Origin of the sequence: Mycobacterium sp. 23 (genome assembly GCF_048287075.1) — a bacterium.
In the GTDB taxonomy this organism is placed as follows: Bacteria; Actinomycetota; Actinomycetes; order Mycobacteriales; family Mycobacteriaceae; genus Mycobacterium; species Mycobacterium gordonae_B.
This window is the reverse complement of sequence record NZ_JBLVUX010000005.1, coordinates 6,283,242-6,340,912: the sequence shown is the minus strand read 5'-3', so window position 1 is coordinate 6,340,912 and position 57,671 is coordinate 6,283,242. Positions and strand designations below refer to the sequence as shown.

General features: G+C 66.7%; 49 protein-coding genes and 1 pseudogene (2 of these 50 cut by a window edge). 29 read left to right on the top strand and 21 right to left on the bottom strand.

Features of this window, described 5'->3' with window-relative positions:
* Positions 1–2,000: pseudogene (locus tag ACNQS7_RS30155) on the bottom strand (amino acid adenylation domain-containing protein) (it extends 3,042 nt beyond the left edge of the window).
* Between the two features lie 165 nt (positions 2,001–2,165).
* Here ACNQS7_RS30155 and ACNQS7_RS30150 point away from each other — a divergent pair.
* The 4 genes from ACNQS7_RS30150 (at position 2,166) to nbtC (ending at position 7,927) form a co-directional block, all read left to right on the top strand.
* Entirely contained in the window at positions 2,166–2,750 is a 585-nt protein-coding gene (locus ACNQS7_RS30150; protein ID WP_418015430.1) for a GNAT family N-acetyltransferase, read from the top strand.
* Positions 2,751–2,823: 73 nt separating this feature from the next.
* Positions 2,824–3,582, top strand: a complete 759-nt coding sequence (locus ACNQS7_RS30145; protein WP_418015429.1) for a thioesterase II family protein — start codon at positions 2,824–2,826, stop codon at positions 3,580–3,582.
* A complete protein-coding gene (locus ACNQS7_RS30140; protein WP_418015428.1) occupies positions 3,579–4,871 on the top strand; it encodes a polyketide synthase in 1,293 nt (430 codons plus the stop codon). The genes ACNQS7_RS30145 and ACNQS7_RS30140 overlap by 4 nt, the downstream gene beginning before the upstream one ends.
* Positions 4,868–7,927 carry a nocobactin polyketide synthase NbtC gene (gene nbtC, locus ACNQS7_RS30135; RefSeq protein ID WP_418015427.1) on the top strand — a complete coding sequence of 1,020 codons (3,060 nt, stop codon included), beginning with the start codon at positions 4,868–4,870 and terminating at the stop codon, positions 7,925–7,927. Before ACNQS7_RS30140 ends, nbtC begins: the two co-directional genes overlap by 4 nt.
* On the opposite strand, the gene ACNQS7_RS30130 is transcribed toward nbtC, so the two are convergent.
* Positions 7,924–8,133, bottom strand: a complete 210-nt coding sequence (locus ACNQS7_RS30130) for an MbtH family protein (RefSeq protein WP_418015426.1) — start codon at positions 8,131–8,133, stop codon at positions 7,924–7,926. The genes nbtC and ACNQS7_RS30130 overlap by 4 nt on opposite strands.
* On the bottom strand, positions 8,114–9,406 hold the full coding sequence (gene mbtG, locus ACNQS7_RS30125) for an NADPH-dependent L-lysine N(6)-monooxygenase MbtG (protein ID WP_418015425.1): 1,293 nt from the start codon (positions 9,404–9,406) through the stop codon (positions 8,114–8,116). The genes ACNQS7_RS30130 and mbtG overlap by 20 nt, the downstream gene beginning before the upstream one ends.
* 175 nt (positions 9,407–9,581) lie before the next feature.
* On the opposite strand from mbtG, the gene ACNQS7_RS30120 reads away from it, so the two are divergent.
* From ACNQS7_RS30120 to ACNQS7_RS30080, 9 genes are all read left to right on the top strand, one after another.
* Positions 9,582–11,207 (top strand): (2,3-dihydroxybenzoyl)adenylate synthase, encoded by a 1,626-nt coding sequence (locus tag ACNQS7_RS30120; RefSeq protein ID WP_418015424.1) that lies wholly within the window; start codon positions 9,582–9,584, stop codon positions 11,205–11,207.
* 133 nt (positions 11,208–11,340) lie between these two features.
* Positions 11,341–11,772 (top strand): hypothetical protein, encoded by a 432-nt coding sequence (locus tag ACNQS7_RS30115; RefSeq protein WP_418015423.1) that lies wholly within the window; start codon positions 11,341–11,343, stop codon positions 11,770–11,772.
* 35 nt (positions 11,773–11,807) lie between these two features.
* Complete coding sequence (locus ACNQS7_RS30110; protein WP_418016207.1) at positions 11,808–12,206, top strand: MmpS family transport accessory protein; 399 nt, start codon at positions 11,808–11,810, stop codon at positions 12,204–12,206.
* A complete protein-coding gene (locus ACNQS7_RS30105; RefSeq protein ID WP_418015422.1) occupies positions 12,203–15,016 on the top strand; it encodes an RND family transporter in 2,814 nt (937 codons plus the stop codon). The genes ACNQS7_RS30110 and ACNQS7_RS30105 overlap by 4 nt, the downstream gene beginning before the upstream one ends.
* A 285-nt stretch (positions 15,017–15,301) precedes the next feature.
* Positions 15,302–16,294 carry an alpha/beta hydrolase gene (locus ACNQS7_RS30100; protein ID WP_418015421.1) on the top strand — a complete coding sequence of 331 codons (993 nt, stop codon included), beginning with the start codon at positions 15,302–15,304 and terminating at the stop codon, positions 16,292–16,294.
* Entirely contained in the window at positions 16,294–17,160 is an 867-nt protein-coding gene (locus ACNQS7_RS30095) for an SDR family NAD(P)-dependent oxidoreductase (RefSeq protein WP_418015420.1), read from the top strand. Before ACNQS7_RS30100 ends, ACNQS7_RS30095 begins: the two co-directional genes overlap by 1 nt.
* Positions 17,161–17,218: 58 nt before the next feature.
* On the top strand, positions 17,219–18,139 hold the full coding sequence (locus ACNQS7_RS30090) for a ferritin-like domain-containing protein (RefSeq protein ID WP_418015419.1): 921 nt from the start codon (positions 17,219–17,221) through the stop codon (positions 18,137–18,139).
* Positions 18,140–18,141: 2 nt separating this feature from the next.
* Complete coding sequence (locus ACNQS7_RS30085) at positions 18,142–19,611, top strand: flavin-containing monooxygenase (protein WP_418016206.1); 1,470 nt, start codon at positions 18,142–18,144, stop codon at positions 19,609–19,611.
* A complete protein-coding gene (locus ACNQS7_RS30080; protein ID WP_418015418.1) occupies positions 19,608–20,519 on the top strand; it encodes a MerR family transcriptional regulator in 912 nt (303 codons plus the stop codon). Before ACNQS7_RS30085 ends, ACNQS7_RS30080 begins: the two co-directional genes overlap by 4 nt.
* Here ACNQS7_RS30080 and ACNQS7_RS30075 read toward each other — a convergent pair.
* The 3 genes from ACNQS7_RS30075 to ACNQS7_RS30065 form a co-directional block, all read right to left on the bottom strand.
* Positions 20,506–21,522 carry an acyl-ACP desaturase gene (locus tag ACNQS7_RS30075; RefSeq protein ID WP_418015417.1) on the bottom strand — a complete coding sequence of 339 codons (1,017 nt, stop codon included), beginning with the start codon at positions 21,520–21,522 and terminating at the stop codon, positions 20,506–20,508. The two genes, ACNQS7_RS30080 and ACNQS7_RS30075, sit on opposite strands and share 14 nt — an antisense overlap.
* Positions 21,523–21,536: 14 nt before the next feature.
* On the bottom strand, positions 21,537–22,307 hold the full coding sequence (locus tag ACNQS7_RS30070; RefSeq protein ID WP_418015416.1) for a sigma 54 modulation/S30EA ribosomal C-terminal domain-containing protein: 771 nt from the start codon (positions 22,305–22,307) through the stop codon (positions 21,537–21,539).
* A gap of 188 nt (positions 22,308–22,495) precedes the next feature.
* Positions 22,496–23,851, bottom strand: a complete 1,356-nt coding sequence (locus ACNQS7_RS30065) for a salicylate synthase (protein WP_418015415.1) — start codon at positions 23,849–23,851, stop codon at positions 22,496–22,498.
* A gap of 348 nt (positions 23,852–24,199) precedes the next feature.
* Here ACNQS7_RS30065 and ACNQS7_RS30060 point away from each other — a divergent pair, with 348 nt between their 5' ends.
* Positions 24,200–24,421, top strand: coding sequence for a hypothetical protein (locus tag ACNQS7_RS30060; RefSeq protein ID WP_418015414.1), 222 nt, complete (start codon positions 24,200–24,202; stop codon positions 24,419–24,421).
* A 288-nt stretch (positions 24,422–24,709) separates the two neighbouring features.
* Positions 24,710–25,951 carry a sodium-dependent bicarbonate transport family permease gene (locus tag ACNQS7_RS30055; RefSeq protein ID WP_418015413.1) on the top strand — a complete coding sequence of 414 codons (1,242 nt, stop codon included), beginning with the start codon at positions 24,710–24,712 and terminating at the stop codon, positions 25,949–25,951.
* A gap of 8 nt (positions 25,952–25,959) precedes the next feature.
* Here ACNQS7_RS30055 and hemW read toward each other — a convergent pair whose 3' ends face one another.
* Entirely contained in the window at positions 25,960–27,132 is a 1,173-nt protein-coding gene (hemW, locus tag ACNQS7_RS30050) for a radical SAM family heme chaperone HemW (RefSeq protein ID WP_418015412.1), read from the bottom strand.
* 149 nt (positions 27,133–27,281) lie between these two features.
* Between hemW and ACNQS7_RS30045 the strand changes: the two genes are divergently transcribed.
* The 5 genes from ACNQS7_RS30045 to ACNQS7_RS30025 all read left to right on the top strand — a co-directional run bounded on the left by ACNQS7_RS30045 (position 27,282) and on the right by ACNQS7_RS30025 (position 30,950).
* Positions 27,282–27,383 carry an Ms4527A family Cys-rich leader peptide gene (locus ACNQS7_RS30045; RefSeq protein ID WP_371934948.1) on the top strand — a complete coding sequence of 34 codons (102 nt, stop codon included), beginning with the start codon at positions 27,282–27,284 and terminating at the stop codon, positions 27,381–27,383.
* Positions 27,384–27,495: 112 nt separating this feature from the next.
* Positions 27,496–29,166: a nitrite/sulfite reductase gene (locus tag ACNQS7_RS30040; protein ID WP_418015411.1), complete on the top strand. Its 1,671-nt coding sequence runs from the start codon at positions 27,496–27,498 to the stop codon at positions 29,164–29,166.
* On the top strand, positions 29,163–29,903 hold the full coding sequence (locus tag ACNQS7_RS30035; RefSeq protein WP_418015410.1) for a phosphoadenylyl-sulfate reductase: 741 nt from the start codon (positions 29,163–29,165) through the stop codon (positions 29,901–29,903). Before ACNQS7_RS30040 ends, ACNQS7_RS30035 begins: the two co-directional genes overlap by 4 nt.
* Positions 29,900–30,616, top strand: a complete 717-nt coding sequence (locus ACNQS7_RS30030; protein ID WP_418015409.1) for a sirohydrochlorin chelatase — start codon at positions 29,900–29,902, stop codon at positions 30,614–30,616. Before ACNQS7_RS30035 ends, ACNQS7_RS30030 begins: the two co-directional genes overlap by 4 nt.
* A gap of 133 nt (positions 30,617–30,749) precedes the next feature.
* A complete protein-coding gene (locus tag ACNQS7_RS30025) occupies positions 30,750–30,950 on the top strand; it encodes a DUF6480 family protein (protein ID WP_418015408.1) in 201 nt (66 codons plus the stop codon).
* A gap of 7 nt (positions 30,951–30,957) precedes the next feature.
* Here ACNQS7_RS30025 and ACNQS7_RS30020 read toward each other — a convergent pair whose 3' ends face one another.
* The 5 genes from ACNQS7_RS30020 to ACNQS7_RS30000 form a co-directional block, all read right to left on the bottom strand.
* Positions 30,958–32,010: a sulfate/molybdate ABC transporter ATP-binding protein gene (locus ACNQS7_RS30020; RefSeq protein WP_418015407.1), complete on the bottom strand. Its 1,053-nt coding sequence runs from the start codon at positions 32,008–32,010 to the stop codon at positions 30,958–30,960.
* A gap of 24 nt (positions 32,011–32,034) precedes the next feature.
* A complete protein-coding gene (gene cysW, locus ACNQS7_RS30015; protein WP_418015406.1) occupies positions 32,035–32,847 on the bottom strand; it encodes a sulfate ABC transporter permease subunit CysW in 813 nt (270 codons plus the stop codon).
* Entirely contained in the window at positions 32,844–33,710 is an 867-nt protein-coding gene (gene cysT / locus ACNQS7_RS30010) for a sulfate ABC transporter permease subunit CysT (protein ID WP_418015405.1), read from the bottom strand. Before cysT ends, cysW begins: the two co-directional genes overlap by 4 nt.
* The gene (locus ACNQS7_RS30005) at positions 33,707–34,747 is read right to left on the bottom strand and encodes a sulfate ABC transporter substrate-binding protein (RefSeq protein WP_418015404.1); all 1,041 of its coding nucleotides are present in this window, start codon (positions 34,745–34,747) and stop codon (positions 33,707–33,709) included. Before ACNQS7_RS30005 ends, cysT begins: the two co-directional genes overlap by 4 nt.
* 351 nt (positions 34,748–35,098) lie before the next feature.
* Positions 35,099–35,293: a hypothetical protein gene (locus ACNQS7_RS30000; protein ID WP_055581846.1), complete on the bottom strand. Its 195-nt coding sequence runs from the start codon at positions 35,291–35,293 to the stop codon at positions 35,099–35,101.
* A gap of 98 nt (positions 35,294–35,391) precedes the next feature.
* Between ACNQS7_RS30000 and ACNQS7_RS29995 the strand changes: the two genes are divergently transcribed.
* Positions 35,392–37,455, top strand: a complete 2,064-nt coding sequence (locus tag ACNQS7_RS29995) for a glycoside hydrolase family 15 protein (protein WP_418015403.1) — start codon at positions 35,392–35,394, stop codon at positions 37,453–37,455.
* A 21-nt stretch (positions 37,456–37,476) separates the two neighbouring features.
* On the opposite strand, the gene ACNQS7_RS29990 is transcribed toward ACNQS7_RS29995, so the two are convergent.
* A complete protein-coding gene (locus ACNQS7_RS29990; RefSeq protein ID WP_418015402.1) occupies positions 37,477–38,859 on the bottom strand; it encodes a cytochrome P450 in 1,383 nt (460 codons plus the stop codon).
* 151 nt (positions 38,860–39,010) lie between these two features.
* Between ACNQS7_RS29990 and ACNQS7_RS29985 the strand changes: the two genes are divergently transcribed.
* The gene (locus tag ACNQS7_RS29985) at positions 39,011–42,316 is read left to right on the top strand and encodes a helix-turn-helix transcriptional regulator (RefSeq protein ID WP_418015401.1); all 3,306 of its coding nucleotides are present in this window, start codon (positions 39,011–39,013) and stop codon (positions 42,314–42,316) included.
* Positions 42,317–42,340: 24 nt separating this feature from the next.
* Here ACNQS7_RS29985 and lepA read toward each other — a convergent pair whose 3' ends face one another.
* Complete coding sequence (gene lepA, locus ACNQS7_RS29980; protein WP_156452922.1) at positions 42,341–44,278, bottom strand: translation elongation factor 4; 1,938 nt, start codon at positions 44,276–44,278, stop codon at positions 42,341–42,343.
* On the opposite strand from lepA, the gene ACNQS7_RS29975 reads away from it, so the two are divergent.
* Positions 44,272–44,883, top strand: a complete 612-nt coding sequence (locus ACNQS7_RS29975) for a type II toxin-antitoxin system PemK/MazF family toxin (protein ID WP_418015400.1) — start codon at positions 44,272–44,274, stop codon at positions 44,881–44,883. The two genes, lepA and ACNQS7_RS29975, sit on opposite strands and share 7 nt — an antisense overlap.
* A gap of 100 nt (positions 44,884–44,983) precedes the next feature.
* Here the strand turns inward: ACNQS7_RS29975 and ACNQS7_RS29970 are convergent, their stop codons facing one another.
* The gene (locus tag ACNQS7_RS29970) at positions 44,984–45,412 is read right to left on the bottom strand and encodes a CBS domain-containing protein (RefSeq protein ID WP_055581829.1); all 429 of its coding nucleotides are present in this window, start codon (positions 45,410–45,412) and stop codon (positions 44,984–44,986) included.
* A gap of 140 nt (positions 45,413–45,552) precedes the next feature.
* Here ACNQS7_RS29970 and ACNQS7_RS29965 point away from each other — a divergent pair, with 140 nt between their 5' ends.
* The 3 genes from ACNQS7_RS29965 to ACNQS7_RS29955 all read left to right on the top strand — a co-directional run bounded on the left by ACNQS7_RS29965 (position 45,553) and on the right by ACNQS7_RS29955 (position 48,324).
* On the top strand, positions 45,553–46,395 hold the full coding sequence (locus ACNQS7_RS29965) for a ribonuclease Z (protein ID WP_418015399.1): 843 nt from the start codon (positions 45,553–45,555) through the stop codon (positions 46,393–46,395).
* Between the two features lie 88 nt (positions 46,396–46,483).
* Positions 46,484–47,875 carry a PE family protein gene (locus ACNQS7_RS29960; protein WP_418015398.1) on the top strand — a complete coding sequence of 464 codons (1,392 nt, stop codon included), beginning with the start codon at positions 46,484–46,486 and terminating at the stop codon, positions 47,873–47,875.
* 119 nt (positions 47,876–47,994) lie between these two features.
* On the top strand, positions 47,995–48,324 hold the full coding sequence (locus tag ACNQS7_RS29955; RefSeq protein ID WP_418015397.1) for a PE family protein: 330 nt from the start codon (positions 47,995–47,997) through the stop codon (positions 48,322–48,324).
* A gap of 7 nt (positions 48,325–48,331) precedes the next feature.
* Here ACNQS7_RS29955 and ACNQS7_RS29950 read toward each other — a convergent pair whose 3' ends face one another.
* The 3 genes from ACNQS7_RS29950 to ACNQS7_RS29940 are packed head-to-tail and all read right to left on the bottom strand — an operon-like array spanning position 48,332 to position 51,851.
* Positions 48,332–49,171 (bottom strand): transglutaminase family protein, encoded by an 840-nt coding sequence (locus tag ACNQS7_RS29950; protein ID WP_418015395.1) that lies wholly within the window; start codon positions 49,169–49,171, stop codon positions 48,332–48,334.
* On the bottom strand, positions 49,171–50,157 hold the full coding sequence (locus ACNQS7_RS29945) for an alpha-E domain-containing protein (RefSeq protein WP_055580357.1): 987 nt from the start codon (positions 50,155–50,157) through the stop codon (positions 49,171–49,173). The genes ACNQS7_RS29950 and ACNQS7_RS29945 overlap by 1 nt, the downstream gene beginning before the upstream one ends.
* The gene (locus ACNQS7_RS29940) at positions 50,157–51,851 is read right to left on the bottom strand and encodes a circularly permuted type 2 ATP-grasp protein (RefSeq protein ID WP_418015394.1); all 1,695 of its coding nucleotides are present in this window, start codon (positions 51,849–51,851) and stop codon (positions 50,157–50,159) included. Before ACNQS7_RS29940 ends, ACNQS7_RS29945 begins: the two co-directional genes overlap by 1 nt.
* A gap of 141 nt (positions 51,852–51,992) precedes the next feature.
* Between ACNQS7_RS29940 and rpsT the strand changes: the two genes are divergently transcribed.
* Positions 51,993–52,256: a 30S ribosomal protein S20 gene (gene rpsT, locus ACNQS7_RS29935; protein WP_055580355.1), complete on the top strand. Its 264-nt coding sequence runs from the start codon at positions 51,993–51,995 to the stop codon at positions 52,254–52,256.
* A 28-nt stretch (positions 52,257–52,284) separates the two neighbouring features.
* On the opposite strand, the gene holA is transcribed toward rpsT, so the two are convergent.
* The 3 genes from holA to ACNQS7_RS29920 are packed head-to-tail and all read right to left on the bottom strand — an operon-like array spanning position 52,285 to position 55,658.
* The gene (gene holA, locus ACNQS7_RS29930; protein WP_418016205.1) at positions 52,285–53,244 is read right to left on the bottom strand and encodes a DNA polymerase III subunit delta; all 960 of its coding nucleotides are present in this window, start codon (positions 53,242–53,244) and stop codon (positions 52,285–52,287) included.
* A gap of 30 nt (positions 53,245–53,274) precedes the next feature.
* A complete protein-coding gene (locus ACNQS7_RS29925) occupies positions 53,275–54,780 on the bottom strand; it encodes a ComEC/Rec2 family competence protein (RefSeq protein ID WP_418016204.1) in 1,506 nt (501 codons plus the stop codon).
* 44 nt (positions 54,781–54,824) lie between these two features.
* Entirely contained in the window at positions 54,825–55,658 is an 834-nt protein-coding gene (locus tag ACNQS7_RS29920; RefSeq protein WP_418015393.1) for a ComEA family DNA-binding protein, read from the bottom strand.
* Positions 55,659–55,798: 140 nt separating this feature from the next.
* On the opposite strand from ACNQS7_RS29920, the gene ACNQS7_RS29915 reads away from it, so the two are divergent.
* Entirely contained in the window at positions 55,799–56,578 is a 780-nt protein-coding gene (locus ACNQS7_RS29915; RefSeq protein WP_418015392.1) for an SDR family NAD(P)-dependent oxidoreductase, read from the top strand.
* A 112-nt stretch (positions 56,579–56,690) separates the two neighbouring features.
* Positions 56,691–57,671, top strand: the 5' portion of a protein-coding gene (locus ACNQS7_RS29910; protein WP_418015391.1) for an acyl-CoA dehydrogenase family protein. 177 nt of this gene lie beyond the right edge of the window; only the first 981 of its 1,158 coding nucleotides appear in the window; it begins with the start codon at positions 56,691–56,693; its stop codon lies beyond the right edge, outside the window.

The following is a 57,671-nucleotide window of genomic DNA, read 5'->3' as shown; positions in this document are numbered from 1 at the left end:
CGACGACGTCTGCAAAAGCCGGTCAGTTGCGGTCAGGCTCCATTCTTCGAGGAACCCGGCCATGTGTTCGGCGATCGCATGATGCGGGACCGCCACACCCTTGGGCTGTCCGGTGGAACCGGACGTGTAGATGACGTAGGCGAGGTGCTCCGGCCGTAGCGGGCGGCGCCGGTCGGTGTCGGTGGGCGCGGCGCTCGACAACGCGGCGGCCTCCTGCTCAGCCTTGCGGAACTCGTCGTGGCCGATGACCAGTGCCGGGCGGGCGTCGTCGAGCAGGTAGTCGATGCGCTCGCGGGGAAAGGCCGGGTCGATCGGCAGGTAGGCCCCACCGGCCTTCAGCACGGCGAACATGGCGACCACGAAGTCGACGGACGTCGTCATGCGCAGGCCGACAATGTCGTCGGGCCCGATCCCATTCCCGATCAGCCAGTGCGCCAATCGATTTGCCCGATCATGCAGTTGCGCATAGCTGAGCTCGATGTCCTCGAACACCAATGCAACCGCGTCCGGGGTGGCTGCGGCGGCCGTTTCCAGCGCGGCAACGGCGGTGCTCGCCGGCCTCTGGACCAGGACGCCGTGGGACTGCCTCAGCACTGCCTCCCACTCGCCCGGCTCCAGCAGATCCAACTTGTTGACCCGGCGTCCAGGCTCGGCGAGCGCGCTCGTGAGCAGCTGCCGATAGTGCCGCAGCAACTGCCCGACAAGCTCGTCACACAGCACATCGGTCTGGTATTCGAATTCGGCGGACATGCCCTGTGGGTCGAGCACCACCGCCAGCGCGAGTGGGATCGGGGCGGACACCGCGCCCAGTTCGAGCTGTCGGGTCGTGACGCCCGCGAATTGGAGTCCGGTCACGCTCTTGCGCATGCTGAAGCCCAGCCGGACCAGTCGGTCCATCCCGTCGTGTCCGGCGCTGCGCTCCGGGTTCAGTTCGCGCACAACGCGATCCAGGCCGACCGACTGGTGGGCGAAGGCTTCGAGGCAGGTGTCCCGCACGCTGTCGACCAGTGAGGTGAACGTATCCTCGGGCCGTACGCGGATGCGCAGCAGCAGCGTGTTTCCGAAGTATCCGATCGCCCCCTCGGTCGCGGCCCGGCGCTCGGTCACCGGAACCGAAACCAGGAAGTCGGCGGCGCCGGTGTACCGCCGCACCAGGGCGCCGTATGCCGCCAGCAACACCATGAACGGGGTGGCGGAATGTTCCCGGGCGAAGCCCTCGAGCCGGATCGACAGGTCCGCGGGCAGTGTCGCCGTTCGGTGTGCGGCCCCGGTCGATGGATTCGGCGCGGCGCCGCCGGGCAACTCCAGCGGATCGGGCACCGGTGACAGAGTCGAGCGCCAGTAGTCGACGTCGGCTTCGGCGACGTCCGGGGATCGGCCCACCACCTCGACCGCGATGTACTGCGGCGGTTCGGCACCGGTCAGGGCGGAGTCATAGGCCGCACTCAGCTCACCGAAGAAGACGGCCCAGCAGTCGTCGTCCCAGCAGATGTGATGCGCCACCAACAGCAACACGAATTCGCCCGGAGCGCTACGCACCAGGGTCATCCGCAGCGGCAACTCACTGGTGAGGTCGAACGGCTTACCGAATTCGCTTCGTGCCAGCGCGTCGATCTGCTGCCGCTCACCCGGAACATCCCGCACCTGCCAGGGCAGGTCGACATCGTCGCGGAAAACCTGGTACGGCTCACCGTCGGAATCGACGCCATAGGTGGTGCGCAAGATGGCATGCCGCGCAACGACAGTCGCGAAGGCCGCGCGCAGCCGCGCCTCGTCGAGCGCGCCAGTCACCTGGTAGGCGACGCAGATGTTCAGCGTGGCGTCCGAGGGGTTCATGGCCTGCACGAACCACATCCGGCGTTGTCCGGCGGACAGACCGTAGCGTTCCCCGCCGAGATCACCGTCCGTTGCGCTGATTCGGCCGTCGCTAAACCACTTTGGGCGATCCGCTGACGCAACAGCTCGCGCCGGCGTTCCTGCACGGTCCTGGCATCGGCCATGGCTGGTTCACCTCCTCCTCCCAGGCGGGCGCTCAGCCCCGGCCGACCTTCCTCGCCGGACCCCGGCTGTCGGCCAGGAGATTATGTTAGCCTTCGCTAAGTTGGGGGCTGGATGCGGGCAGCACCGCCGAACCTGCCGCCGTGTTCGCGCGAGAGGACAATTCCGTGCCGGAAGTAACGGGGATTGACCCACTGGACCTGCTGCACCGGCGCGCCACACCCGAGCACGACGGACTACCAGGCACTTTCTCGTTGCGGGGGCTGGAGCTGGACCGCGACCTCGATGCGCTGTACTCATGGATGAACGACCCCGAAGTCGCGCGCTATTGGAACAAAGCCTGGCCACGCGAACAGATCGCGTCCTACCTGCGCGAACAGCAACTCAGTGCGCATTCGACCCCGTACGTGGGCGAACTGGACGGCGTCCCGATGAGCTACTGGGAGCTCTACCGCGCCGATCTCGATCCGCTGGCGCAGTACTACGACGCCCGCGAGCACGATGCCGGCGTTCATCTACTGCTGGGTCCCGCCGACTGCCGCGGACGCCGACTGGCCGCGGATCTGTTACGCGTGGTGTCGGGCTGGCAATTGGATGCCGATCCGCTCGCCACCCGGGTGATCGGTGAACCGGACGCCACCAACGTGCGCCTCATCCGGGTCGCCGCACTGGCGGGCTTTCGGCACGTCACCGACATCGACCTGCCCCACAAGCGGGCGGCCCTGCTGGTGCGGGCACGGGACTCAGGCTGAGCGGATCGGCCCGATCCGGTCCGGGCAGCTTATGTTAGCCTTCGCTTAGTTGGCAGAGGAGAGGTAGGGCGGCATGCCGCGCACGCTTGGCTGGATCAGGCAGTTTCACCAACCTGATTCACCCGAGAGCCCGACACTGCTGGTTTTCCCGCACGCCGGCGCGGGCGCCTCGGCATACCGCTCCTTCTCGAAGGCGCTGAGCAGGCATTTCCGGGTGCTGCTCGTCCAGTACCCGGGTCGCCAGGACCGCGCCGGCGAACCGCCGCTGACCACGCTGCAGGAGATCGCGGCCGGCGCGTTCGAGGAATTCGCGGCCTCCGAGCATTGCGGTGCCGGTCCCGTGGCCGCGTTCGGCCACAGCATGGGCGGCTGGGTTGCGTTCGAATTCGTGCGGATCGCCGAATCCAGGGGCATCGACGTGCGCGAACTCAACGTCTCGGCAGCGGTCGCACCCGGCAACGCCGTCACCAAGCCACCACATCCGACCGATGACGAGTCGATCCTGCAGCACCTGACCGCGCTGGAAGGCACCAACTCCGCCGTGTTCGGCAACCAGGACCTGATCCGGCTGGCGCTGCCGGTCATCAAGGCCGACTATCGCGCCTGCGACGCGTACTCCTGCCCGGACGACGTCAAGATCGCGGCCCGCATCCACGCGCTCGGAGGCGACCAGGACCCGATCGTCACGCTCGGCGATCTGTACGGCTGGGGCAAGCACACCGACAGTGCCGAGGTGACGATGTTCGACGGCGGGCACTTCTTCATCAACGATCACGTGGAAGCCGTGGCCGAACTGCTGGCCGGGAGCACGCAGCCGGAGCAGACGCGGTGACCGATCCGGTCGTCGTTGCCGGACTGGCTGTCGAGACCCCGGGCGGCATCGACACCCCGGCCGGGTTGTGGCAGGCCCTGTGCGACCACCGGGAACTGCTGTCCCCGTTTCCGCGGGATCGCGGCTGGCCTATCGACGATCTGCTGTCGCTGTCCGAGGCGGACGGCTGGGGACGGGTCCCCGATTCGGGTGGATTCCTCTCCGGCGCGGCGAATTTCGATCCCCCATTCTTCGGCATCACGCACCGCGAGGCACTGGTGATGCACCCCCAGCAGCGGGTGGCGATGCGCGTCGCATGGCGGGCACTGGAGAACGCCGGCGTCAATCCCGGTTCGGTCGAGGGCGAATTCGGTGGATGCTATGTCGGAATGTCGATGACCGAGTACGGCACCCGCACCGCCGTCGCCGATGACTACAGCGGCCACCGCACGGTCGGTATGGGACAGCTCGGTGGGGCCGGACGGATCTCGCACGGACTGGGCCTGACCGGACCGTCGATGTGCATCGACTCGGCATGCGGATCGTCGCTGACCGCGCTGCAATTGGCCGTCAATGCGATCACGATGGACGAGTGCGAGTGGGCGCTGGCCGGCGCTGTCTGCGTGTTAGGTTCGCCGGCCGCCTTTTTCGAGTTCGCCAAACTGCACGCCCTGTCCGACGACGGACACTGCCGCGCCTATTCCGAGGACGCGACCGGCACCGTCTGGGGCGAGGGCGCGGGAATGCTGCTGCTGGAACGCGAGTCGCGCGCCCGGCAACTCGGACACCGGGTCTACGGACGGATCCTGGCCGCCCGCACCAACCACAACGGCAAGGGGAAACCTATCCTCGTCCCCCGGGTGCATGCTCAGGAACAGGTGGTGCGCAAGACGCTGGACGCCGCCGGCATCGATCCTGCCGACGTGGGAATGATAGAGGGGCACGGCACCGCGACTCCGGCCGGTGACCCGGTGGAATTGCTGGCCCTCTTCAAGACCTACGGCGCCGCGGGATCCGAGGCCCTGCTCGGCTCGATCAAGTCCAACGCCGGGCACGCGCAGGCGGCAGCGGGAATTCTCGGGCTGATCAAAGTGCTCCTCGCCGGCCAGCACGGCTACATTCCACCAACTCTGTTCTCGGACAACCCCACCAAGAAGCTGGACTGGGATCTGACCGGCATCCGGCTCGCCACGAAGCTGACGGAATGGCAACCCAAGGACGGCGTTCGATACGGCGCCGCGTCGTCGTTCGGCGCCGGCGGCGCCAACGCCCACGCGATCGTCGCGATGCCCGCGGAGGGCGACACGTGACCAGTTACCGGCTCCCCAACGGCGTTGTCCCCGTGCTGCTGACGTCGGACACCCCCGATCTCATACCGGTCGATGCCGCCTCCCTGCTCGCCTACCTGGCCGACCACCCCGAAGCGACGCCGCACCAGATCGCCGCCATGCTTTTCCGTACCCGGGTCGCTCGCAAACACCGCGCCCTGGCGCTGGTGGGCAACCGCGAGGAGCTGATCGAGGCGCTGCGAAGCGTCGTCGACGGCCGCGAGCATCGCTTGGTGCTGCGCGCGGACGCCGCCGCGGCGGCACGGCGTCACGCCTATGTCTTTCCAGGCCAGGGCAGCCAGCGACCCGGCATGGGCAGGCGCTGGTACGACTCCTGCCCGGCGTTCCGGACGGAGGTCGAGCGCTGTGCCGAGGCCTTCGCCGAGCAGACCGGGCAGTCCCCGCTGAATTACCTACTGGACGACCAGTGTTCAGCCGAAGACGACGCAAGCACCGTCCAGCCCGCCTTGTTCACCCAGATGGCGGGTCTGGCCGCGACGTGGCACTCGTTCGGCATAGCGCCCGCCGCCACTATCGGTCACAGCCAAGGAGAGGTTGCCGCCGCATACGTCTCGGGCCGGATCACGCTGGCAGATGCCGTCCGCGTCATCGCGCTACGGGCGCGCGCCGCCGACGGGTTCGGCGCCGGCGATTACGCGATGGCCGTGCTGGCCACCGACCGGGAGACATGTGAGGACCTGCTGGCCCGCTGTTCGGGCTGGGCTGAGCTCTCGGTGGTGAATTCTCCTGGCATGCATGCAATCTCGGGTGACCGGAATTCGATACAGGGCATCGTGGACACGTGTACCGCGCGCGACATCTTCGCCCGGACGATCAGTGTGCGATACCCGGCGCACACGGGGTTGATCAACGGCCTGCATGACGAGTTGTGCGCCGGCATGCGTCGCGAGCTGTCCAGCCTGGCGTTCTCCGACAGCGAGATCACCTGCGTCGGCGCCACTCTCGGCGCTCCCATCACACCGGAGCAGCCCGCGGACCGGTACTGGTTCTGGAACCTGCGCAACACCGTGCGATTCGACAAGGCGTTGGGCGCCGCGCAGTCGTTGGACATCGACACCTACATCGAGCTGGCCGAGCACCCGACATTGCAACTGGCGATCCAGGAGAACCTGACCGCCGCCGACGCCGAACATGCCGGCCTGGTGGTCGGCACGTCCACCCGGACAGACGACGACCTCACCGACTTCACCCGCAATGTGATGCGTTGTGCACTAGATGATCTGAACTACCCGTGGGAGAGCCTGGTGACGCAAACCCAGGGACCTCCGCCCCTGCCGTTGCCCGATTTCCCGAACACCCCGATGAACGAGATCCCGCTGTGGATGCCCTACGAACAGGGCCTGTCGCCGGCCGCACGCAAGACGTCCGACGCGGCGATCACCGCCAACCCGGAGTCCGGCCCCGATCGGGCGGCGCCAAGGCTGCTCACCGAGAAATGGGTCCGGCTCTCACGGCGTTCCCTGGTACCGCCGCGCTCCATCGGCATCATCGATCACACCGGCGCCGCCGCCGATCTCGCCGCAGCGCTGACCGTCGCGGCCGGTGACGTCGGCGCCACGGCCCGGACGCTCAGTGCCGACGAATTCCACACCGCCCCAGGTGATCTCGATACGTGTGTCATCCTCCTTCCACAGCCGGTGCGCCATGACGCCTCCGAGGCGGTGAACAGCCTGGCGACCTTTTTCGCCGAACGGCGCTGGTGGCCCGGGGCCGTCGCCGGTGTCACCGACTACTGGCTGGTGACCGCGGGCGGCGAGACGGTGGTGACCGACGATCCGCCGCCCGATCTGGTGCACGCGGGGGCGAGCGCCGGATTCCGTTGTGTGGGTGCCTCATACCCCGGTGCCAGATTCCGCCACCTCGACATTCCGGACCCAGCGCCTACCGGCCCGGCCGCAGCGGTGGCGATCGTCGCGGCGCTGCATACCGCGGAGGAATCCGAACTCGCGCTTCGTGACGGCGCCCTGTATGCCAAGCGGCTGGTCGACGACGACGCACCTGTGACCGGCGCCGGTGAGCGTCCTGCCGGGCACATCCTGATCGTCGGTGGCACCGGCAACCTGGGCCTCGAATTCTGTGAGCACCTCGCCCGCGGTGGTGCCCGCGAAATCACATTGCTGAACCGGTCGGGTGAAACGGCCGTCGTGACCGAGCGATTGCGGAGCATCCGCTCGGCCACCCCGGCCCGGATCCGGGTCACCGCGTGCGATCTCAACGACGCCGCGGCAGTGTCGGCGCTGTCCGCACAAGCCACGGCCGCCGATCTGATAATCCATGCGGCGGTGGAGTATTCAGGTATCGAATTGACGGACATCACGGTCGGTGATGTCGACCACGCCCTGCAGGCCAAGGTGGTGGGGATCGCCCGGGTACTGGACGCCTTCCCCCGAAGCGAAGACTGCCGGGTGGTGCTGTGCTCCTCGATCTCGGCCTCGGTCGGCGGGCGCGGCCTGGCCCTGTACGCCGCCGGCAATCGGATGCTTGACGCGATGGCGCATCTACTCCGAGCCGAGGGCCTGGATTGCGTTTCGGTGCAGTGGGGTCACTGGCGGGTCCATCTAGAGGAGTCCGGATCGGCGATGCTGGCCGGTCTCGGCGTCGTCCCCATGCGTCCCGCCGACGCACTCGCGGTGGACGTGACCGGGTTGCGCGAGAACACGATTGTGGCCGCGTTCGAACTGGATCGCGCACGCTCGGTCCTCGGGGCCTGCGGTCGCGGTTCGTTGCTGTCGCAACTGAACTCCGCTGCGCCCCGCCCGGTCGAACCACCGGCCCGGCCGCGCGAAAACCCCTCGGGACTCACCCAGCGGTTGGTGAGCCTGCTGGCGCAGGCGATCGGGGCCGACAGCGCCGACACCATCGACACCGCGGTACCGATGGTGGCGATCGGCCTGGATTCGTTGCAGGCTCTGGAGTTCAGGCGCCGCGTGAAGATGGAGCTGAATCACGACCTGGAGGTGGCCGACCTGCTCGGCGGGGCGTCGATCGCGGAAGTTCTGGCGAAGCTGGACGCTTAGCTCATCGCCTCGCGCAGGCTTCGTGGGCGCATGTCGGACCAGTTGCGCTCCACGTAATCAAGGCACTCCGCGCGGGTGGCCGCACCGAAGACCGTCTGCCAGCCCGCGGGCACCTCGACCAGAACCGGCCACAGGCTGTGCTGCTCCTCGGCATTGACCACTACCCGGAACAGGCCGGCGTCGTCGTCAAACGGGTTGGTATGCACCGCTTCTCCCGATTGGCGAATTGGATCCGGCGGCCACCGCCCCGGCGCCGAGGACCCGATCGGACAGCAGGCCCAGGCAGCTCAGATTGGGGAAGCCCGGGCCTTCGTTCAGTCCGGACAGGTTGGGTAGCAACAGCCGCGGGGTGACTCCGGTGACGGCGAGGTCGGGACCGATCGACTCCTCGATCCGTTGCCCGGTCAACGGGCCGCCGAGCTCCAGTTCCAGCAGGTCGACGGCGTCCTGGCTGAGCAGCGGCAGGAACCACAGCGCGTCCGCGCCGGAACCGTCGATGACGAGGTCGAAATCATGCACGCTTTCCTGTAATTCACCGCAGTGGTCGGTCTGCAGGGTGATCCAGATGCGCTCGTGACGGTCGACGACTTTCGCGACCCGCCCGCGCAGATGCTTGATTCGTTCGTCGGCGAGCAGCAGTTCCTGTACCCGCGCGGAGAACACGCCCCGATCGGTGCGGGCAATGCACTCGCGACGCTCGGACAGTGTCAGGGTGCGCCAGTGCGTGGGATCGGAAAACAGGGAATTCTCGAAGAAGCCCTCACCGCGGGTGAACAAGGTGGCCTGCGGCGAGATCGCCGTGATTGTCGAAACACGGTGATGGAAAAGCTCATTGAGCATCGATGCGGCCGTCTCGCCACCACCGATCACCGCCACGTTCTCGGCGACGATGCGGTCGTGACACGACGTGCGCTCCCAGAACTGAGCGATGGACAACATCCGCGGGTCACCGGAGAGGATGGACCGTTGCGGCTGGCCGGGACCGGTGATCATCACCGTGTCCGCTGCCAGCACCGCATCCCGCGTGTGCAACTTCCACTGCTGCCCCTGCACCGACATCTGAATCAGTTCGCCGCGAAAGACTTTCAAATCCGCCATCTCGGCCACCCAGCGCAGATACCGCGCCCAGCTGTCGTGCGTGGGAGCGGGCCTGCCCCGATCCACCCAGCCGACGAACTGATCGATGGCGACCAGGTACGCCTGCCAACTCCACCGCATCATCCGCTCGTCGACTTCGGTATCGCGACCGGGCACCAGCGACGAGCGGTAGGGAAAGCCCACGTCCTTCTCCGGACTGGTGCCCAACCGCTGCCGCCCGTCGGTCCAACCGCCGCCGGCGATCCAGTTGGCCGCGACACCAGAACGCTCGATGGCGACGATGTCGGGGGTGTCTACGCCCATTTCGCGCAGTGCCGCCGCTTTCGCGGCCACTGCCACGGCCTTTGCGCCGGCCCCGATGATCGCGAGGGTTTCACCCATCGTGCACCCGACGAGATTCTGAGGCACGGTGGCGGCATCCCCCGCTTGCCAGTGCGCCGGCGAATGATGCGCCGCCCACGACCCCACCTCCCCGGCTTAGCTCAGGCTGTCCTAACTTTCTGTACGCTACCTTATATTCGTGGGGCATACACCCCCGGCCCGAGGGAGCGTCGAGTTGTCTTCTGACTCTGGTCCGGCGCCGCTTGCCGGGTTCGTCGCGTTTCCACCCGATCGGGCCACCGCGTACCGGGCCGCCGGCTACTGGTCGGGCCGGAGCTTGGGCTCGGTGCTTCGCGAAGCCGCCTCGAACTGGCCCGATCGGCCGGCAGTGGTCGACGCCGCCACCAGCTTCACCTACGCCGAGCTAGACCGACTGGCCGACGAGGCGGCCGCCGGGTTCGCCGCCCTGCCCATCGGCCCCGGTGACCGTGTTCTGCTGCAGCTGCCGAACTCGTGCCGGTTCGCCGTCGCGCTGTTCGGGCTGCTGCGGGTCGGCGCGATTCCGGTGATGTGCCTGCCCGGTCACCGGCTGGCGGAACTGACTCATTTCGCGCACATCAGCGGCGCGGTCGGCGCGGTGATCCCCGACGTCGTGGGCGGATTCGACTACCGGCAGATGGCCGCGGCGCTGCAGGCGGCGCAGCCGCGCCTGCGCCACGTCGTTGTCGACGGGGATCCCGGTCCGTTCCTGCCCTGGTCGACGCTGTCCGGTCGAGCCGATCTGACTCCCCCGGTCATCGACGCCGCCTCGCCCGCGCTGCTGCTGGTATCGGGCGGCACCACCGGGCTGCCGAAACTGATTCCCCGCACGCACGACGACTACGTCTACAACGCCACCGCCAGTGCCCGGCTGTGCGCGATGACCGGTGCCGACACCTACCTGGCGGCGTTGCCGGCGGCGCACAACTTCCCGTTGGCGTGCCCGGGCATCCTCGGCGCGATGACCGTTGGCGCGACGGTGGTGTTCGGCGACGACCCGAGCCCGGAAGCGGCCTTCGCCGTGATCGAACGGCACGGCGTCACTGTCACCGCCCTGGTCCCGGCACTGGCCAAATTGTGGGCCCAGGCCTGCGATTGGGAGCCGGTGACCCCGAAATCGTTGCGGCTGTTGCAGATCGGCGGGTCCAAGCTAGAGCCCGAGGATGCCCGCCAGGTGCGCGGGGTGCTGTGCCCGGGGCTACAGCAGGTGTTCGGCATGGCCGAAGGGTTGCTGAACTTCACCCGGCTGGACGACCCGCCCGAAATCCTCGAGCACACCCAGGGCCGCCCACTGAGCCCGGCCGACGAAGTCCGCGTCGTCGACGCAGACGGCTCGGCGGTGCCTGTGGGTGGCGAAGGCGAGCTCCTGGTGCGCGGGCCCTACACGATCAACGGTTACTTCCGCGCCGAACGCGACAACGAGCGCAGCTTTGATGCCCAGGGCTTCTATCGCAGCGGAGATCTGGTCCGTCGCCGCGAGGACGGCTACCTGGTGGTCACCGGCCGGATCAAGGACGTCATCTGCCGATGTGGTGAAACCATCGGCGCGCAGGACATCGAAGAGCAGTTGCTGACGCATCCGGATGTCTGGTCGGTGGCGGCGGTCCCACTCCCCGATCCTGCCCTTGGCGAAAGAATCTGCGCCGCAGTCGTTTTCAACGGGAAGTCGGCGACATTGGCTGAATTGAACGGCCACCTGGACCGCCGCGGGATGGCCAGCCACGCCCGCCTCGATCAAGTCGTCGCATTTCCGGCTCTGCCCACCACCGCGATCGGCAAGATCGACAAGAAGGCCATCGTCGCACAGCTGACGACCTCGTAGATCTCACTCGTCAAACGCCGGGGACACCCGCCCGCTCGTCAGCGGAGCGGCGAATTGCGGTACCCGCTAGAAATCGTCGATAGCAGACGGTAGTGTTCTCTAAGTTCACTGGCGGAGGGGAAGGGACCGACAGGTGATTCCGGGACTTTTCGGCTTTCTGACGATCATCTCCCTTGTGCTGATGCTGATGCTCGCGATCGTCGCTTCGCTGTACGTCAGAAAGCTGCGCAACCGCGAGTCGACTCAGCTGAGCGAACAGCTTGGCAGCTCCCAGGTCGTACTGGGCAAACTGCGCAAACGCGAACCGATGTCGCAAGAGGAATTGACGTACGCGAAGCAGATCGTCGCCGAACGCACTTCGCCGATGGCACTGGCCCTCCCCGGCATGATCTTCATGCTCGGGTGCTTCTACGTATTCGGCAGCCTGGAACACCTGCACGGTGCCCGACCCTCCGAACGCACCTTCCTCGGCGTGATCCCGATGTTGACCTCGACGAATCTTGCCCTTCGAATGCTCAGCAGCAACAGATTGAAGAGACGGCTACGCACGGCGGTGTCGGCCTGATGGCGACCGCCCGGTCTGTGTTGCAGCGCACCTGGATGCCGCTGGTCGCTGTCGTAGTCGTCGGCGCCGGACTGGTGGGCATGTGGAAGGTGCACCAGTTCTCCGAACCCACCCCGGTCCCCACCGTCAACGGGCCGCAAGCACCGCCGGACTTCAATCCCAAACAACTCACCTATGAGTTGTTCGGCTCCGTCGGCGACGGGGGGATGCTGGTCTACGCCGACATCGACGGGCACCCGCATCGCGTCGATGTCACGACGTTGCCGTGGTCACACACCGAAACAACCACGCTCACCGTGGTTTCCGGCAGTATCTCGGCGCAGGTCCATGGCGGTCAGCTCGGCTGCCGGATCCGGGTGGATGGCGTTGTCCGCAACGAGCAGTCCGATGACCATCAGGATGCTCACGTCTTCTGCATAGTGAAGTCCGCATGAGCGAGCACCGGCTGAAGCGACCCTTCGTCCCGAGAATGGTTCGGGCCCTTGCTATCCCGATCATCGTCTGCTGGGCGCTCATCGCCGTGACAACGAACACCTTTATGCCCCAAGTGGAAAAAGTTGCCGAGGAACTCGCCGGGCCGATGGTGCCGCATTACGCGCCCTCACAACGGGCGTTGCTGCACATCGGAGAGAAGTTCCGCGAATCCAACTCGACCAACCTGACCATGGTCGTGTTCGAAGCCGACCGGCAGCTGGGCGATCAGGACCATCATTATTACGACGATTTGATGCTTCGGCTCAAGCACGACACCGCACACGTGCAATACGTGATGGATCTGTGGGGAAAGCCGTTCACGGCGGCGGGAGCGCAGAGCGTCGATGGAAAGTGCACCTACGTGTTGCTCCGTCTGGCAGGCGACATCGGCCAGATACAAGCCAATGCGTCAGTGAATGCCGTCCGGGACATCATCAAGAAAGACCCGCCGCCACCGGGGCTCAAGGTTTACGTCAGTGGCGCGGCTCCGCTCGCCTCGGACACGCTGAGTATCGCGAACGCGAGCCTGAACAACGTCACGATCGTGACGATTTTCCTCATTCTGGCGATGTTGCTGCTGGTCTATCGCCGCTTCTCCACCCTGCTGGTGCCGCTGGCCGGAGTACTGATCGAGATGCTGGTCGCGAAAGGAGTCATTTCGACCCTCGGCCACCTGGGCTATATCGAACTTTCTTCATTCGCCGTGAACATCGTCATCGCGCTGACTCTGGGAGCGGGAACCGACTACGGCATCTTCCTGCTGGGCCGCTATCACGAGGCACGACAGGCGGGCGAAAGCAGGGAAGACGCCTACTACATCGCCTACCAGGGTGTCGCGCCCATCGTCATCGGCTCGGGGCTGACCATCGCGGGCGCTTGCTACTGCCTGACATTCGCGCGGCTCAACTACTTCCACACGATGGGGCCGGCCGTCGCCATCAGCATGCTGTTCACCATCGCGATGGCGATGACGCTCGGCCCGGCGATTCTGACCGTGGGCAGCCTGTTCGGTCTCTTTGATCCGAAATCGAAGGCGAAGGCCACCCTGTATCGCCGGATCGGGGCGAGCGTCGTGCGTTGGCCGGTGCCGATCCTCGCGGCCAGCTCCGCCGTCGTCATGATCGGGGCGGTCTTCGTGCCGACCTACCGGCAGAATTACGACGACCGCCAGTACCAGCCGGCCGATGCACCGGCCAACCTGGGCTTTGCGGCGGCAGACCGACACTTCCCAAAGAGCAAGCTGTTCTCCGAGATGCTGATGATCGAGACGGACCACGACATGCGCAACTCGGCCGATTTCATCTCGCTGGACCGGGTGGCCCGAAGTCTCATCCGCCTGCCGGGAGTCGCGATGGTGCAGAGCATCACCAGGCCCATGGGCCGGCCATTGGAACATGCCAAGATTCCCTATCTGTTCACCACCCAGGGCAGCGGGAGCGGTCAACAGCTCCCGTTCAACATGCAACAGAACGCCAACACCGACGAACAAGCCCAGATCCAAACCCACTCAGTCGCGGTGTTGCGCAAAGAAATTGACTTTTTCCAGCAGATGTCGGACCAACTGCATCAGACCGCGCTCACCGTCGCGGATCTACAGCAGATCACCGACCAGATGAATTCGCAGATCTCTAATCTCGACGACTTCTTCCGGCCGATCAAGAGTTATTTCTACTGGGAACGCCACTGCTTCGACATCCCGATCTGCTGGGCATTCAGATCGGTGTTCGACGCGCTCGACAACATCGACAAGCTGGCCGAAGACATCAACGCCGCCAAAGCCTCCATCGAGGCGATCGACAGGATCGTCCCGCAGATCATCACTCAGCTCAAACTCACCGCCGATGACACGGAGGCATTGGCCGCGCTGCTGGTCAAGTCCTACGGTTCCGCGTCCCTACAGGCTATGCAGACGGATCAGACGTTCAACGACTCGGTCAATGTGGGACTGGATTTCGACGCCGCCCGCAGTGACGACTTCTTCTACATACCCCGGGAAGGTTTCGACAACGAAGACGTCAAGACCGGCATGAAGCTGCTGATGTCGCCGGACGGCAAGGCCGCGCGGTTCATCGTCACCCACGAGGGGAACGCCATGGGCCCCGAAGGCGTGGAACACGTCGACAAGTTCCCCGGCGCGATCACCACCATCCTCAAGGAAACCTCGCTGGCCGGCGCGCGGGTCTATATCGGCGGCTCGGGATCCAACGACAAGGACATCAAGGCTTACGCCGCAAACGATCTGCTCATCGCGGCAATCGCGGCATTCGTGCTGATCTTCTTGATCATGATGGTGATCACGCGAAGTTTGTTCGCCGCCATGGTTATTCCCGCCACGGTGGCATTCTCCTACGCCGGCGCATTCGGACTTTCGGTGCTCTTCTGGCAGCATCTCGTCGGCCTGCACCTGCATTGGCTGATTTTGCCGCTGACGTTCATCATCCTGGTGGCGGTCGGTTCTGACTACAACCTGCTGCTGATCGCGCGCGTCAAGGACGAAGTGCACGCCGGGATAAACACCGGTCTCATCCGCGCGCTGGGCAGCACCGGTGGTGTCGTCACGTCCGCGGGACTGGTATTCGCATTCACCATGCTGGCGATGCTCAGCAGCGACCTACGCACCATCGGTCAGATGGGTTCTACGGTGTGCATCGGACTGTTGCTCGACACACTGATCGTGCGTTCCTTCGTGGTTCCGTGCATCATCAGGATTCTCGGGCCGTGGTTCTGGTGGCCGACGCTGGTGCGTGCGCGTCCGTTGCGGCAGAGCTGATTTCACTCCCGCGAGCGTCCCCTCGCAAGCTCCCCCTCGCGAGCGTCCCCAAAGTGCCGGCGCCACCGGCGTGTCGGTGGCAACACGCGAGCGCTCACCGCGCCGGGCCGCTCGTATGGGATACCCACACTCCCCCACCCCCCGCGAGTGACCCCAAAATCTCGGCCCCACCGGCGCGTTCATGGCAACACGCGAGCGCTCACCGCCCCGGGCCACCAACGACCACCAGCAGCAAGATCAAAGCTGCCATTGACGAATGTCACCATTTGCGATTGACTCAGTCGCATGACGGACGTCGTTCCGGCGTGCGGGTCACTGCGGTCCCGCACTGCGATAGCGGTGAGCACCGTGCTGATCCGCCCGATCACCGCGGCCATACCGCCGGAGCGGCCGTGGGGAATGTGGATGACGCGCCAGCTGGTCGCCTCGTTGATGGGCACACTCGGGCCATCATTGGCCGGCGCCCGCGTGAAACAGGTCAATTCCGTTCTGCCAGACGGGCGTCGGATCATCGGCGAATGGGTCTACGGACCGCAGGTTTCACCCGAGGCCGACGGCGCCATCTACTACGTGCACGGCAGCGGCTACGCCATGTGCTCACCCCGCACCCACCGCAGGCTCACCTCCTGGCTGTCCTCGCTGACCGGGCTGCCGGTGTTCTGCGTCGATTACCGATTGGCGCCTCGCCACCGCTTCCCCGCTGCCGCCGATGACGTGCGCACGGGCTGGGACTGGCTGCCGGGCGCTACCGGCCTGCCTCCGGAACGCATTGCGGTCGCCGGGGATTCGGCGGGCGGGCACCTGGCGGTGGACCTGCTGCTACAGCCCGACGCCGCGGCGCGCCCGCCCGCCTCGCTGGTGTTGTTCTCCCCGTTGATCGACCTCACCTTCGGGCTGTGCGCGGCGCGTGAACTCCAGCGCCCCGATCCGGCGCTGCGAGCGGCCGCGGCCGCAAAGATCGTGGCCCTCTACCACGCCGGGGTGGATCCCACCCACAGCCGTCTGACTCTGAACGTCGCCGGCGGTCCGCCGCTGCCACCAACGCTGATCCAGGCCGGCGGGGCGGAGATGCTGCAGGATGACGCACGCCAGCTCGCAGCGGACATCCAGACCGCGGGTGGACGTTGCGAACTGCAGATCTGGCCGCACCAGATGCACGTGTTCCAGGCCCTCCCTCGCATGTCTCCTGAGGCATCGATGGCCATGGCGCACGCCACGCGATTCATCACCGACACACTCCGGCAGAGCCCGGAACCAGCTGCGACGGAGGCGGTTTGATGCTCGGACCATTGGACAGGCTGCTGGGCCGAAAGACCCCGAGTCACGGGGCCCTGGCGGTCGTCACGGGGGCGGGCAGCGGCATCGGCGCCGCCTTCGCGGTCGAACTCGGTCGCCGGGGCGGCAAAGTGGTCTGCAGCGACCTTGACGAGATGGCCGCCAAGCGGACGGCTGACGAACTCATCGCGCAAGGTGCCGAAGCCACGGCGGTGCGCTGCGACGTGTCCAGGATTGAGGACGTGCACGCCCTGGCCGATCAGGCGCAGGAATGGTTCGGCGGGCCGCCGACGCTGGTGATCAACAACGCCGGCGTCGGCGCCGGTGGCGAGCCCATCGGCGATGTCCCACTGGATGATTGGGTGCGCACCCTCGGAGTGAACCTGTGGGGACCGATTCACGGTTGTCACGTCTTCACGCCCATCCTGCGCGAGTCGGTCGGGTCCGGCCAGCCGAAAGCGATCATCAATGTCGCCTCGGCGGCGGCGTTCGGGGCCGCACCCGGCATGGGCGCCTACAACGTCAGTAAGGCCGGGGTGCTCTCGCTGTCGGAGACACTGGCGGCCGAATTGTCCGGCACCGGAATAAAAGTCACCGTGCTGTGCCCGACCTTCGTCAAGACCAACATCGTCGAGTCAGGCCTGCAGGCCGGACGAATAAGCGAGGAGTCCAGCGCGCTGGCCAACCGACTGATGCGATGGACGGGATTTTCCGCCGAGAAGGTCGCGCGGATCTGCCTGGACGCCAACGATCGCGGCGAGCTGTACTGCATGCCCCAGCTGGAAGCGAAGCTCGGCTGGAATGTCAAACGCCTTGCACCGGGCGCATATACGCGCGCGGTCGGGCTGGTGTCGCGCGTAGGGCACTGAAAGTAGGGCACTGAAAGTAGGGCACTGAAACACCCGTCCACCCTGAAAGGACATCGTTGTGGCCATCGAAATGGAAGCCATGCTCGCCAAGATCAAGGATCGCCAGTGGGCGCTCGCCGACATCGACTGGGAGGCGCCGGGGGCCGAAACGATCCGCCCCGAGTTCCGTCCGAAGCTCAAGGCGTTCATGGCCGATCTGTGCTGGATCGAGAACATCGGCGCCCGGGGCTTCGCGGCGCTGGCCAAGAAGGCGCCCAACCCGACCATCGCCGAGATCTACCGGTACTTCCATGCCGAGGAACAGCGGCACGCGAACGCCGAACTGGCGCTGATGAAGCGCTGGGGCATGCTCGAGGACGGCGAGATCCCCGAGCCGAACGTCAACATCCGGCTGGCCATCGAGTGGCTGGACACCTTCGCCGACGACATGCCGCTGTCCGTGCTGGGCACCGTGATCCCGATGCTCGAGGTGGCGCTGGACGGTGCGTTGTTGAAGTTCCTCCTGGAGTCCGTCGAGGACCCGGTCTGCCACCAGGTGTTCGAGAAGATCAACAACGACGAATCTCGGCACATCGCGGTGGATTTCGAGGTGCTGGAGATGATCGGTCACGCTACCGCGCGCCGGCTGGCGATTGAATTCGTCGGCCGCTTCGCGTCGCCGGGTCTGATCCTCGGGATGGTCATGTACGTGCCGCTGCTCAACCGGGTTCGCAACGAGATGGCCGGCATGGGGATGGAGCCGGAGCGGCTGTTCAACGCGGTCAACCGCTTCAAGCAGCTCGGTGAACGCGGTGCCCGCACCCGCCGGGTGCCGACCTACAAATTGCTCAAGCGGCACGGCATGTGGGTGGTCAACCCGCGGCACCCCTACCAACTGCTGGCCAACTCCATGGTGTGGCTCTCGGATTACTATCCCAAGCCGCTGCTGAGGCCGATGCCGAGCTGGTCGCGGGAACTGACCCACGAGCCGGCGGCGTGAGCATGGCAACCATCCACTCCACGCTCATCATCGGCGCCGGTTTCACCGGTCTCGGCGCCGCCATCCGATTGGCCGAAAAGGGCGTCAAGGATGTTGTGGTTCTGGAACGTTCCGACCGGGTCGGCGGAACCTGGCGCGACACCCAGTATCCCGGTGCCAGCTGCGACGTCCCGTCGCTGCTGTACTCGTACTCGTTCGTCAAGAACCCGAAGTGGTCGCGCACCTACTCGCCGGCACCGGAGATCTATCGACACATCGAGGAGATGGCGAACAGGTTCGACGTCCGCCGCAATATCCGGTTCGGTCATGAAGTGACGGGTCTGACATTCGACGAGGACACCGGAGTGTGGACCGCAACCACGAAGAACCGCAAACGCTTCCGGGCACGCACTGTTGTGCTGGCCTCCGGCCCCCTGTCGGACGCCAGCTTCCCGAACATCCGCGGCCTGGACAGCTACCAGGGACACAAGATCCACAGCGCCCGGTGGGACTCCGACTACGACTTCACCGGCAAGCGGGTGGCCGTCATCGGCACCGGGGCAAGCGCCATTCAGATCATCCCCGAGCTGGTGAAGCAGGCCGGCTTCGTCAAAGTGTTCCAACGCACGCCCGGCTGGGTGTTGCCACGGCTGGACGTTGCCACGCCGCCGGCGGTGCAGGCATTGTTCGCGAAAGTCCCTGCCACCCAACAACTTGCCCGGCAGCTGTTGTTCTGGGGTCACGAAGCCACCGCGACGGCGATGGTGTGGAACACCCCGTTGACTTCAGTGGTGGCCCGCCTGGGACAGGCCCACATCCGGGCCCAGGTCAAAGACCCCTGGTTGCGACGCCAGCTGACGCCTGACTTCGCACCCGGATGCAAGCGCATGCTGATCTCCAGCGACTATTACCCGGCCCTGCAGCGCGACAACTGCAAGCTGATCGACTGGCCGATCGCGACGCTGAGTCCGGTCGGGATCCGTACCAGCGACGGGATCGAACACCATCTGGACTGCATCGTGTTCGCCACCGGTTACGACGTCCACCTCACCGGACCCCCGTTTCCGGTCACCGGACTCGGCGGCCGGTCCCTCAACGACGAATGGGCCCGCGGCGCGCAGGCGTACAAAAGCATCAACGCACACGGATACCCGAACCTGTTCTTCATGACCGGGCCCAATTCGGGTCCCGGCCACAACTCCCTGCTGGTCTACATCGAAGGGCAGCTCGATTACGCGGTGCGCGGTATCACCACCATCCTGGACAACGACCTGCGCTATCTCGATGTGCGCGAAGACGTCCAGCGTCGCCACAACGAGCACATCCAGCGCCGGCTGACCAGGACGACGTGGAACTCCGGCTGCAGCAGTTGGTATCTGACCAAAGACGGGTACAACGGGTCCATGTACCCGGGAACCGCGACCCAGTATCTTCGCCAGATGGGTGACTTCCGAATGAAGCATTACGACGCGGTCTCCCGCGTCTGCGCATGACATCTCCCCGGCCCGAACCCGGGACGATCGCCAGCGTGCTGTACAACGTGCGGCGGGCGCCGCAGCGCGTGCGGCGCCAGTCACGCGATTTCGTGGAAACGGCTGTCACTCAGCTTTTTGACGCGGCGACGCGTCACCCGCCGGGCGCGCCGACGTCTAATGAGTACCGGATCGAGGAACTGGCCCGGCTGGCCGGAACCACGACGCGCAACATCCGGGTCTACCGGGACCGCGGCTTGTTGCCGCCACCGCTGCGGGTCGGGCGGATCGCGCTGTTCAACGACACCCACCTGACCCGGCTCCGCCTGATCACCTCGATGCTCGACCGCGGCTACAACATCGCCCACGTCCGCGAGATGCTGAGCGCCTGGGAGGAAGGCAAGAATCTGGGCGACGTCCTGGGCCTGGAAACCGCAATCGTGGGCACCTGGACCACCGAGAAGTCCCAGACCATGCCGCTGGCGCAGGCCCGCGAACTCGTCGACGACGCAACCGCTTTCGATCGGCTGGTGACACTGCACATCATCCGCGTCGACGGCGAGCAGGCCACCGTCACCCGACCCAAGCTCATCGAGGCGTTCAACGAGGTCCGCGGTTACGGGGTGAGCAGCGACAAACTCATCGACTTGCACGAGCAGATCCTGCCCAAGGTCGACGAGATCAGCGACCTGCTGGTCCGCGCCGGATTCGAACATGTCGCGAACCGGATCAAGCCCGGCGAGGCGCTGCCGGCCGACGCCGAGGTCGCCGAACTGATCACCATGCTGGTCCGCTTCCGCACCCAGGCGGTGGCGACCGTCACCGCGACCCTCGCGTCATCGATCGAGTCGAACATCGAGACCCTGGTCAGCCGCCTGCTCGCGGAGTACCTCGAGCGGGCGGCTGAGCCCGATGTCAGTGCCCGCTGAGGGTCAGCGTCCCTTCGGTTTTGAGCACCCGGGCGGCGGTGATCCGCTCGGCCTTGCGCGCCTCCCGGTCCAGATAACGCTGCTTGGATTCGTCGAACTTCTCCGCCGCCTGTTCGATTTCCTTGATCAGGACCGCAAGGTCGTCACGCATCCACGCCGCCTCGCCGGTGAAGTCTTCGCGCTCGAAGATCCGCCACTTCTTCAGCACCGGCATCACCACCTCCTCGAGGTGGATACGTGGGTCGTAGACGCCGCCGACGGCGATGACGACGGCCTTGCGACGAAATTCCGGCACCGTGTATCCGGGCATCTTGAAGTTGCGCAAGATCCGGTGCACCGACTTCATCGCCTGGTTGGGTGCGATCTCGAGGCCCGCTTCGCTGACGTCGCGATAGAAGATCATGTGCAGGTTCTCGTCCGCTGAGACCCGGGCGAGCAACTGATTGGCAATGCTGTCGTTGCAGGCCTTGCCGGTGTTGCGATGCGAGACGCGGGTGGCCAGTTCCTGGAACGAGACGTACATCACCGAGTCGAACAGGCTCTCCGCGAACAGGTTGCCCTGCTGGTTCTGGCCGGGGCTGAAGCCGCGGGTAATCTGTTCCATCCGCAGTTTCTCCAGCTCGACAGGGTCGACGGCGCGCGTCACCACCAGGTAGTCGCGCAGCGCCACACTGTGCCGGTTCTCCTCGGCGGTCCACCGGTTGACCCACTGGCCCCACGCGCCATCGAGGCTGAAGTTCATCGAGATCTCGCGGTGATAGGACGGCAGGTTGTCCTCGGTCAGCAGATTCTGGACCATCGCCACCTGAGCCACGTCGGAGAGTTGACTCTGCCCCGGCTCCCAGTCCTGACCGTCGAGGGCGTAGAAGTTCTTGCCGTCGGACCACGGAATGTAGTCGTGTGGATGCCACTCCTTGAACATCGACAGGTGCCGGTTGAGCAGGCGCTCGGCGACAGGTTCAAGTTCTTGCAGCAGTTGCAGATTCGTCAATTCCTTGGGCACAAGCGTCTCCAGGGTTACTTGGTCGGCACCAGCAGGCCGAGGTTGCCGTCATGGCGGGGATACAACAATTGACCGCGACCGGTTTCCCGGTCGGTGTAAAAGAGCAGGCGCAGGCTGTGTTCACAGGCACGGCGTACTGCCTCGGATTCGCTCAAAGTGGGTGTGGCACGGGAATTCACGATCAGCGGCACCTGAGGTCCGGGCACCTCCGCCGACCAGGCCCACCCCGGTGGGAAGACATGCCGCTGCCGGGCCAGCCGCAGACCCGACGGCCCGGCCCGGTAGACCAGCGCGTCCTCGCCGGTTTCGGCGTCGGTGAACAGATGCGCGTCGTAGTCCATGCCGTCCATCACCGCTACCGCCCGCAGGGGCGTGGTGCGTTGCAGCGCAACCGATTTGCGGCGCGCCACCGAGGCGTCGCAGCCCACCGTCAATATCCGTCGCGTCGGATCCGGCCATGGTCGAGGCCGCCACGGCGCAAGCATCCGGCGGATCTGGCGGTCGAGCCTGTCCAGCGCCGGCGACAACTCGTCGACGCCGGCTGTGACGGCGGCGATGCGCGCCGGGAGTTCGCCTACCGACAGGTTCACCTGCATGACCATCGGGCCGCGGCCACACGTTCCCGTCTTGAGGCGTACCCGAGCGCCTCCGGTGATCTCGTGAAAGGCCAGGACCTCACCGACCGCTTGCGCCACGCGCTCGGCCTGAGCGAGGGTGACCGGGCCGTCGGACGTCACGTCGACGTCGGGGAATTCCCGCACCGACCTCGCCTTGAGTGCCCTCACGCCCCAGCGATCCTTTCTCTTCTTTTCGCGACTTCGAATGCCGCGGAGAAAAGTTTCGCCGTTCGACGCCACCGTCAGATAGAGCCGAAAGTCCCACCGGGAGTGGCTAAAGTCCTGAACGAATGCATAGGCGATAAATACCCGTGGCGAACATCACATTGTGCCGCACCTGCGTATTATCCGGCCGCTTAAATCTGGCTTTCCACCAGATACGGCGCCAGCGTCGACAATTTCTCGCAAGTCTCCTCGAATTCCCGCTCGGGATTCGAGGCCTCGATGACCCCGGCGCCCGCCCGCAGCCAGGTGCGGCCGTCGTGCTCGTAGGCGGCGCGCAGGGCCAATGCCGCATCGAGCGCACCATCGGCGGAAAACTTCACGACCGCGCCGGAATACAGGCCTCGCGGACCTTCGTCGAGACGCAAGATGGCCTCGACACCGTCGGCTTTGGGAATCCCCGAGGCGGTCACAGCGGGGAACAGCGTTTCCAGCGCGTCCATCCGGTCGCTGGACGGGTCCAGTCGCCCGGTGATGGTGGAACCGAGGTGCTGCACGCTCCCCCGCTCGCGCACCGCCATGAAGTCAACGACGGAAGCGGTGCCGGGCGCCGCGATCTCGGTGACCTCCTGCAGCGAGGTGCGCACCGAGATGGCATGCTCCACAATCTCTTTGGCGTCAGACTGGAGGTCCTCGCGAGCCTGCTTGTCGGGCACGGCACCGCGTCCCAGCGCACGCGTTCCGGCCAGCGGCTCGGTGATCACCAGGCCATCGGCCCGGACCGATGTGACGAGTTCCGGACTGTAACCCAGCGCGCGAATACCACCGAGCCGCAACAAGAATGAGCGCACCGGCGTGTTGTGCCGGCGACCGAGCCGATAGGTGGCCGGAAAATCAAGGGCAAACGGCACTTCCAGACAGCGAGACAGAATCACCTTGTGATACCTGCCCGCGGCGATTTCATTCACGGCGACCGCCACCCGGTTGCGATAGCCGGACGGGTCGGCAGACAGATCGACCGCGCGGGAGGGCCGCACCTCGCGCACCCCGGCTGCAAGTAACTCCTCCACCGCCTCACGCTCGCGGGTTCCACCACCGACGAGCCGGATGTCGTCTTGGGTGATCGCGATGCGCAGCCGGGGCCAGAAGACCCGGGCCAGCGGAGTGTGCGGTGCCAGCCGCGTCTGCAGGCCGTAGCGGTACACGCCGAATTCGAAAGCGACCCAGCCGAATGCCTGGTCGGTCTCCAACAACAGCCGGTCAACCGCTTCCCCGAGCACGGCCCCCGGGCGCCCCGACCATTCTTGCCGGCGGGTCACGCCGTCGCGAACAACCCGCAGTTCGTCGCTGTCGAGTTCCACCATCGCCTGCACGCCGGCGGCAAGCTCCCACTGCCCGTCCTGCTCGTACAACAGGTACTCCTCGCCAACCGGCTCGACGAGCACCGCGGCCAGTTCAGCGGCGAGATCGGCCGGTTCAACCCCGGCGGGAAGAGGCAGGCACAGCGACGCCGCGCCGACAGAACTGGTCTGCACACCGGCGTCCGTCACGTAAGTAAATGTAGCCTAACCTATTACAGGTTGCGCCACCCCCGGCACTTTTCGTCTGATGGACCGTTTACGCCTCATACCGAACTAAAAGGTGGCTCATATCCGGGCAGTCTCCGTTCCTGGGCCGGTGAACTGCCGTTCCTGCTGGTAGGGACTGCAAAACGGCCCGACGCCAGCGCGCGATATGTCACGGTACATACCAAACGTTTCCCCACCGTTTACCCCGCGTCCGCCGGCGCGACGGGTCGACAACTCCATGCGCTTCTAGCATCTCAACGGAATCCGTGGGGGGTTCGAGCCCGTCGCGGCAGTCACCTGGCCATCACCAAAAAGGGGAGGACCGTCCCGATGTTCGTCATCCGAATGACCAATGGTGAAGAGATCAAGGGCGACGTCGAGAACTTGACGTTCAACGAGGACACCGGCGTGCTCACCGTGTGCACGGTCGACGGGTTCGAAGAGACCACCACGCACTACTCACCGGCGGCATGGCTCTCGGTAACCCACCGTAAGCGCGACGTCGCAGTTGGCGGGGATGTCAAGTCATCGCGGCTCTCGTCTGTTCGCTGACGCGACACGGAATCTCCCAGCGAATTAACAGGTAATTGGTACCTGGCCCACACGAATAAGGCCCAAAACGCCTTAGCCAGCGCACTTCTGCCTTTCGCTCGTTACGTCGGTGTTTCAGCAATCGCACCACCACGAAAACTGGGCCCAAAACGGCTGTTAGACGCAACATTCTGGGTGGCGCCCGGCATAGGCCCGGGCTAAATTCGCACCGTTATCTGGAATGTGCCGTGGTCGCCATGACGGTCAGTACTTCCTTCGAATCGGCGCAGGATGCTCGAGAGGTGCTCAATGCTGCACGAGTTCTGGGACAACTTCACCCACAACCTGTTCAAGCCTTTGCTGCTGTTCTTCTACTTCGGCTTCCTGATTCCGATCCTCAAGGTGCGGTTCGAGTTCCCCTACGTCATCTACCAGGGCCTGACCATGTACCTGCTGCTGGCCATCGGCTGGCACGGCGGCGAGGAACTCGCCAAGATCAACGCCTCCAGCATCGGCGTCATCGTGGGCTTCATGGTGCTCGGTTTCGTGCTGAACTTCGCGATCGGCGGGCTGGCCTACCTGCTGCTGAGCAGGCTGAAAGGGATACGGGCGGTCGATAAGGCCACCGTCGCCGGTTACTACGGGTCGGACTCGGCCGGAACCTTCGCAACCTGCGTCGCGGTCCTGACCGCCGTCAACATCGCGTTCAACGCCTACATGCCGGTGATGCTGGCCGTCATGGAGATTCCTGGCTGTCTGGTCGCCTTGTACCTGGTAGCGCGCCTGCGGCACCGCGGCCTGGACGCCGCGGGTTACATGCCCGACGAGGCCGGCTACACGGCTCCGGTCAGGGCCGCGATCGGCCCCGGCACTCCCGCGAAGCCGGCACCCGGCCAGAGCCTGGATGCGGAGGCGCAGGCCGCCATCGAGCTGGAGCGGGAACTCTCAATGGAGAAGCTGGACCATCCGGACTGGGAGCCCGACCAGAGCCCGCCGCGGCCGCGGGCCAAGCGGATGCCGATCTTCTCCCGCGAGCTGTTTCAGGAGGTGTTCCTGAACCCCGGACTGGTGCTGCTGATCGGCGGCATCGTCATCGGCCTGATCAGTGGGATGCAGGGGCAGAAGGTGGTAGCCGACGACGACCGCTTCTTCGTCCTGGCCTTCCAGGGCGTGCTGTGCCTGTTCCTGCTGGAGATGGGGATGACGGCTTCCCGCAAGCTCAAAGACCTGCGATCGGCCGGCCTCGGTTTCATCTTCTTCGGTCTGCTGGCGCCCAATCTCTTTGCCACGATTGGGATTGCGGTCGCCTGCAGCTACGCCTCCCTCACCCACACCGACTTCAAGCCCGGCACCTACGTGCTGTTCGCCGTGCTGTGCGGCGCCGCTTCGTATATCGCCGTTCCGGCGGTGCAACGGCTGGCGATTCCCGAAGCCAGCCCGACGCTGCCATTGGCCGCGTCCCTCGGTCTGACGTTCTCCTACAACGTCACCGTCGGGATTCCGCTCTACATCGAGATTGCGCGCATCTTCGAGCAGTGGTTCGGCGTCTGAGGTGGACGTCAGCCCAGCACGGTGCGCACGACCGCGTCGGCCAGTAGCCGGCCCCGGTCGCTGAGGACCAGGTGGTCGCCGACAGACTCCAGCAACCCATCGGCGACCACCTGCTCGGCGCGTTCGCGTTCGACGCCGCTCAGCCGAGCCACCGGTAACCCCTGGCGCAGCCGGATCTGCAGCAACACCTCTTCGGTGTGCAGCGCGTCGGCGCCCAGCTGCTCGAAGCCGGCCACCGGCAGCCCGCCGTCGGCGAGTCTGGACCCATAAGTGTTGGGATGCTTGACATTCCACCACCGGACGTTGCCGACATGGCTGTGCGCGCCGGGTCCGGCGCCCCACCACTGACCGCGATCCCAGTAGCCCAGATTGTGGCGGCACTCACCGCCGGGACGGGCCCAGTTCGACACCTCGTACCACGCCATGCCGGCGGCCGAGAGACGCGCGTCGATCAACTCGTAACGGTGAGCCAGCACGTCGTCGTCCGGCGGCTCGAGCTCTCCGCTGCGGACCCGCCTGGCCATCGCCGTGCCTTCCTCGACCACCAGTGCATAGGCCGACACGTGGTCGACACCCGTCTCCACCGCCGTGTCCACCGAGCGCAGCAGGTCTTCATCGGATTCGCCGGGGGTGCCGTAGATCAGGTCCAAGCTGACGTGCTCGAAGCCCAGCTCGAGCGCCTCGCGGGCCGCCGCGGCGGACCGGTTGGGTGTATGCACCCGGTCCAGCACCCCCAGCAACCGGGGCACCACCGACTGCATGCCCAGCGACACCCGCGTGTAGCCGGCCTCGCGGATCTCCTGGAAGAACTCCGGCCACGTCGACTCGGGGTTGGCCTCGGTGGTGATCTCGGCACCGGGTGCCAGTGTGAAGTGATCGCGCACCATGTCCAGCAGCGTCGTCAGGCGCGCGCCGCCCAGCAATGAGGGGGTGCCGCCACCGACGAACACCGTGTCCACCGTCGGGCCGCCGAGTAGGGCGGCCGCGCGCTCCAGCTCGGTCCGCAGCGCCGTCAGCCAGGCGTCCGGGTTTACTCCGCCCAGTTCCGCCGGGGTGTAGGTGTTGAAGTCGCAGTATCCGCACCGGGTGATGCAGAACGGGACATGGACGTAGAGGCCGAACGGCCGTCCGGGGGTGGGCTGGATGGCCGGCAGTTCCACCGGCACCTCGACAGGAGCCATGCCAAATCTTGGCACGACGGCCCGGTTCGGGCGGTTTCCCAGGCTTTTCCCGGCTTTGTTTACCGAATCACCCAGGTTCGGCTCCTAGTTTTAATCACTGTGAGAAGAAATTTGACCTGGTAACAACCGCGGCAGGGATCCATGGCAGAATGGCAGCCGTGACCGCCGCCAAGTCGAGCCCGCGAGTAGCGCTGGTGGTGCGACGGCATATCGACCTCAAGCGCGTTTGCAGCTGTTGCTGTCTGCCTTGACGCCGTAGACCCAGCCCACCCGTACCACCTGCTGGCTGCCGGATCTGCGCCGCCGGAATCAACGGTGAGTTGCGCGCGTTCCAGCCGGCATGTTCCGAAGGAGAACTGCCCCATGACCACTGCACGCCCCGCAAAGGCGCCCCGGAACGAGGGCCAGTGGGCGCTGGGCAATCGCGAGCCGCTGAACCCCAACGAGGAGATGAAGAAGGCCGGCGCGCCACTCGAGGTGCGCGAGCGCATCGAGAACGTCTACGCCAAGGGCGGATTCGACAGCATCGACAAGAGCGACCTGCGCGGGCGCTTCCGCTGGTGGGGCCTCTACACCCAGCGCGAACAGGGTTACGACGGCTCGTTCACCGGTGACGACAACGCCGATCTGCTCGAGGCCAAGTACTTCATGATGCGGGTGCGGTGCGACGGCGGGGCGATCTCGAGTGCCGCGTTGCGCACGCTCGGGGAGATTTCCACCGAGTTCGGCCGCGACACCGCCGACATCTCCGACCGGGAGAACATCCAGTACCACTGGATCCGGGTCGAGGACGTCCCGGAGATCTGGCGGCGCCTGGACGAGGTGGGCCTGCAAACCACCGAGGCGTGCGGCGACTGCCCCCGTGTGGTGCTGGGCTCCCCGCTGGCCGGCGAGTCGCTGGACGAGGTCATCGACCCCACCTGGGCGATCGACGAGATCGTGCGCCGCTACATCGGCAAGCCTGAATACGCCGACCTGCCGCGCAAATACAAGACCGCGATCTCGGGGCTACAGGACGTCGCGCACGAGATCAACGACATCGCATTCATCGGCGTCAACCACCCTGAGCACGGTCCCGGGCTGGATCTGTGGGTCGGCGGCGGACTGTCGACCAACCCGATGCTGGCCCAGCGGCTCGGCGTGTGGGTTCCGCTGCAAGAAGTGCCCGAAGTGTGGGAGGCGGTGACGTCGATCTTCCGGGACTACGGGTACCGGCGGCTGCGGGCCAAGGCGCGGCTGAAGTTCCTGGTCAAGGACTGGGGCGTCGAGAAGTTCCGTGAAGTTCTCGAGACCGAATACCTCAAGCGGCCCTTGATCGACGGCCCGGCACCCGACCCGATCGCCCATCCGATTGACCACGTCGGCGTGCAGCGCACCAAGAACGGGCTCAATGCCATCGGGGCCTCTCCGATCGCCGGGCGGGTGTCCGGCACCATACTCACCGCGGTCGCCGAGCTCGCCGAGCGCGCCGGCTCCGACCGCATCCGCTTCACCCCCTACCAGAAACTGGTCCTGCTCGACGTTCCCGACGATAAGGTCGAAGAGACGGTTGCCGGGCTGGAAAGTCTTGGCCTGCAGGTGCGGCCGTCGCAGTGGCGGCGGAACTTGATGGCGTGCAGCGGAATCGAGTACTGCAAGTTGTCCTTCGCCGAAACCCGGGTGCGCGCACAGTCTTTGGTGCCCGAGCTGGAAGGCAGGCTGGCAGACATCAACTCCCGCCTGGACGTGCCGATCACCGTCAACATCAACGGCTGCCCCAACTCGTGCGCCCGAATCCAGATCGCCGACATCGGGTTCAAGGGCCAGATGGTCGACGACGGAGAAGGTGGCTCAGTCGAGGGCTTCCAGGTGCATCTGGGCGGTGGCCTCGGTCTGGACAGTGGATTCGGACGAAAACTGCGTCAGCACAAGGTCACCAGCGACGAGCTGGGCGACTACATCGATCGGGTGACCCGCAACTTCCTCAAACACCGCCACGAGGGCGAGCGCTTCGCACAGTGGGCCGTCCGGGCCGAGGAGGACGATTTGCGATGAGCCAGGCGCCCAAACTGACCGAAGACGAGCTGCGCGAGCTGGCGGCGCGCGGCGCGGCGGAACTCGCCGGCGCCGACGCCATCGAGCTGCTGAAGTGGACCGAAGAGAACTTCGGCAACATCAACGGACCGCGCGGCTGGGCGACGTGCAACTACGTGGTGGCCTCCAACATGCAGGACGCGGTGCTGGTGGACATGGCGGCCAAGGTGCGGCCGGGTGTGCCGGTGATGTTCCTGGACACCGGTTATCACTTCGTAGAGACCATCGGCACCCGTGACGCGGTCGAATCCGTCTACGACATCCGCGTCGTCAACGTCAACCCCGAGCACACGGTCGCCGAGCAGGACAAGCTGCTGGGCAAGGACCTGTTCGCCCGTGACCCCGGCGAGTGCTGCAGGTTGCGCAAGGTCGCTCCGCTCGGCAAGGCGCTGCGCGGCTATTCGGCCTGGGTGACCGGCATCCGGCGGGTGGAAGCGCCGACCCGCGCCAACGCCCCGCTGATCAGCTTCGACGAGGCGTTCAAGCTGGTGAAGGTCAATCCGCTGGCGGCCTGGTCGGACGAGGACATGCAGAACTACATCGACAAGCACGACGTGTTGGTCAATCCCCTTGTCTACGAAGGCTATCCGTCGATCGGCTGCGCTCCCTGCACGGCCAAGCCAGTCGAGGGCGCCGACCCGCGCAGCGGGCGCTGGCAGGGATTGTCGAAGACCGAGTGCGGTCTGCACGCGTCGTGACCACCTCGCTGGTGCTGACCGCGCACGGCAGCGCGGACCCTCGCTCGGCGGCCAATGCCCGGGCCGTCGCACGCCAGGTGGCGCGGCTGCGTCCGGGCCTGGACGTGCGGGTCGCTTTCTGCGAGCACAATGCGCCGGGGTTGGTCGAGGTGCTCAACGCGTGCCCGGGCGAGGCCGTCGTCACGCCCCTGCTGCTGGCCGACGCCTACCACGCCCGCGTCGACATTCCCGCCCAGATCGCCGAGTGCGCCGTCAGCGACCGGGTCCGTCAGGCCGGAGTGCTCGGAGAGGATGACCGGCTGATCTCGGTCGCGCGCCAACGGGTGATGGAGTCGGGGGTCTCCCGAATCGACGACACCCTCGGCGTGCTCATGGTGGCCATCGGGTCGTCCGATCCCGCCGCCAATCGCCGGACAGCCGACGTCGCGCCCCGCCTCGCGGCCGGAACCCGTTGGGCCGCAGTGACAACCGCATTCGCCACCCATCCGAAGCCGTCGTTGGCCGAGTCGGTGCAACAGCTGCGCGACCAGGGTGCGCGGCGGGTGGTCGTCGCGCCGTGGTTCCTGGCGCCGGGTCGGATACCGGACCGGGTGGAGCGCTTCGCCGCCGAGGCGGGGGTGGCCATGGCCGCGCCGCTGGGCGCGCACCCATGGGTCGCCCACACCGTGCTGGACCGCTTCGACCACTCCGCCGCGGAGCGCGCCGCGGCGTAGCTCGCTCAGCCTGCAAATCTGCAGCCGGCGTGCGAGAACACCCCTGCGAAAACGCAGGCTCAGTGTGACTCGCGCGCGACGGGGTACCCGCGCACCCATGACGGCTATGCCTCCAGACCCCAATCCTGCTCAAGTGCCGGGCCTCGAGCCCGGCGGCGGCGTCCCGCCCGGCTCGACACCGCCCGATTCGGCACAGACCTCAGGACTATCGGCGGAACAGCCACGTCCGAAGCGGATCCTCACCCCGCTGGTGCTGACCAGCATCATCGCGGTAATCGTCTTCGCCCTGATATTCGTCGCGGTCGCGCTGTGGATGCTGGCGAGCCTCCCTTGACCACCGATCAGGCCGAGGTGAGCGTCGATTCCGCCGGCGCCTCGTTGGCGATCGGCGGCACCCGGGTGGCGCGCACATAGACGATGTCGCCCTCCTTGAGGGCCAGCGCCTCGGCGTCGCCGCGAGTGATCTGAGCGGTGAACGGGCCCCCGGACGCTGCGCTGGTCAGTTCGACCCGAACCTCGAAGCCGAGCGTCACGACCCGATCGACCGTGGCGCGCACGACACCGATCGACTCCGCCGTGCCGTCTCCGCCGGCCACCGCCATCTCCGGATTGCGGCCGACCCGGATGTCGTGCGGCCGGACCAGTGCACCGTTCAGCGCCGACACCGCGCCCAGGAAGGACATCACGAAGGCGTTCTCGGGGGCGTCGTACACGTCGGTCGGGGAACCGATCTGCTCGATACGGCCCTTGTTGAGCACGGCGATCCGGTCGGCCACGTCCAGTGCCTCGGCCTGGTCGTGGGTGACCAGCACCGTGGTGACGTGTACTTCGTCGTGCAGGCGCCGCAACCACGACCTCAGGTCCTCGCGCACCTTGGCGTCCAGCGCGCCGAACGGCTCGTCGAGCAGCAGCACCTCCGGGTCGACGGCCAGCGCGCGCGCGAGTGCCATGCGTTGACGTTGACCGCCGGACAGCTGATTGGGGTAGCGGTTCTGAAAACCACTGAGCCCCACCACTTCCAGCAGATGATCGACCTTCTCGTTGATCTCGGCCTTGGGACGCTTGCGGATCTTCAGCCCGAACGCGACATTGTTGCGCACGGTCAGGTGTTTGAACGCCGCGTAGTGCTGGAAGACGAACCCGATCCCCCGGCGCTGCGGCGGCACCCGGGTGACTTCGCGGCCGTTGATCGTGACGGTTCCGGAGTCGGGCTGGTCGAGGCCGGCGATGGTGCGCAACAGCGTCGACTTGCCTGAACCGCTGGGACCCAGCAGGGCGGTCAGCGATCCGGTGGGCACCACGAAGTCGACGTGGTCCAGCGCGACGAAGTCGCCGTAATGCTTGTAGGCGTCCCGTACGACGATCGCGTTCTTGCCCTGGTCGGTCCCGGTCATGTCTCGATTCTCCCTTATCCGGCCTTATCTGCTTGCTTTTGCCCGACGGGCATCGAGCACCACCTGAACGATCAGCACCAGCACGGCGACCCCCATCAGCAGCGTCGACAACGCGTACGCGCCGTACTCCGCGCCCCGGTTGTAGCGGTCGGACACCAGCAACGTCAGCGTCTGCGACTGCCCCGGCAGGTTGGACGACACCATGATCACCGCGCCGTACTCACCGAGGGTGCGCGCGATGGTCAGCACGATGCCGTAGGTCAGGCCCCAGCGGATGGACGGCAGCGTGATCCGCCAGAAGGTCTGCCACCAACCGGAACCCAGCGTCGCGGCGGCCTGCTCCTGATCGGTGCCCAGTTCGTGCAACACCGGCTCGACCTCGCGCACCACGAACGGCAGAGTGACGAAGATGCTGGCCAACACGATCCCGGGCAGACCGAAGATGATCTTGAATCCGAGGTCACGCTCGACGAACCCGAGGGCGCCGGCACTGCCCCACAGCACGATCAGCGCCACGCCGACGATGACCGGCGACACCGCGAAGGGCAGGTCGATCACCGCCTGCAGGATGCCCTTGCCGCGAAATCGGTTGCGCGCGAGCACCAGTGCCGTCGGGATACCGAACACCACATTCAGCGGCACCACGATCGCCACGACCAGCAGGGACAGGTTCAACGCCGAGATCGCCGCCGGGGTGCTCACCCAGTCGTAGAACTGGCCCAATCCGGGCTGAAAGGTGCGCCAGAGGATTAGCGCCACCGGAACCAGCAGCAGCACAAAGATATACGCCAGCGCGGTGTAGCGGAGCAGGTAACGGACCGTGCGCGACGAGGTCACTCCGATATCTCCTCACGCTTGGCGGCCCGAGCGCCGATGATCCGCAGAACCAGCAGCACGAAAAACGAGATCGAGAGCAGCACAATGGAAATCGCGGCAGCACCGGTGCGGTCGTCGTTCTCGATCAACGTCCGGATCCATTGCGAGGACACTTCGGTCTTGCCCGGTATCGCACCGCCGATCAGCACTACCGACCCGAACTCACCGATGGCACGCGAGAAAGCCAGCCCCGCACCGGACAACAGGGCGGGCAATAAGGACGGCAGCACGACGGAAGTGAAGATCTTGGGTCCACTGGCTCCGAGGGAAGCCGCCGCCTCCTCGGACTCCTTGTCGATCTCCAGCAACACCGGCTGCACGGCGCGCACCACGAACGGCAGCGTGACGAACGCCAGCGCAATCCCCACACCCCACTCCGTGTGCTGCAGGTGCAGGCCGATGGGGCTGTGGTTGCCGTACAGGGCCAGCATCACCAGGCTTGCGACGATGGTCGGCAACGCGAACGGCAGGTCGATCACCGCGTCGACAATGCGCTTGCCAAAGAAGTTGTCGCGCACCAGCACCCAGGCAATGAGCAGGCCGAACACCGTGTTGAGCAGCGTCACCCCGGCGGAAATCGTCAGCGTCACGCGCAACGATTCCAGCGCCGCGTGCGAGGTGACCGCCAGCCGGAAGGCGTCCCAGCCGCCGCCGGCCGCCTGCCAGACGATGGCGGCCAGCGGCAGTAACACGATCACCGACAGCCAGATGGTCGCCACGCCGACCCGAAGGGACGTGCCCGTGCGCCCACCGGCAGGCGTTTGGGCGTCAGCGTCGAGTTCCGGCCGGATCGCCTCGGGATTAGGGGTTGTCGTCACGGTCATCCGGTGGCCTGCGTGTAGATCTTGGTGATGCTGCCCGAGCTCTTGTCGAACAGTTGCGGGTCGACGGTGCCCCACCCGCCCAGGTCGGCGATCGTCCACAGTTTCAGTGGAACGGGGAACTGATCACGGAACGATGCCGCGACGGACGGATCGACCGGCCGGAAACCGGCCTTCGCCCACAGCGTCTGCGCGGCGGCGGTGTACTGAAAGTTTTTGAATGCGACGGCAGCCGCGAGGTGAGTACTGGTGCTCAGCACCGCCATCGGGTTCTCGATCTTGAATGTCTGTGGCGGCGTGACGTGTTCGACCGGCTTGCCGGCCCGCTCGGCGGCGATGGCCTCGTTCTCGTAGCTGATCAGAACATCTCCACTGCCCTGGACGAAAACGTCCGTCGCCTCTCGCCCCGAGCCTGGACGCATTTTGACGTGTTCCCTCACCAATCGGTTGACAAACTCGATCCCGGCCTGGCCGTTGCGACCGCCCTCACTCTTGACGGCGTACGGGGCCAATAAATTCCACTTGGCCGAACCCGAACTCAGCGGGCTGGGTGTCACCACGTCGACGCCCGGACGCAGCAGGTCGTCCCAGTCGTGGATGTTCTTCGGATTTCCCTTGCGGACCACCAGTGTCACCACCGAACCGAACGGGATGCCCTTGGTAGCGCCGGTGTCCCAGTCCTTGGCGACCTTGCCGCCCTTGACCAGCCGGGTGATGTCCGGTTCGACCGAGAAATTCACCAGGTCGGCCGGCTTACCTTCGGCGACGCCGCGCGACTGGTCCCCGGAGGCGCCGAAGGAGGTGATGACCTGCACACCCTTGCCCTCTTCTGAGGCGTTGAAGGCCGGGATCACCTTGCTCCAGCCAGGTTCGGCGACCGAGTAGGCAACCAGCGTGATACTCGACTTGGCGTCCGCCAGTCCACCGCCGCCCACCACATCGCTGGGACCGCCGCTGCACGCGGCAACCACACCGGCGATGAGCGCCAGGGCGGCGAACCGGCGCCAGCGCCATCGGATGTCGGAGAACCTCTGCGACATTGATTGCCTCTCAGTGCGGGACTGTCGGATTGCGGGTCCCGTGCTGCGGAAAGGCGATTAGTCAGTGACGACGGAGATCACGAACTCCATCCCAGACCTGCACGGGTTCAGGGAGTCAGCGACAACAGCGTGCGTCGACCGCGGCGCAACTCACCACGGCGAAATCAGCGCAGCCGAACGCCGAAACGCGGCGCTCCAAAACTGTGGCTGCGGCATGCATGTCGCGAAGCCTAACAGAGTTCACGCCGCGGGCAATTTGGCGGGGGAATCAGTGTGTGACCAGCCAGGTGACGATGACCAGTGCCACCAGCGCGACAAGAATGAGGGTGACGTGTGAACGGGGCATTGTGATTATCCGGAGCTCTCATCGGAATGCCGAGCGCGCCGCAACAATTCGATGCCACGGCCGAGCAACCCATCCAGCAATGTCGCGAGCAGGTACGCCAGGGCAAGCACCACCGGCATTACCGCCAGGGCCTGGAGCACGAACGGCAGACCGGAGAGCCACAGTTCAACGCCGTCCCACCAATTCAGGAAGCCGTTCACCGTGACCACCCTAGTCCCGGCCGGGGTGCGTACGCGCCCACGTAACACCTCGGTTGCGGAGGTGGACGCGAAGCGGGTCCACGGTCGATGATGTCGGGATGGCCTTGCACCCCGATGCCGCTGATACAGCTAACGACGAGGTGGTCGATTCGGTCGAGGAGGCCCCCACCATCTCCGCGTCCACCGAGCTTCAAGCGTTCGACCCGTCGATGCCAGTTGAGATCGACTCGGCCCTGCCGTTCCCGTCCAGCTCGTCGTCGCGCAACCCGTTCCCGCCGATCGCCGACTACGCCTTCCTGTCGGACTGGGAGACGACCTGCCTGATCTCGCCGGCCGGCTCGGTGGAGTGGCTGTGTGTGCCGCGGCCGGACTCCCCCAGCGTGTTCGGCGCCATCCTGGACCGCAGCGCCGGCCATTTCCGGCTCGGCCCGTACGGCGTCTCGGTGCCGTCGGCGCGGCGCTACCTGCCCGGCAGCCTGATCATGGAGACCACCTGGCAGACCCACACCGGCTGGCTGATCGTGCGCGACGCCCTGGTGATGGGACCGTGGCACGACATCGAACGGCGGTCGCGGACGCATCGCCGCACCCCGATGGACTGGGACGCCGAACACATTCTGCTTCGGACAGTGCGCTGCGTCAGCGGCACCGTCGAACTGATGATGAGCTGCGAACCGGCCTTCGACTACCACCGCCTCGGCGCCACCTGGGAGTACTCGTCCAACGCGTACGGCGAGGCCATAGCCCGGGCCAACAAGCAGCCCGACGCGCATCCGACACTGCGGCTGACCACCAATCTGCGGATCGGACTGGAAGGCCGCGAGGCGCGCGCCCGGACCCGAATGAAAGAGGGCGACGACGTGTTCGTCGCGCTGAGCTGGACCAAGCACCCGCCGCCGCAGACCTACCAAGAGGCCGCCGACAAGATGTGGCAGACCACCGAGTGTTGGCGGCAGTGGATCAACATCGGCAACTTCCCGGACCACCCGTGGCGGGCCTACCTGCAGCGCAGCGCCCTGACCCTGAAGGGGTTGACGTACTCCCCGACGGGCGCCCTGCTGGCCGCCGCCACCACGTCGCTGCCCGAGACGCCGCAAGGCGAACGTAACTGGGACTACCGCTACTCCTGGATCCGCGACTCGACGTTCGCCCTGTGGGGCCTCTACACCCTGGGCCTGGACCGCGAGGCCGACGACTTCTTCGCGTTCATCGCCGACGTGTCCGGCGCCAACAGCAACGAACGCCACCCGCTGCAGGTGATGTACGGCGTCGGGGGCGAGCGCAGCCTGGTCGAAGAAGAACTCAACCACCTCTCCGGCTACGACCACGCGCGCCCGGTCCGCATCGGCAACGGCGCCTACGACCAGGTGCAGCACGACATCTGGGGCTCGGTACTCGACTCCTTCTACCTGCACGCCAAATCCCGCGAGCAGGTCCCCGAAACGCTGTGGCCGGTGCTGAAAAAGCAGGTGGAAGAGGCGATCAAGCACTGGCGGGAGCCCGACCGCGGCATCTGGGAGGTGCGCGGCGAGCCGCAGCACTTCACGTCGTCGAAGGTGATGTGCTGGGTGGCGCTGGACCGCGGGGCGAAGCTGGCCGAGAAGCAGGGTGAGCTGAGCTACGCCGGGCAGTGGCGGGAGATCGCCGACGAGATCAAGGCCGACATCCTCGAGCACGGCGTGGACTCCCGGGGTGTGTTCACCCAGCGTTACGGCAGCGACGCACTCGACGCGTCGCTGCTGCTGGTGGTGCTGACCCGGTTCCTGCCGCCCGACGACCCGCGGGTGCGCGCGACGGTGCTGGCGATCGCCGACGAACTGACCGAGGAAGGCCTGGTGCTGCGGTACCGGGTGCACGAGACCGACGACGGGCTGTCCGGCGAGGAAGGCACGTTCACCATCTGCTCGTTCTGGCTGGTGTCGGCGCTGGTGGAGATCGGTGAGGTGGCTCGCGCTAAGCGGCTGTGCGAGCGGCTGCTGGCGTATGCCAGCCCGTTGCACCTGTACGCCGAGGAGATCGAGCCGCGGACCGGCCGGCACCTGGGCAACTTCCCGCAGGCGTTCACCCACCTGGCGTTGATCAACGCGGTGGTGCACGTGATCAGGGCCGAGGAGGAAGCCGACGGTTCGGGGACGTTCCAGCCGGCCAACGCGCCGGTGTGAGTCCAGCGCGGCCTGACCTCATCAGCTGGTGGCCCGTCGGTGCGCGGTAGCCAGAATCGGCTCGGCAGCGACGGCGGTGAAAGGCACCGCGAGTGGGAAATCGGTTGACAGCGAACGAATTTCGGCGGAGCTCACAATGGTGGCCAGGGCGAGAGTGGCCTCCAGCATGGCGAAGTGATCGCCGATGCATTTGCGGGGCCCACCGCCGAAGGGGATGTACTGCCAACGGTCCCGGCCCCGGGAACGCTCGGGGCTGAAGCGGTCCGGGTCGAACGTCTGCGGGTCGTCCCACAGCGCGGGGTCTCGGTGCAACGCGTATGCGCTCAGGAGCGCGAACGAGCCGGCCTCGACGCGGTGGCCGTCTACGACGATGTCGGAGTCGATCATCCGGCCGAAGGCCGGCGCTGCGGGGCACAGGCGCAACGCCTCGTCGAGCACCTGGACGGTGTACCCCAGTCGCGGCACGGCAGCGATGGTGATCGGGCCGCCGCCGAGCGCGTGAACCTCGCTCACCACCCGCTCTTGCAGGTCGCGGTGGCGGCCGAGTTGCCACAGTGCATACGCCAGCGTCGTCGCGGTGGTGTCGTGCCCGGCGAGCATGAAGACGACCAGATCGTGGCAGATCTCGTCGTCGCTGAGCCGCTGCCCGGTGGCCGGGTCCTTCGCATCCATGAGTGCTCGCACCAGCGGCGCGTCGCGGTCGGGGTCGATCCGGCACTCGCGCAGGATCTCGGCAGCCAGCCCGTGCAGGACAGTGGCGGCGCCACGGGCTCGGCGCCGCGCGGGCGTCGGCAACCAGCGGGGAGCTCGAACGGGCCGGAACGCCCGGTCGGCCACCCACGAGAAGGCGGTCCGCAGCGGGGCCCCGATGACGTCGGACTGCTCCTCGAGGTCGAGTCCGAACACCGAGTGGCCCAGCGCGCGCAGAGTGATCGCGCGCGTCGCAGCGTCCAGGTCGATGGTGGTGCCATCGGCCCAGCCATCGGCGACCGATCGGGCGGCATCGGACATGTGGCCGGCGAACCGGGCCACGGTCTGTTTGGTGAACAGCGGTTGCAGAGTGCGCCGACGCGGGAGCCAATCGCGGTGCGTCAGGCTCAAGATATTGTCGCCCATCAGCCCGCGCATCTCGACCATGTGGGGCGCAGTGCCTCGCTCGGCAGCCTCGTCGGTGCGGGCCAACACGTCGTGGACTCCCTGCGGGGACGCGATGAACACCAGCGGCGGCGTGAGCCATTTTGGTCCAAGGACGTTGCGGGTAACCGCTCCGCCGGCGCGATGGAGGGCAATCTGCCCATCGGTGAATTGCCGGGCGGCCTTGAAGCGTACGGCGTACGGCAACGGATTCTTCGGGATCAATGGCAGCGATCGCACCGCCGTTGCGGTGCCGTCGACGGATGTCATGGTGGTCTCCTCGTCGTGGTGTACGACTCGACCATCCGACGGACACTGGGGCAGAACCATCGTCAGGAGTGCGTATTTCTGCACAGTGGGGGGCGTAGATACGCACATTTGACGATGTATTGACCGTCCGGGCGGACGCATGCTGGCTACCATGACCACATTGGATCCGGTCGGGGGTGCGCCTGTGGTGAACGGCAGCGAACTCGGCGTCGGGCGATTGTTGCCAACCGGCACGGTGACTCTGTTGCTGGCCGATGTCGAAGGCTCCACCCGGTTGTGGGAACAGCGCGGTACGGAGATGCCCGCGGCGGTGGCGCGCCTGGATCAGACTGTCGGCCAGATCGTCGTCGCCTACGGGGGCGTACGCCCGGTGGAGCAAGGTGAGGGCGACAGTTTCGTAGCCGCATTCGCCCGGGCCAGCGAAGCATTGGCGTGTGCGCTGGATCTGCAGCGCGCTCCGCTGGCGCCGATCATGCTGCGCATCGGGTTGCATACCGGTGAGGTTCAGTTGCGCGATGCCGGCAATTACTTCGGTTCGACGATCAATCGAACGGCTCGGATTCGCGACCTGGCGCACGGCGGGCAGACGGTGGTATCGGGTACGACCGCGGAATTGGTGGCCGACCGGTTGCCGGACGGGGCGTGGCTGACCGATCTGGGCACCCACCGGTTGCGTGACCTGCCCCGTCCCGAGCGGGTGCTGCAGGTGTGTCACCCAGATTTGCACAACAAGTTCCCGCCGTTACGTGCCGCGAAAACGTCGACAGTGCAAGGTGTCCCGGCGCAACTGACGAGTTTCGTCGGCCGCGACGCCGAAATGGCCGCGATCCAGCTGCTGCTGCAGCAGCACCGGTTGATCACGTTGACCGGCTGCGGCGGCGTGGGTAAGACACGGCTGGCCGGGCAACTGGCTGCCCGCTTGGCCTCGAGTCTCGGTGACGGCGCCTGGTTCGTCGACCTGGGACCGGTCACCGACGCCGAGGCCGTGCCCGTCGCGGTTGCCCGTGTGCTTGGCCTGCCCGACCGACGCACCCGTTCCACTGCCGACACCCTCCTGGAGCACCTGCGCTCCAAACACGCCATGGTCGTGCTGGATAACTGTGAGCACTTGTTGGACGAATGCGCGGATCTGGCCACCGCGATCCTGGACCGCTGCCCGGACGTGACCGTGCTGGCCACCAGCCGTGAGCCGATCGGTGTCGCCGGTGAAGCGATCTGGCGAGTGCCGTCGCTGCCGCTGTCCGACGCTGCAGTACAACTTTTCGTCGACCGTGCCCAACAGGTATGCGCCGCCTTCAACCTCACCGGTGACGAAGCCGCGACCGTGGCCGAGATCTGCCGGCGCCTGGACGGCATCCCGTTGGCCATCGAACTTGCCGCCGCGCGGGTGCGGGTGCTCTCGCTCAGCGACATCGCTTCGAGCTTGAACGACCGGTTCCGCCTGTTGACCGGCGGTGTGCGAACCGCAGTACGCCGCCAGCAGACGCTGCGCGCATCGGTCGACTGGTCGTATGCGCTGCTGAGTGAACCCGAATGTGTCCTGCTGCACCGACTGGCGGTGTTCATGGGCGGATTCGACCTGTCCGCCGCGCAAGCCGTCGCAGTAGGCGAGGATTTGGCCTCCCACCAGGTTCTGGACATGCTGTCGCTGCTGGTCGACAAGTCGTTGGTGGTGGCTGAAACCGCAAGCGGCAGAAAGCGATACCGACTCTTGGAGACGATTCGGCAGTACGCGCAGGAAAAGCTCGGTGTGTCCGGTGAAGCCGAAGCACTGCATGCCCGGCACGCGGAGCACTACGCCACCGTGGCCGCACGACTCGACAATCCCGGACAAAACCGGCTGGACGCTCTTGTCGCTGACACGGACCTCGAGTTCGACAACATGCATGCTGCCTTCACCTGGTATCAGGACAGCGCCGAGCCCGAACACGCTCTGAAATTGGCGTCCGCGTTGACACCACTGTGGATCATGCGCGGTCGGCTCACCCAGGCGTCCAGCTGGTTCGACGCCGTCTTGGGTGACCAGAAGGCCCAGAGCGCTGGCATCGCTCGTGAAACCTATGCCCGTGTACTGGCCGACCAGGCCTTCCTCGGCGGCTGGTATGGGATCCCCGGTGCCGGCGAACAAGCCGAACAGGCGGTGGCGATCGCACGCGAGCTCGGCGATCCCGCCCTGCTGCTCCGCGCCCTCGCCAGCCGTAGCGGATGTCACGACCCAGCGGCGGCGGCGCCCTATATCCCAGAGATGCTCGACCTGATTCGTGTTCTCGGTGACCAATGGCGACTGGGCCAGACCAAGATGTGGAGCGGGTATGTCGCCGTAGGGTCGGGTGATCCGATCCGCGCACGCGCGGACGCCGACGAAGGGCTGAGCCTCGCCGAGGCCACCGGGGATGGGTTCACTGCGCGTGAGTGCCGTACCTGGCGGGCGCTTTCCCTGCTGTTTCAGGGTGATCTGAGCGCGGCGGCCGCGGAATCTCGCGCCGTAGCGGCCGAGGCGCAGACGGTGTACGACGGCATCGCGCAAATCCTTGGCTCGATGTCGCTGAGTCTGGCGCTGGCGTACCAAGGCGATGTTGTCGGTGCACGAGAGTCCATCGAGACCGCCCTCGAGATGTCGGCGACGCTGGGTGGTTTCGACACGGATGTCGCGCATTCGTTGTGGGCGCGCGCGGCCATCGCGGCCGGTGAGGTCACAACGGCCGCATCCGCCTGCGAGGAGGCCTGGCGGGTGCGGAAGCCCGGGCGGGAATCCATCATCCTGAGTTTCACGCCGTTCGCCGCGACCGCGTTGGCGAGTGGCGATTTGGTGGCCGCCCGCCGATGGGCCGACGAGACCATCGCCAAGAACACCGGGTGGCATCGGATGGTGGCGCAGGTTGAGCGCGCCCGGGTCGCGATCGCCCGGGGAGAGCTCGACCTCGCCGAACGCGACGCACACGACTCGCTGGCCATCGGCAGCGAGATCGAGTCGATCCTCGTCGCCGCCGATGCCCTGGAGTGCCTCGCCGAACTCGCCGTCACCGGCGACAGCCACATGCAGGCGGCGCGCATTTATGGTGCCGCGCAGGCTATTCGCGAACGGCATCGCATCGCCCGATTCGAGATATACCAGGACGGCTACGACCGCGCTCTGGCTGAAATCCGAAATAATTTGAGCGACATCGACTTCGAGGATTCCTGGGCGCAAGGCGCGGCGATGAGCACCGACGAGGCGATCGGCTACGTACGACGCGGACGCGGCGAACGCAAACGTCCACGCACCGGCTGGGCCTCGCTCACGCCGACCGAACACGAGGTCGTCAAACTCGTCAGCGAAGGTCTCACCAACAAAGACATTGCCGCCCGACTCTTCGTCTCACCCCGCACCGTGCACACCCACCTCACCCACGTTTACGCCAAGCTAGACCTCAGTTCCCGGGTGCAGTTGGCACAGGAAGCGGCCCGTTACAACTAGATTCGCAGCGAGCGCGATCGGCCCCTATTTCTTGCCCTTATCCCCCGCGGCTTCGGTGGACAGGGCGGCCACGAACGCTTCCTGCGGCACGTCGACCCGTCCGATGGTCTTCATCCGCTTCTTGCCTTCCTTCTGCTTTTCCAGCAGCTTGCGCTTGCGGGTGATGTCACCGCCGTAACACTTGGACAAAACGTCCTTGCGGATGGCCCGAATATTCTCGCGCGCAATGATTTTCGAGCCGATCGCGGCCTGGACCGGCACTTCGAACTGTTGCCGCGGGATCAGTTCCTTGAGCTTGGTGGTCATCTTGTTGCCGTAGGCCGAGGCACCGTCCTTGTGGACGATGGCACTGAATGCGTCGACGGCTTCGCCCTGCAACAGGATGTCGACTTTGACCAGTTGCGCCTCCTGCTCGCCGGCCTCCTCGTAGTCCAGGCTGGCGTAACCGCGGGTGCGTGACTTCAACGAGTCGAAGAAGTCAAAGATGATCTCTCCCAACGGCATTGTGTAACGAAGTTCCACCCGCTCCGGCGACAGATAGTCCATGCCGCCGAGCTCGCCGCGCCGCGACTGGCAGAGTTCCATGATGGTGCCGATGAATTCGCTGGGCGCGATGATGGTGGTCTTCACGACGGGCTCGTAGACGGTGCGGACCTTGCCTTCCGGCCAGTCCGACGGGTTGGTCACCACGATCTCGGTGTTGTCGTCTTTCACCACGCGGTAGACGACGTTGGGTGAGGTCGAGATCAGGTCGAGGTCGAATTCGCGCTCGAGGCGTTCGCGGGTGATCTCCATGTGCAGCAGGCCCAGAAATCCGCAACGGAACCCGAAGCCCAGCGCCACTGAGGTTTCCGGCTCGTACGTCAGGGCCGCGTCGTTGAGTTGCAGCTTGTCCAGGGCGTCGCGCAGGTTCGGGTAGTCCGAGCCGTCCACGGGATAGAGCCCGGAATAGACCATGGGTTTGGGTTCGCGGTAGCCGGTCAGCGCTTCCTTGGCGCCGTTGCGCGCCGTCGTCACGGTGTCCCCGACCTTGGACTGGCGGACGTCCTTCACTCCGGTGATCAGATAGCCCACCTCACCCACCCCGAGGCCGTCGCTGGCCTTGGGTTCGGGCGAGACGATGCCGACCTCGAGCAGTTCGTGGGTGGCGCCGGTGGACATCATCGCGATGCGTTCGCGCGGGACGATCTTGCCGTCGACCACGCGGACGTAGGTGACCACGCCGCGGTAGATGTCATAGACAGAGTCGAAGATCATTGCCCGGGTGGGACCGTCGGCGTCGCCCTGCGGCGGCGGCACCTCGCGCACCACGTGGTCGAGCAGGTCGGCGACGCCCTCGCCGGTCTTGCCGGACACCCGCAATACGTCGCCGGGTTCGCAGCCGATGATGTGCGCGATCTCGCCTGCGTACCGGTCCGGATCGGCGGCCGGCAGGTCGATCTTGTTGAGCACCGGGATGATGTGCAGGTCGCGGTCCAGCGCCAGGTAGAGGTTGGCCAGGGTCTGCGCCTCGATGCCCTGGGCAGCGTCCACCAGCAGCACGGCTCCCTCGCAGGCTTCGAGGGCACGGGAGACCTCGTAGGTGAAGTCGACGTGGCCCGGGGTGTCGATCAGGTGCAACACGTATTCGGTGTCGTCCACCTTCCAGGGCAGCCGCACGTTCTGCGCCTTGATGGTGATGCCGCGCTCGCGCTCGATGTCCATCCGGTCCAGGTACTGGGCGCGCATCGAGCGCTCGTCGACCACCCCGGTCAGCTGCAGCATCCGGTCGGCCAGCGTCGACTTGCCGTGGTCGATGTGAGCGATGATGCAGAAGTTCCGAATCTGCGCCGGCGGGGTGAAGGTCTTGTCGGCGAAACTGGCGATGGGAAATCTCCTGGTCGAGCGGTCAACGAGTATGCCCAGCGTATCCGTGCGCGGCAGCCGGGACACAATCACGCGGTTATGCTGCGAGCATGGCACCGGGTAAGAAGTCGTCCGGCAAGTCACAGTGGAAGACGTTCCAGCGGTTCGCGGAGAACTTGGTCAGCGAGGCTCCGAAGGTGGTCCAGCGGCTGCAGAACACGCAGGAGACGCTGAAGACCATCCAGCAGGCGGTGAAGATCACCGCGAACATCATGGCGATGGGTCTGCCGGCGCCGCCAACGGAGGTCACCGCCGGTCGGCCGGTGACCAAAACGAGCTTCCCGACTGCGCAACGGGCCCGAAAAGTGATGTATGCACCCGATCTCGACGGTCGGGCTGATCCCGGGGAGATCGTGTGGACCTGGGTGGTCTACGAGGACGATCCGACCCGCGGCAAAGACCGGCCGGTGCTTGTCGTGGGTCGCGACCGCAGTGTCCTGTTGGGCCTGATGCTTTCCAGCCAGGAGCGCCAGTCCGACGACCGGGACTGGGTCGCGATCGGTTCGGGTGACTGGGATTACGAGGGCAGGCCGAGCTGGGTGCGGCTGGACCGGGTGCTCGACGTGCCCGAGGAAGGCATCCGCCGCGAGGGCGCGATTCTGGAACGCGAAACCTTCGAGGTGGTCGCCGCCCGGTTGCGTGCCGAGTACTCCTGGCGCTGAGGTTGCGTGAGCAGACGCAAAATCGCATTGGAGCGTTTGCTCCGGTGCGATTTTGCGTCTGCTCGCGGGTGGAACTCGCGCCTGGAACTCGCGGTGAGACTCAGCCCTGGGTGATGTAGGACTGCAGCTGCTGCTGCTCGGCCTCGAGCTCACCCATGCGGGTCTTGACCACGTCACCGATGCTGACGATGCCGATCAGCTTGCGGCCGTCGAGCACCGGCACGTGCCGCACCCGGTTCTGGGTCATCAACACGCTGATGTTGTCCACCGTGTCGGACTTCGTACAGGTGGCGACGGCACTGGTCATGATCTTGGAGACGGGACGCGACAACACGCTGGCACCGTGCACGTGCAGTTGGCGCACCACGTCGCGTTCCGACACGATGCCGACCACGCCCTCGTCGCCCATCACCACCATGGCGCCGATGTTCTGTTCGGCCAGACCGGCAAGCAGTTCCCGGACCGTCGCGTCTGGGTTGATCGTCGTCACCGCCGCACCCTTGTTCCGCAAGACGTCCGCGATCCGCATCAATGCCTCCCGTCGGTGGTGATCTGATTCACACAGGCTACGACTAACTCGGCCGACGGGAAAGGAGACATCCTGACCCGCAGGCACCCGAATCGGTCGATTGCGGTGAACACACCGGACCGGCTTGCAAGGATGGGGCCATGATCGAGGTCACCCTGCTCGGAACCGGAAGTCCCATCCCCGATCCCAACCGCGCCGGACCGGCCACCCTGGTGCGCGCGGGCGGTCAGGTGTTCCTGGTGGATTGTGGCCGCGGGGTCCTGCAGCGTGCGGCTGCGGTGGGCGTCGGCGCCGCCGGGCTGTCGGCGCTGCTGCTCACCCATCTGCACAGCGATCACATCGCCGAGCTCGGGGACGTGCTCATCACCAGCTGGGTGACCAACTTCGCGCCCGATCCCCCGCCGCTGCAGATCATCGGCCCGCCGGGAACCGCCGAGGTGGTACAGGCGACGCTCAAGGCGTTCGGCCACGACATCGGTTACCGCATCGCCCACCACGCCGACCTGAACGCACCGCCGCCGATCGAGGTCCACGAGCACACCGACGGGCCGGTGTGGGACCGCGACGGCGTGACGATCCGGGTGGCGCCGACCGATCACCGTCCGGTCGCGCCCACCATCGGATTCCGCATCGAGTTCGACGGCGCGTCGGTGGTGCTGGCGGGCGACACCGTGCCGTGCCCCACTTTGGACGAATTAGCCTCTGGCGCAGATGCTTTGGTGCACACGGTGATCCGCAAGGACATCCTGACCCACGTTCCGCAGCAGCGGGTGAAGGACGTCTGCGACTACCACTCGTCGGTGCAGGAGGCCGCCGCGACCGCCGCCCGCGCGGGCGTGGGCACCCTGATCATGACGCACTATGTGCCCGCCGTCGTGCCGGGCCAGGAGGAGCAGTGGCGGGCGTTGGCCGCCACCGAATTCGGCGGACGGGTCGAGTTGGGCGACGACCTGCACCGTGTGGACGTCTCGGCGCGGCAGTAACGGCCACGCTTCGCCCCGGTGGAAATGGATGTCCTCGCACTGACATCGAGGTACTATCCGCTCCTGCCGATTCGTCGAAAGGTGCCGCATGTCGTGGTTCGCCGTGGGGCCGGAGGCAGTCGCGGCTGCCGCGGACAGCCTGGCCGGCGTCGGCTCCACGATCGGTGAGGCCAATGTCGCCGCGGCTCTGCAAACGGCTGGCGTGCCGGCGGCCGCGGCCGATCAGGTCTCGGCGGCGGTAGCGGCGTTCTGGGGATCGCACGCGCAGGGCTACCAGAACATCGGCGCTCAGATGTCGGCATTTCACGACCAGTTCGTCCAGGCGCTGAACAGTAGTGGCGCGGCCTACGCCAACGCCGAGGCGGCGGCCGCGTCGCCGCTGCAGGATCTGCTCGGTGTTATCAACGCGCCGACTCAGCAGCTACTCGGGCGGCCGCTGATCGGTGACGGCGCGGACGGCGCAAACGTCGGCGGGATCGGCCAGGCGGGCGGCGCCGGCGGACTGCTCTACGGCAACGGCGGCCGCGGCGGCAACAGCACAGCGCTGGGCTTCGCCGGGGGCAACGGCGGAGCGGCCGGTCTGATCGGTAACGGCGGCCAGGGCGGGGCAGGCGGCATCGGCGCCCGCGGCGGAGTAGGCGGCAACGCATGGCTCCTGGGCGCCGGCGGCGCCGGTGGATCCGGCGGTGTCTCGGCCTTCGAAGGCATGGCCGGCAACGGCGGCAACGGTGGTATGGGTGGGCTCTTCGCCGGCAACGGTGGCGCGGGCGGGCCCGGTGGCGCGACCGGCGACAATACCGCTATCGCCGCCGGGGTTGGTGGCTTGGGGGGCGATGCTCAACTGTTCGGCAACGGCGGAGGGGGCGGGGCCGGCGGCGCCGGCGGCAGCATTCAGGGCGGTCAGGGTGGCGACGGTGGCGGCGGCGGCGCGCTGTTCGGCAATGGCGGTCTCGGCGGAGGCGGCGGAAACGGTAACTTCGGCGGCAATGGCGGTGCGGGCGGTTTGGCCGGCTACGGGTTCGGCGGCGGTGGCCAGGGCGGTCACGGTGGTGACGGCACCACGGCATTCGGCGGCAGCGGAGGCGACGGCGGCCGCTCGGCGGTGATCTTCGGCTCGGCCGGCGACGGCGGCGACGGCGGCGCAGGCGTCACCGGAGGGGGCACCGGCGGCACCGGCGCCGGGGCCGGACTGTTCGGCTTCGCCGGCAATGGCGGCAACGGCGGATCCGGCGGCGGCTTCGGCGGTCAGGGCGGGGAAGGCGCGTTCATCATCGGTAGCGGTGGCCAGGGCGGCGCCGGCGGCGCGGGCAACGCCACCAGCATCGACGGCGGCCCAGGCGGGGCCGGTGGCGATGCCCGGTTCATCGGCAACGGCGGCAACGGCGGCGCTGGCGGAGTAGCCTTCGGCGCTGGCACCAATGGTGCAGGTGGGGCGGGTGGTGCCCCTGGTACCTTCGGCAGCCCCGGACTGCACGGCTAATCAGACACGCGAATATAAATTCGTGCAGCGGCAACGGCTCAAAGCGCGTAATAATAGTTAGCGGGGCGAAAAGGCGGACTTCCGTCGTCACCCATCGTTGCCGAACTCGAGGTTGCCGCATGTCGTGGTTTGTCGCAGGACCGGAGGCGATAGCCGCTGCGGCCAGCGACCTGGCCCGTATCGGGTCGACCATCGGCGAATCCAACACGGCTACGGCTCAGCAGACGGCAGCGATACCCGCGTCCGCCGCCGACGGCGTTTCCGCGGCCGTCGCCTCGTTCTGGAACGCGCACGCCCAGGGTTACCAGGACATCAGCGCCCAGATGTCGGCGTTTCACGAGAAGTTCGTCCAGGCACTGACCGCCGGAGGCGCCGCCTACAGCAACGCCGAAGCCGCGGCGGCCTCGTCGCTGCAGGGCGTCCGCGACCTGCTGGGCCCGTCGGCCTGACGCTGCACTAGGCCAACCGGGTGATCTCGACTTCCACGTCGAGGTCGGTCGCACCCAGCCCGGAATAAATACCTTTCAGCGGCGACACGTCGGCGTAGTCGCGCCCGACGCCAACGCTGATGTACTGCTCGGAGATCTCGGTGTCGTTGGTGGGGTCGTAGTTCAACCAGCCACCGACCCACGCCTGGATCCAGGCGTGGCTGCGGCCCGCGACTGTCTTGCCGATCACGGCGTTAGGCTTGGGGTGCAGATATCCGGACACATAGCGCCCGGGAATCCCCATGCTGCGCAACAAGATCAGTGTCAGGTGCGCGAAATCCTGGCACACGCCCTTGCCCTTTTCCAACGCGTCCAGGCCGGACGAATGCACACCGGTGGTACCGGGCAGGTAGTCCAGCTCGCTGCGCGCCCAGCGGGCCGCGGCGACGACGGCCTCACCCGGGTCATGGTTCTTGGTGATCCGTTTGCCCACGGCGGCAACACGTTTGCTGTTCGGGGTGTAGTCGGTGGGACGCAGCACCTCGTCGTAGCGGTCGATCACCGCCGCCGACTGGAGCTCCTCCCAACTCGTCTTCTCCGCCGGCGGTTCCGGCCGCTCGGTCTCTACCACCGAGGAGGACGTCACCGTCAACTCGGTGTGCGGCGCATGCAGGTCGAAAGCGGTGACCGCGGTCCCCCAGTAGTCGATGTAGCGGTAGGACCGGGTGGCCGGGATGGTCTCCACCCGGTTGAGCACCACATTCTGCCTGGTGTTGGAGCGCGGCGTGAGCCGAGCCTCGTTGTAGGACGCCGTCACCGGCGACCGGTACGCATACCCGGTGGTGTGCACCACCCGCATCCGCCACATCAGGATTCTCCTTGAGTTTCCAGCGCATCGGCCAACTCGTCACGCTGCCGGGCATCCGTCCACGCCACCCACGGCGCGGCGTGAAAGTACTGCAGCGCCAACGCGTCTCCGACATCTCGGCAGGTCCGTTGCAGGCCCGCCAGACGATTCTCCAGGGTTTCGAGGAGCACTCCGGGCTGGACGAATTCCAGCTCGCTACGCGCCTGACCGAGCAGCCGCTGGGCTTCGGTGGTGGCGCCAATACGACTCTGCGGATTGTGCAGCAGCTCTTCGAGATTGTGTTCGGCCAGCCTCAGCGAGTAGAACACCGAACGGGGAAAAAGCCGGTCCAGCAACATGAACTCGACCACCCGGGCGGCATCCAGCGCGCCACGGTAGGTCCGCAGATAAGTGTCGTGCGCGCCGGCCGAGCGCAGCAGTGTCACCCAGGCCGGTGACGACGCGCTGTCCCCCACCCGGGACAGCAACAACCGCACCGTCATGTCGACCCGCTCGATCGCGCGCCCGAGGACCATGAAGCGGTAACCGTCGTCGCGGGACAAAGTGGAGTCGGCGAGTCCGGCGAACATCGCCGCGCGGCCCTCGATGAACGACAGAAACTCGTGCGGCCCAAGACGTTTGGCGGCGCGCTCACGTTCCGGCAGCGCGTGGTAGGTGGTGTTGATGCACTCCCACGTCTCGCTGGAGGTGACCTCGCGGGCCGATCGCGCATTCTCCCGCGCCGCCGAGATCGCGTCGACGATCGAGCAGCCGCCTTCGGTGTTGGGGCTGAACGCCACCAGGTCGGTCAACGACCAGACGTCGAGCCGATGATCGGGCGGCTCGATCCCGAGCACCTTCAGCAGCAGCCGGGAGGCCTGGTCGGGGTCGACACTGGAGTCCTCGAGCAGCTGGTGCACGGCGACATCCAGAATGCGGGCGGTGTCGTCGGCCCGTTCCACGTAGCGGCCGATCCAGTACAGCGCTTCGGCGTTGCGGGCGAGCATCAGCCGACCACCTTCTGCTGTTGCTGCTGTTGTTGTTGTTCCTTCTTCGGCGAACCTTCCAGCGGCTGGTGCGGCTGCTGCTGGGGTTGTGTCTGCGCCGGCCGGTTGCCGTCGGGGTGCTGTTCGGGCACCGGCCCGGGCAGCGACCGCACCACCTGGGCGCGGCCCAGTTCGCGGGCGGCCACCGACGTGCGCGGCGCCAGCACCCAGGTGTCCTTGGAACCGCCGCCCTGACTGGAGTTCACCACCCGGGAACCTTCGACCAACGCGGTGCGGGTCAGCCCGCCGGGGAGCACCCACACCTCGTTGCCGTCGTTGACGGCGAACGGCCGCAGGTCGACGTAGCGCGGCGCCAGGCTGCCTTCGATCCGGGTCGGCACGGTGGAGAGTTCCATCATGGGCTGGGCGATCCAGGCCCGCGGATCGTCGCGGATCTTCTTGCTGATCGCGGCGAGTTCCTTCTCGGAGGCTTCCGGGCCGAACACGATGCCGTAGCCGCCGGACCCCTCCACCGGCTTGACCACCAGCTCGCGCACCCGGTCCAGCACTTCTTCGCGTTCGTCGTCGAGCCAGCAGCGGTAGGTGTCGACGTTGGCCAGCAGCGGTTTCTCACCAAGGTAGTACTCGATGATGGTGGGCACGTAGGTGTAGACGAGCTTGTCGTCACCGACGCCGTTCCCGATCGAGCTGGAGACGACGACGTTGCCGGCACGAGCGGCGTTGACCAGCCCGGCCACCCCGAGCACCGAGTCGGCCCGGAACTGAAGCGGGTCCAGGAAGGCGTCGTCGATGCGACGGTAGATGACGTCGACTTGACGCTCCCCCTCGGTGGTGCGCATGTAGACCTGGTTGTCGCGACAGAACAGGTCGCGACCCTCGACCAGTTCGACGCCCATCTGGCGAGCCAGCAGCGAGTGCTCGAAGTAGGCCGAGTTGTAGACGCCGGGGGTCAGCACCACCACCGTGGGGTCGGCCTCGTTGGTGGCCGCCGAGTTGCGCAGCGCCCGCAGCAGGTGCGCGGAGTAGTCGTCGACGGTGCGCACCCGGTGGGTGGCGAACAGATTGGGGAAGACACGCGCCATCGTGCGCCGGTTTTCCATGACATACGACACACCCGACGGCGAACGCAGGTTGTCCTCGAGGACCCGGAAGTCGCCCTTGTCGTCGCGGATCAGGTCGATCCCGGCGACGTGGATCCGCACACCGTTGGGCGGGACGATTCCCACCGCCTCGCGGTGGAAGTGCTCGCACGAGGTGATCAGCCGGCGCGGGATCACCCCGTCGCGCAGGATGTCCTGGTCGCCGTAGATGTCGTCGAGGTACATCTCGAGGGCTTTGACCCGCTGCTTGATGCCGCGTTCGAGCCGGGTCCACTCGGCGGCCGAGATCACCCGCGGCACCAGGTCCAGCGGAAACGGCCGCTCCTGGCCGGACAGGGAGAACGTGATGCCCTGATCGATGAACGCCCGGCCCAGCGCGTCGGCCCGGGCCTTGAGTTCGGAGGCGTCGGTGGGCGCGAGCTCGGCGTAGATGCCCTTATATGGGCCGCGGACGTTGCCGTGGGCGTCGAACATCTCGTCGAAGGCTGCCGAATAGGCGTCGGAGGTGTTGTAGCCCTCGAAGATGCGCTCGGAACGGACGCGCGACCGCCGCTGGGTTGCCTCGATCTGGTTCGGAAAACTCACCTGTGTCATGCTGCCTCAATTCCCCCATCCCGGCAGACCGAGAGTTCCGCTTTTGGGCGAAAACGTAACCGACTGATAACCTGAGCAGTCGCTATCGGGTTGCAGATACCCCGAGCAAAGCCAAAACGAAACGGGATAGGGAACTGACGCGTGGCCAACATCAAGTCGCAGCAGAAGCGCAACCGCACTAACGAGCGCGCGCGGCTGCGCAACAAGTCGGTGAAGTCTTCGCTCCGCACGGCCATCCGCGCGTTCCGCGAGGCCACTCACGCAGGCGAGAAGGAAAAGGCGGCCGAACTGCTGCAGGCGACCAGCCGCAAGCTGGACAAGGCCGCGAGCAAGGGCGTAATCCACAAGAACCAGGCCGCCAACAAGAAGTCGGCGCTGGCGCGCTCGCTCAACAAGCTCGGCTGAGCCTTCTCCCGCTAACCGTGCGGGGCGGTCAATTCGAGGCCAGCTCCGCCACTTGCCGCACGGCGGACTCCAGCGCGTAGTCGGCGTCCACGACGGCACCCTTCACATTCGCATTCAGGGTGGCGACCACCCGCGAGGCCACCGCCAGCCGGTCCCGTGACCAGCGCCGGGCCTGCTTCTGTGCCTTCTGCACCCGCCACGGCGGCATTTTGAGTTGTCCGGCCATCCGGTATGGGTCGCCGGACAGCGGCATCACCACCCCGATGGTGTGGATCGCTTCTGCCAGGGCGTCAGCCAGGACCACCAGGGGCTCGCCGCGCAGCATCGCCCACCGCAGCGCCTCGGCGGCGCCGGCGACGTCTCCGACCACCGCCTTGTCCGCGATGTCGAAGCCCTTCACCTCGGCCTTGCCGCTGTGGTAGCGCCGGACCGCGGCAGCATCGACCATCCCGCCGGTGTCGGCGACCAGTTGCGAACAGGCGGAGGCAAGCTCCCGGATATCGGAGCCCACGGCATCCAGCAGCGCCGTCACGGTCTCGTCATCGACCCTGACCTTCAGCGCGCGGAACTCGCCGCGGACGAAGTCGCTGCGCTCGCCGGCCTTGGTGATTCGGGCGCACTGATGCACCAGGGCGCCTAACGACCGCAGGTCCGCGGCCAGCGCCTTGGCCCGCCCGCCGCCGGAGTGCACCACCACCAGCACCGTCCCCGCAGGCAGGTCCGCGGCGGCCGACGCCACCAGCGCGGCCGCATCCTTGCCCGCCTCCCCGGCGGCTTCCAGCACGATGATCCGCTCCTCGGCGAACAGCGAGGGACTCAGCAGCTCGGTCAGCTCATAGGTGCTGACATCGCCCGCCCGCATCCGGTTGACCGGGACGTCGGCGATCCCGGATTCCGCGCCCGCGCCGGCCCGCTTCCGGGCCGACCGCAGTATCTGCGCGACGGCCCGTTCGATCAGCAGTTCCTCTTCCCCCAGAACCAGGTGCAACGACGTATCCCCGCTCACCCCAAGATGGTGTCACGGGGGTACGACGGCTTCCGACACCGACCAGGCCAGCGCGCACCCCACGGTTGTCCAGGCCAGCACGACACGACCACCACGGCCGCGCGCCAGCACGACGACCAGGAGGGTCGCGCAGCCGACCACCAGCAGGCCCGTGACGCCGTTGGGCACCGGCACGCTCGCCCCCGGGACGCCGGAGGCCCAGTGCGCGACGTGCAGCACCCACCACACCTCAGGGCCGGTGAAGCGGATCAGTAGTTGGGCACCGGCCGGCCAGCCCACCGCCAGTGCTGCCGCCGCGGTACCCAGCACGGTGATGGGGGCGACCACCGGCGCCACCACCAGGTTGGCCAGGACGGCCACCAGGCTGAACCGCCCGGAGATGGCGGCGACCAGTGGCGCGGTCACCACCTGGGCTGCCCCAGCGACCGCGACCGCGTCGGCCAGCGGTTTCGGCCAGCCCCGTCCGACCAGCCGGCACGACCAGCCGGGGGCCACCACCACCAGCGCTGCGGTGGCGACCACCGACAACGCGAATCCCAGGTCGACGGCCAGTTGCGGAGCTATCGCCAACAACACCAGCACGGTCGCCGACAGCGCCGGAACAGCCTGGCGCCGACGTGAAGACAGCATCGCCACCAGCGCGATCGCGCCCATCACGGCAGCCCGCAATACGCTCGCCGTCGGCTGCACGATGAACACGAAGGCGACCAGGGCCAGCCCGGCCAGCAGCACAGCCGGCCGCGGCCCCACCAGGCGCGCCGACAACAGCACCGCGGCACACACGATCGTGACGTTGGCCCCCGAGACGGCCGTCAGATGGGTCATGCCCGCCGCCCGGAACTCTCCGCTGGTGACCGTTGACACCCGTGAGGTGTCGCCGAGCACCAGCGCGGGCAACATGGCGGCCTGGTCGGCGGGCAACACCCGGCGCACCGCGGCGGCGAACCGGCCGCGGACGGTGGACGCGGCCCGGTAGACCGCGGGTGCGCGGCCGAACTCGGGCCGGCCCGTCGCGGTCAGCACCGCGACCGTCAGATCACGACGGTTCGGCCGGGCGATGCGCGCGGTGAACCTCACCGGCCGGCCCACCGTCAACTCGTCCGCCGCACCGAAATCCGCAGCGTCGGCGAAAACTGTTGTGCATCCAGAACTTTCGTCGTCGCGGAACCGTTGCAGGGTGGCCCGGAACAGCAACCGGCCGCGCGGCAACGGCCGCGGGGTCTCGCTCGGGACGACGGTCACCGGCGCCACCGTGCCGAACGCCGCGGCAATCGGGTGGTGAGCGACCGCGTCCGCGCGCAGCGCGATTGCCATCCCGTATCCCGCGCCCACCACCGCGACCGCCATCAGCCCGGCGCAGACCGCGGCCGGCGCCGATCGGCACCGCGCCCGTCGCCACAGCGCCGCCGCGGCGACGGCTACCACCGCGCAGCAGCCGGCCGGCGCCGCGCCGGCCGGCCATACCGTGCCGGCCGCTGTCACGATCCATCCGGTCAGAGCGGCCGGAACCAGTCGCACATCCAGGCGCTCCACCGGATCGGGCTGCTGCCGGGGCACAGCAGTCAGACACGGACCAGCGAACGCAGCTTGTCCAACCGCGCCTGTCCGATGCCGTCCACCTCGGCCAGCTGATCGACACTGGTGAACCTCCCGTGGGCCTGCCGGTACGCCACGATCGCCGCGGCCGTGACGGGACCCACCCCGGGCAGTCCGTCCAGTTGCTCGACGGTCGCGGTGTTCAGATCGAGCGCTTCCCTGGCGCCGGCCTTCGGTTTCCCGGACGGGCTCGGGGCGCCCGAAGGCGACTGCGTGGCTGGTCCGCCGGCACCGACGGAGCTGCCCAGGACCGGCGGCTTGCCCGGAGCCGGCGCCAGCCCGACCACGATCTGTTCACCGTCGCCCAGCGGCCGGGCCATGTTGAGGCCGACGGTGTCGGCGCCGTCGACCGCTCCCCCGGCCGCCTGCAGTGCATCGGCGATTCGCGCACCCGGGGCCAGGGTGACCAGCCCCGGTTTGCGCACCAGGCCGACGACGCTGACCACCACCGGCCGGTCCGGCCCCGCGTTGGCCGAGGCCTTCGGCCCGCTTGACGAAACTCGTTCCACCGGAGGAAGTTTGGCTGAGGTCACCGGCGCAGGCCGGTCGCGGGCCACGGTGAAGACGGTGATCAGCACCGCGAGCGCGGCGATGACCGCCAGCGCGATGGCACCGGCACGGCCGGGATCGGCGCGCATGCGCTCCATCCAGTTCCGCGGCGCGGCAGCGTCGGGAAGCCACCGCGGCAGCAACGAATTCGGATCCTCGTCATCCGATTCCGATTCGGCGTCTCCCGGTTGCGGATCCAGGTCGCCGGCCAGCCGTCGCTGCAGTCGCTGGGCGGGTAGTTCGGTTCGCATGCCGTGACGGTATGTCCGGCGACCGTCGCAGGCGGCGCGCGCCGCCGGCCGGCGCGGCCGGCTGTGGATCAATCCACCGCTGTGGAAAAGCCACTCGCCAAGCATGTTTGGTGCACCATTCGGCGGGTAGCCCGGACGCCATGGGTTTAGCTCTGATCACCGGCGCATCGAGCGGAATCGGCCTGGAGTTGGCCAGGCGGTTCGCCGAGCACGGCTATGACCTCATCGTCGCAGCAGACGACGGCGGAATCCACGATGCCGCAAACACTCTCGGGCGCTCGGGCGTCAACGTCCGTTCCATCCAGGTGGACCTGCGCACCGGCAAGGAGGTGGAAGAGCTCTACCGGCAGGTCAGCACCGAGGGGCGACCGCTGGACGCGGCGGCGCTGAACGCCGGTGTGGGCCTCGGCGGGGCATTCCTGGACAGCACCGTCGAAGATGCGTTGTCCCTTGTCGATCTGAACGTGCGGTCCACCGTGCATCTGGCCAAACTGGTTCTGCCCGACATGGTGCGGCGCAACAGCGGCAAGGTGCTGTTCACGTCGTCCATCGCCTCGACAATGCCCGGCTCGTACCAGGCGGTGTACAACGCGTCCAAGTCGTTCGTGCAGTCACTGTCCCAGGCGCTGCACGACGAACTGCGCGACACCGGCGTCTCCGTCACGGCTTTGATGCCCGGCCCCACCGAGACCAACTTCTTCCGTCGCGCGGGCATGGCCGGCACCCGGATGGGTCGGATGAGCCGGAAGGACGACCCTGCCGAAGTGGCCAGGGAGGGTTTCGACGCGTTGATGGACGGCGACCGCAAGGTCGTCGCGGAGTCCATGCTGACCAAAGCCATGGGCATCGGCAACAGATTGCTGCCCGACTCGGTCAAGGCCGTGGCCAACCGGGTGATGTCGACACCGGTCCGCAGCTAGAAACGCCAACCGACCACCCGGTTGGCGAATGCCGGCGCGTAGCGCCTAACGTGCAGTACAGGACCGCCGTAACCCCCGCGCCGGCGGCCACCCCGCACACAGGAGGCTGCCGATGAAGCTGGCGCTCACGCCCGACGAAGCCGCGTTCCGCGACGAATTGCGGACGTTCTTCACCACCGAGATCCCGGTCGACATCCGGGAGCGGGTCCGCGACGGCGGGCATCTGACGCGCGACGAGATCGTCGCCACTCACAAGCAACTGCACGAGCACGGGATCGCGGTGCCGAGCTGGCCCGTCGAATGGGGCGGAAAAGACTGGACCCCCACGCAGTTTCAGATTTGGACCGACGAGATGCAGTTGGCCAGTGTCCCGGAGCCGTTGAACTTCAACACCAAGATGGTGGGCCCGGTGATCGCCGAGTTCGGCTCGCAGGAGGTCAAGGAACGGTTCCTGCCGCCGACGGCCAATCTGGATATTTGGTGGTGTCAGGGCTTCTCCGAGCCCGAAGCCGGATCCGATCTCGCCTCGCTGCGCACCACCGCGGTCCGCGACGGCGACAGCTACGTCGTCAACGGGCAGAAGACCTGGACGACGCTCGGCCAGTACGCGGACTGGATCTTCTGCCTGGTACGCACCGACCCTCAGGCGCCCAAACGCCAGGCCGGCATCTCATTCCTACTCATGTCCATGGACACCCCCGGCATCACGCTGCGGCCGATCAAGTTGATCGACGGCAGCGTCGAGGTCAACGAGGTGTTCTTCTCCGACGCCCGCGTCCCGGCCAATCAGCTTGTCGGAGAAGAGAATCAGGGCTGGAGCTACGCGAAGTTCCTGCTCGGCAACGAGCGGACCGGGATCGCTCAGGTGGGTCGCACCAAAGTGCGCCTGGCCGAGGTGAAGCGGCACGCCGCCGAGAACGGCCTGCTCGAGGACCCATTGTTCGCCGCACGACTGGCCGAAGCGGAGAACGAGGTGCTCGCACTGGAACTCACCCAGGCCCGGGTGGTGTCGAGTTCGGCGGGCGGCAAACCCAACCCCGCCTCCTCCGTGCTGAAGCTGCGCGGCAGCCAACTGCAGCAGATCGCCACCGAG

Coding starts and splice junctions, on each gene's coding strand:
- ACNQS7_RS30145 (WP_418015429.1), top strand. CDS start 2,824: ATGCCGCGCACGCTTGGCTGGATCAGGCAGTTTCACCAACCTGATTCA.
- mbtG (WP_418015425.1), bottom strand. CDS start 9,406: ATGGGTGAAACCCTCGCGATCATCGGGGCCGGCGCAAAGGCCGTGGCA.
- ACNQS7_RS30110 (WP_418016207.1), top strand. CDS start 11,808: ATGCCGCTGGTCGCTGTCGTAGTCGTCGGCGCCGGACTGGTGGGCATG.
- ACNQS7_RS30105 (WP_418015422.1), top strand. CDS start 12,203: ATGAGCGAGCACCGGCTGAAGCGACCCTTCGTCCCGAGAATGGTTCGG.
- ACNQS7_RS30100 (WP_418015421.1), top strand. CDS start 15,302: ATGACGGACGTCGTTCCGGCGTGCGGGTCACTGCGGTCCCGCACTGCG.
- ACNQS7_RS30095 (WP_418015420.1), top strand. CDS start 16,294: ATGCTCGGACCATTGGACAGGCTGCTGGGCCGAAAGACCCCGAGTCAC.
- ACNQS7_RS30085 (WP_418016206.1), top strand. CDS start 18,142: ATGGCAACCATCCACTCCACGCTCATCATCGGCGCCGGTTTCACCGGT.
- ACNQS7_RS30080 (WP_418015418.1), top strand. CDS start 19,608: ATGACATCTCCCCGGCCCGAACCCGGGACGATCGCCAGCGTGCTGTAC.
- ACNQS7_RS30060 (WP_418015414.1), top strand. CDS start 24,200: ATGTTCGTCATCCGAATGACCAATGGTGAAGAGATCAAGGGCGACGTC.
- ACNQS7_RS30055 (WP_418015413.1), top strand. CDS start 24,710: ATGCTGCACGAGTTCTGGGACAACTTCACCCACAACCTGTTCAAGCCT.
- hemW (WP_418015412.1), bottom strand. CDS start 27,132: ATGGCTCCTGTCGAGGTGCCGGTGGAACTGCCGGCCATCCAGCCCACC.
- ACNQS7_RS30045 (WP_371934948.1), top strand. CDS start 27,282: ATGGCAGCCGTGACCGCCGCCAAGTCGAGCCCGCGAGTAGCGCTGGTG.
- ACNQS7_RS30040 (WP_418015411.1), top strand. CDS start 27,496: ATGACCACTGCACGCCCCGCAAAGGCGCCCCGGAACGAGGGCCAGTGG.
- ACNQS7_RS30035 (WP_418015410.1), top strand. CDS start 29,163: ATGAGCCAGGCGCCCAAACTGACCGAAGACGAGCTGCGCGAGCTGGCG.
- ACNQS7_RS30020 (WP_418015407.1), bottom strand. CDS start 32,010: ATGACCGGGACCGACCAGGGCAAGAACGCGATCGTCGTACGGGACGCC.
- cysT (WP_418015405.1), bottom strand. CDS start 33,710: ATGACCGTGACGACAACCCCTAATCCCGAGGCGATCCGGCCGGAACTC.
- ACNQS7_RS30005 (WP_418015404.1), bottom strand. CDS start 34,747: ATGTCGCAGAGGTTCTCCGACATCCGATGGCGCTGGCGCCGGTTCGCC.
- ACNQS7_RS29995 (WP_418015403.1), top strand. CDS start 35,392: ATGGCCTTGCACCCCGATGCCGCTGATACAGCTAACGACGAGGTGGTC.
- ACNQS7_RS29990 (WP_418015402.1), bottom strand. CDS start 38,859: ATGACATCCGTCGACGGCACCGCAACGGCGGTGCGATCGCTGCCATTG.
- ACNQS7_RS29985 (WP_418015401.1), top strand. CDS start 39,011: ATGACCACATTGGATCCGGTCGGGGGTGCGCCTGTGGTGAACGGCAGC.
- ACNQS7_RS29975 (WP_418015400.1), top strand. CDS start 44,272: ATGGCACCGGGTAAGAAGTCGTCCGGCAAGTCACAGTGGAAGACGTTC.
- ACNQS7_RS29970 (WP_055581829.1), bottom strand. CDS start 45,412: ATGCGGATCGCGGACGTCTTGCGGAACAAGGGTGCGGCGGTGACGACG.
- ACNQS7_RS29965 (WP_418015399.1), top strand. CDS start 45,553: ATGATCGAGGTCACCCTGCTCGGAACCGGAAGTCCCATCCCCGATCCC.
- ACNQS7_RS29960 (WP_418015398.1), top strand. CDS start 46,484: ATGTCGTGGTTCGCCGTGGGGCCGGAGGCAGTCGCGGCTGCCGCGGAC.
- ACNQS7_RS29955 (WP_418015397.1), top strand. CDS start 47,995: ATGTCGTGGTTTGTCGCAGGACCGGAGGCGATAGCCGCTGCGGCCAGC.
- ACNQS7_RS29950 (WP_418015395.1), bottom strand. CDS start 49,171: ATGTGGCGGATGCGGGTGGTGCACACCACCGGGTATGCGTACCGGTCG.
- ACNQS7_RS29945 (WP_055580357.1), bottom strand. CDS start 50,157: ATGCTCGCCCGCAACGCCGAAGCGCTGTACTGGATCGGCCGCTACGTG.
- ACNQS7_RS29940 (WP_418015394.1), bottom strand. CDS start 51,851: ATGACACAGGTGAGTTTTCCGAACCAGATCGAGGCAACCCAGCGGCGG.
- ACNQS7_RS29920 (WP_418015393.1), bottom strand. CDS start 55,658: ATGCGAACCGAACTACCCGCCCAGCGACTGCAGCGACGGCTGGCCGGC.
- ACNQS7_RS29915 (WP_418015392.1), top strand. CDS start 55,799: ATGGGTTTAGCTCTGATCACCGGCGCATCGAGCGGAATCGGCCTGGAG.